Source organism: Aliarcobacter vitoriensis (genome assembly GCF_003316695.1).
GTDB classification, from domain to species: Bacteria; Campylobacterota; Campylobacteria; order Campylobacterales; family Arcobacteraceae; genus Aliarcobacter; species Aliarcobacter vitoriensis.
This window is the reverse complement of the sequence record NZ_PDKB01000008.1, coordinates 1-57,671: the sequence shown is the minus strand read 5'-3', so window position 1 is coordinate 57,671 and position 57,671 is coordinate 1. Positions and strand designations below refer to the sequence as shown.

General features: G+C 28.6%; 54 protein-coding genes and 1 pseudogene (1 of these 55 running past the window's edge). 33 read left to right on the top strand and 22 right to left on the bottom strand.

Annotated elements, in window-relative coordinates; translation table 11 throughout:
* Positions 1-68, bottom strand: partial view of a menaquinone biosynthesis decarboxylase gene (locus tag CRU91_RS05815; RefSeq protein ID WP_113894280.1) — the beginning only. Its footprint begins 1,744 nt before the window's first position; 68 of the gene's 1,812 nt are visible here — the first part of the coding sequence; its start codon is at positions 66-68; its stop codon lies beyond the left edge, outside the window.
* Positions 69-366: 298 nt separating this feature from the next.
* On the opposite strand from CRU91_RS05815, the gene CRU91_RS05810 reads away from it, so the two are divergent.
* The 20 genes from CRU91_RS05810 (at position 367) to CRU91_RS05715 (ending at position 23,484) form a co-directional block, all read left to right on the top strand.
* Entirely contained in the window at positions 367-729 is a 363-nt protein-coding gene (locus CRU91_RS05810) for an NADH-quinone oxidoreductase subunit A (RefSeq protein WP_113894279.1), read from the top strand.
* Entirely contained in the window at positions 720-1,235 is a 516-nt protein-coding gene (locus tag CRU91_RS05805) for an NADH-quinone oxidoreductase subunit B (protein WP_113894278.1), read from the top strand. Before CRU91_RS05810 ends, CRU91_RS05805 begins: the two co-directional genes overlap by 10 nt.
* Positions 1,228-2,862 carry an NADH-quinone oxidoreductase subunit D gene (locus tag CRU91_RS05800; protein WP_113894277.1) on the top strand — a complete coding sequence of 545 codons (1,635 nt, stop codon included), beginning with the start codon at positions 1,228-1,230 and terminating at the stop codon, positions 2,860-2,862. Before CRU91_RS05805 ends, CRU91_RS05800 begins: the two co-directional genes overlap by 8 nt.
* On the top strand, positions 2,862-3,347 hold the full coding sequence (locus CRU91_RS05795; protein ID WP_113894276.1) for an NADH-quinone oxidoreductase subunit NuoE family protein: 486 nt from the start codon (positions 2,862-2,864) through the stop codon (positions 3,345-3,347). The genes CRU91_RS05800 and CRU91_RS05795 overlap by 1 nt, the downstream gene beginning before the upstream one ends.
* Positions 3,337-4,587, top strand: a complete 1,251-nt coding sequence (nuoF, locus tag CRU91_RS05790; RefSeq protein WP_113894275.1) for an NADH-quinone oxidoreductase subunit NuoF — start codon at positions 3,337-3,339, stop codon at positions 4,585-4,587. Before CRU91_RS05795 ends, nuoF begins: the two co-directional genes overlap by 11 nt.
* A 20-nt stretch (positions 4,588-4,607) precedes the next feature.
* Positions 4,608-5,894, top strand: coding sequence for a citrate synthase (locus tag CRU91_RS05785; protein ID WP_113894274.1), 1,287 nt, complete (start codon positions 4,608-4,610; stop codon positions 5,892-5,894).
* Between the two features lie 35 nt (positions 5,895-5,929).
* Entirely contained in the window at positions 5,930-7,366 is a 1,437-nt protein-coding gene (locus tag CRU91_RS05780; RefSeq protein ID WP_113894273.1) for a 2Fe-2S iron-sulfur cluster-binding protein, read from the top strand.
* Positions 7,363-8,637 (top strand): complex I subunit 1/NuoH family protein, encoded by a 1,275-nt coding sequence (locus CRU91_RS05775; RefSeq protein ID WP_113894272.1) that lies wholly within the window; start codon positions 7,363-7,365, stop codon positions 8,635-8,637. The genes CRU91_RS05780 and CRU91_RS05775 overlap by 4 nt, the downstream gene beginning before the upstream one ends.
* A 1-nt stretch (position 8,638) precedes the next feature.
* Entirely contained in the window at positions 8,639-9,139 is a 501-nt protein-coding gene (locus CRU91_RS05770) for a NuoI/complex I 23 kDa subunit family protein (RefSeq protein WP_113894271.1), read from the top strand.
* Complete coding sequence (locus CRU91_RS05765) at positions 9,139-9,660, top strand: NADH-quinone oxidoreductase subunit J family protein (RefSeq protein ID WP_113894270.1); 522 nt, start codon at positions 9,139-9,141, stop codon at positions 9,658-9,660. The genes CRU91_RS05770 and CRU91_RS05765 overlap by 1 nt, the downstream gene beginning before the upstream one ends.
* A 2-nt stretch (positions 9,661-9,662) precedes the next feature.
* Complete coding sequence (gene nuoK, locus CRU91_RS05760) at positions 9,663-9,977, top strand: NADH-quinone oxidoreductase subunit NuoK (RefSeq protein ID WP_113894269.1); 315 nt, start codon at positions 9,663-9,665, stop codon at positions 9,975-9,977.
* On the top strand, positions 9,974-11,860 hold the full coding sequence (nuoL, locus tag CRU91_RS05755; protein WP_113894268.1) for an NADH-quinone oxidoreductase subunit L: 1,887 nt from the start codon (positions 9,974-9,976) through the stop codon (positions 11,858-11,860). Before nuoK ends, nuoL begins: the two co-directional genes overlap by 4 nt.
* A 1-nt stretch (position 11,861) precedes the next feature.
* On the top strand, positions 11,862-13,349 hold the full coding sequence (locus CRU91_RS05750; RefSeq protein ID WP_113894267.1) for a complex I subunit 4 family protein: 1,488 nt from the start codon (positions 11,862-11,864) through the stop codon (positions 13,347-13,349).
* Positions 13,346-14,863, top strand: a complete 1,518-nt coding sequence (locus tag CRU91_RS05745; protein ID WP_113894266.1) for an NADH-quinone oxidoreductase subunit N — start codon at positions 13,346-13,348, stop codon at positions 14,861-14,863. Before CRU91_RS05750 ends, CRU91_RS05745 begins: the two co-directional genes overlap by 4 nt.
* Before the next feature lie 188 nt (positions 14,864-15,051).
* Positions 15,052-15,855, top strand: coding sequence for a fumarate reductase cytochrome b subunit (locus CRU91_RS05740; RefSeq protein ID WP_113894265.1), 804 nt, complete (start codon positions 15,052-15,054; stop codon positions 15,853-15,855).
* Positions 15,855-17,840, top strand: a complete 1,986-nt coding sequence (locus CRU91_RS05735; RefSeq protein WP_113894264.1) for a fumarate reductase flavoprotein subunit — start codon at positions 15,855-15,857, stop codon at positions 17,838-17,840. The genes CRU91_RS05740 and CRU91_RS05735 overlap by 1 nt, the downstream gene beginning before the upstream one ends.
* The gene (locus CRU91_RS05730) at positions 17,840-18,571 is read left to right on the top strand and encodes a fumarate reductase iron-sulfur subunit (RefSeq protein ID WP_113894263.1); all 732 of its coding nucleotides are present in this window, start codon (positions 17,840-17,842) and stop codon (positions 18,569-18,571) included. The genes CRU91_RS05735 and CRU91_RS05730 overlap by 1 nt, the downstream gene beginning before the upstream one ends.
* A 97-nt stretch (positions 18,572-18,668) precedes the next feature.
* Positions 18,669-21,020, top strand: a complete 2,352-nt coding sequence (locus CRU91_RS05725; RefSeq protein ID WP_113894262.1) for a dynamin family protein — start codon at positions 18,669-18,671, stop codon at positions 21,018-21,020.
* Positions 21,020-23,038: a dynamin family protein gene (locus CRU91_RS05720; RefSeq protein ID WP_113894261.1), complete on the top strand. Its 2,019-nt coding sequence runs from the start codon at positions 21,020-21,022 to the stop codon at positions 23,036-23,038. The genes CRU91_RS05725 and CRU91_RS05720 overlap by 1 nt, the downstream gene beginning before the upstream one ends.
* 11 nt (positions 23,039-23,049) lie before the next feature.
* Positions 23,050-23,484 carry a hypothetical protein gene (locus tag CRU91_RS05715; protein ID WP_113894260.1) on the top strand — a complete coding sequence of 145 codons (435 nt, stop codon included), beginning with the start codon at positions 23,050-23,052 and terminating at the stop codon, positions 23,482-23,484.
* 26 nt (positions 23,485-23,510) lie between these two features.
* Here CRU91_RS05715 and CRU91_RS05710 read toward each other — a convergent pair whose 3' ends face one another.
* The 6 genes from CRU91_RS05710 to CRU91_RS05685 form a co-directional block, all read right to left on the bottom strand.
* Positions 23,511-24,512 carry a beta-ketoacyl-ACP synthase III gene (locus CRU91_RS05710; RefSeq protein WP_113894259.1) on the bottom strand — a complete coding sequence of 334 codons (1,002 nt, stop codon included), beginning with the start codon at positions 24,510-24,512 and terminating at the stop codon, positions 23,511-23,513.
* A gap of 12 nt (positions 24,513-24,524) precedes the next feature.
* Positions 24,525-25,544 (bottom strand): phosphate acyltransferase PlsX, encoded by a 1,020-nt coding sequence (gene plsX / locus CRU91_RS05705; protein WP_113894258.1) that lies wholly within the window; start codon positions 25,542-25,544, stop codon positions 24,525-24,527.
* The gene (gene rpmF, locus CRU91_RS05700; protein ID WP_113894257.1) at positions 25,544-25,696 is read right to left on the bottom strand and encodes a 50S ribosomal protein L32; all 153 of its coding nucleotides are present in this window, start codon (positions 25,694-25,696) and stop codon (positions 25,544-25,546) included. Before rpmF ends, plsX begins: the two co-directional genes overlap by 1 nt.
* Before the next feature lie 12 nt (positions 25,697-25,708).
* On the bottom strand, positions 25,709-26,089 hold the full coding sequence (locus CRU91_RS05695) for a hypothetical protein (RefSeq protein ID WP_113894256.1): 381 nt from the start codon (positions 26,087-26,089) through the stop codon (positions 25,709-25,711).
* A gap of 5 nt (positions 26,090-26,094) precedes the next feature.
* A complete protein-coding gene (gene ndk, locus CRU91_RS05690) occupies positions 26,095-26,508 on the bottom strand; it encodes a nucleoside-diphosphate kinase (RefSeq protein ID WP_113894255.1) in 414 nt (137 codons plus the stop codon).
* A gap of 94 nt (positions 26,509-26,602) precedes the next feature.
* Positions 26,603-26,875 (bottom strand): DUF362 domain-containing protein, encoded by a 273-nt coding sequence (locus tag CRU91_RS05685; protein WP_113894254.1) that lies wholly within the window; start codon positions 26,873-26,875, stop codon positions 26,603-26,605.
* A 167-nt stretch (positions 26,876-27,042) separates the two neighbouring features.
* Between CRU91_RS05685 and CRU91_RS05680 the strand changes: the two genes are divergently transcribed.
* The 8 genes from CRU91_RS05680 to CRU91_RS05645 all read left to right on the top strand — a co-directional run bounded on the left by CRU91_RS05680 (position 27,043) and on the right by CRU91_RS05645 (position 35,837).
* Positions 27,043-27,639, top strand: a complete 597-nt coding sequence (locus CRU91_RS05680) for a peroxiredoxin (RefSeq protein WP_026803131.1) — start codon at positions 27,043-27,045, stop codon at positions 27,637-27,639.
* A gap of 156 nt (positions 27,640-27,795) precedes the next feature.
* Complete coding sequence (gene rho, locus CRU91_RS05675; RefSeq protein ID WP_113894253.1) at positions 27,796-29,118, top strand: transcription termination factor Rho; 1,323 nt, start codon at positions 27,796-27,798, stop codon at positions 29,116-29,118.
* 136 nt (positions 29,119-29,254) lie between these two features.
* A complete protein-coding gene (gene gdhA / locus CRU91_RS05670; RefSeq protein WP_113894252.1) occupies positions 29,255-30,607 on the top strand; it encodes an NADP-specific glutamate dehydrogenase in 1,353 nt (450 codons plus the stop codon).
* A gap of 246 nt (positions 30,608-30,853) precedes the next feature.
* Entirely contained in the window at positions 30,854-31,636 is a 783-nt protein-coding gene (gene murI, locus CRU91_RS05665) for a glutamate racemase (RefSeq protein WP_113894251.1), read from the top strand.
* Positions 31,633-33,411 (top strand): DNA polymerase III subunit gamma/tau, encoded by a 1,779-nt coding sequence (locus tag CRU91_RS05660; RefSeq protein WP_113894250.1) that lies wholly within the window; start codon positions 31,633-31,635, stop codon positions 33,409-33,411. The genes murI and CRU91_RS05660 overlap by 4 nt, the downstream gene beginning before the upstream one ends.
* A 28-nt stretch (positions 33,412-33,439) precedes the next feature.
* A complete protein-coding gene (locus CRU91_RS05655; protein WP_235826961.1) occupies positions 33,440-34,273 on the top strand; it encodes a thioredoxin domain-containing protein in 834 nt (277 codons plus the stop codon).
* 1 nt (position 34,274) lies between these two features.
* Positions 34,275-35,213 carry a hydroxymethylbilane synthase gene (hemC, locus tag CRU91_RS05650; protein WP_113894249.1) on the top strand — a complete coding sequence of 313 codons (939 nt, stop codon included), beginning with the start codon at positions 34,275-34,277 and terminating at the stop codon, positions 35,211-35,213.
* Positions 35,214-35,294: 81 nt separating this feature from the next.
* Entirely contained in the window at positions 35,295-35,837 is a 543-nt protein-coding gene (locus tag CRU91_RS05645; RefSeq protein WP_113894248.1) for a hydrolase, read from the top strand.
* 24 nt (positions 35,838-35,861) lie between these two features.
* Here the strand turns inward: CRU91_RS05645 and CRU91_RS05640 are convergent, their stop codons facing one another.
* The 3 genes from CRU91_RS05640 to CRU91_RS05630 all read right to left on the bottom strand — a co-directional run bounded on the left by CRU91_RS05640 (position 35,862) and on the right by CRU91_RS05630 (position 38,115).
* Positions 35,862-36,500, bottom strand: a complete 639-nt coding sequence (locus tag CRU91_RS05640; RefSeq protein WP_113894247.1) for a response regulator transcription factor — start codon at positions 36,498-36,500, stop codon at positions 35,862-35,864.
* Positions 36,501-36,516: 16 nt separating this feature from the next.
* Positions 36,517-37,191 carry a sensor histidine kinase gene (locus CRU91_RS05635; protein WP_146951597.1) on the bottom strand — a complete coding sequence of 225 codons (675 nt, stop codon included), beginning with the start codon at positions 37,189-37,191 and terminating at the stop codon, positions 36,517-36,519.
* A 204-nt stretch (positions 37,192-37,395) separates the two neighbouring features.
* Positions 37,396-38,115, bottom strand: coding sequence for a hypothetical protein (locus CRU91_RS05630; RefSeq protein ID WP_113894245.1), 720 nt, complete (start codon positions 38,113-38,115; stop codon positions 37,396-37,398).
* Positions 38,116-38,337: 222 nt separating this feature from the next.
* Here CRU91_RS05630 and CRU91_RS05625 point away from each other — a divergent pair, with 222 nt between their 5' ends.
* Positions 38,338-40,557, top strand: a complete 2,220-nt coding sequence (locus CRU91_RS05625) for an autotransporter family protein (protein ID WP_113894244.1) — start codon at positions 38,338-38,340, stop codon at positions 40,555-40,557.
* 29 nt (positions 40,558-40,586) lie between these two features.
* Here the strand turns inward: CRU91_RS05625 and CRU91_RS05620 are convergent, their stop codons facing one another.
* The 5 genes from CRU91_RS05620 to prpB all read right to left on the bottom strand — a co-directional run bounded on the left by CRU91_RS05620 (position 40,587) and on the right by prpB (position 47,571).
* Positions 40,587-41,411, bottom strand: a complete 825-nt coding sequence (locus CRU91_RS05620; RefSeq protein ID WP_113894344.1) for an alpha/beta hydrolase — start codon at positions 41,409-41,411, stop codon at positions 40,587-40,589.
* A gap of 145 nt (positions 41,412-41,556) precedes the next feature.
* The gene (gene prpF / locus CRU91_RS05615) at positions 41,557-42,735 is read right to left on the bottom strand and encodes a 2-methylaconitate cis-trans isomerase PrpF (protein ID WP_113894243.1); all 1,179 of its coding nucleotides are present in this window, start codon (positions 42,733-42,735) and stop codon (positions 41,557-41,559) included.
* A 91-nt stretch (positions 42,736-42,826) separates the two neighbouring features.
* A complete protein-coding gene (gene acnD, locus CRU91_RS05610; protein ID WP_113894242.1) occupies positions 42,827-45,415 on the bottom strand; it encodes a Fe/S-dependent 2-methylisocitrate dehydratase AcnD in 2,589 nt (862 codons plus the stop codon).
* Positions 45,416-45,483: 68 nt separating this feature from the next.
* Positions 45,484-46,635, bottom strand: a complete 1,152-nt coding sequence (prpC, locus tag CRU91_RS05605) for a bifunctional 2-methylcitrate synthase/citrate synthase (RefSeq protein ID WP_113894241.1) — start codon at positions 46,633-46,635, stop codon at positions 45,484-45,486.
* Between the two features lie 48 nt (positions 46,636-46,683).
* Positions 46,684-47,571, bottom strand: coding sequence for a methylisocitrate lyase (gene prpB / locus CRU91_RS05600; protein ID WP_113894240.1), 888 nt, complete (start codon positions 47,569-47,571; stop codon positions 46,684-46,686).
* A 172-nt stretch (positions 47,572-47,743) separates the two neighbouring features.
* Between prpB and CRU91_RS05595 the strand changes: the two genes are divergently transcribed.
* Positions 47,744-48,721 carry a hypothetical protein gene (locus tag CRU91_RS05595; RefSeq protein WP_113894239.1) on the top strand — a complete coding sequence of 326 codons (978 nt, stop codon included), beginning with the start codon at positions 47,744-47,746 and terminating at the stop codon, positions 48,719-48,721.
* A gap of 251 nt (positions 48,722-48,972) precedes the next feature.
* On the opposite strand, the gene CRU91_RS05590 is transcribed toward CRU91_RS05595, so the two are convergent.
* Both CRU91_RS05590 and CRU91_RS05585 read right to left on the bottom strand, forming a co-directional pair.
* Entirely contained in the window at positions 48,973-50,916 is a 1,944-nt protein-coding gene (locus tag CRU91_RS05590; RefSeq protein WP_235826960.1) for a TonB-dependent receptor, read from the bottom strand.
* 232 nt (positions 50,917-51,148) lie between these two features.
* Complete coding sequence (locus tag CRU91_RS05585; RefSeq protein ID WP_113894237.1) at positions 51,149-51,355, bottom strand: hypothetical protein; 207 nt, start codon at positions 51,353-51,355, stop codon at positions 51,149-51,151.
* Between the two features lie 241 nt (positions 51,356-51,596).
* Here CRU91_RS05585 and CRU91_RS05580 point away from each other — a divergent pair, with 241 nt between their 5' ends.
* A complete protein-coding gene (locus tag CRU91_RS05580; RefSeq protein ID WP_113894235.1) occupies positions 51,597-52,523 on the top strand; it encodes a D-2-hydroxyacid dehydrogenase in 927 nt (308 codons plus the stop codon).
* 1 nt (position 52,524) lies between these two features.
* Here CRU91_RS05580 and CRU91_RS12230 read toward each other — a convergent pair whose 3' ends face one another.
* Genes CRU91_RS12230 through CRU91_RS05570 form a run of 3 tightly spaced genes read right to left on the bottom strand, consistent with a single transcriptional unit; the run spans position 52,525 to position 54,832 of the window.
* On the bottom strand, positions 52,525-52,665 hold the full coding sequence (locus CRU91_RS12230) for a hypothetical protein (RefSeq protein WP_222718409.1): 141 nt from the start codon (positions 52,663-52,665) through the stop codon (positions 52,525-52,527).
* Positions 52,649-53,659 carry an OmpA family protein gene (locus tag CRU91_RS05575; protein WP_113894233.1) on the bottom strand — a complete coding sequence of 337 codons (1,011 nt, stop codon included), beginning with the start codon at positions 53,657-53,659 and terminating at the stop codon, positions 52,649-52,651. Before CRU91_RS05575 ends, CRU91_RS12230 begins: the two co-directional genes overlap by 17 nt.
* Before the next feature lie 6 nt (positions 53,660-53,665).
* Positions 53,666-54,832, bottom strand: a complete 1,167-nt coding sequence (locus CRU91_RS05570; protein WP_113894231.1) for a MotA/TolQ/ExbB proton channel family protein — start codon at positions 54,830-54,832, stop codon at positions 53,666-53,668.
* Positions 54,833-54,916: 84 nt separating this feature from the next.
* Here CRU91_RS05570 and CRU91_RS05565 point away from each other — a divergent pair, with 84 nt between their 5' ends.
* The gene (locus CRU91_RS05565; protein WP_235826959.1) at positions 54,917-56,140 is read left to right on the top strand and encodes a L,D-transpeptidase; all 1,224 of its coding nucleotides are present in this window, start codon (positions 54,917-54,919) and stop codon (positions 56,138-56,140) included.
* 2 nt (positions 56,141-56,142) lie between these two features.
* Here the strand turns inward: CRU91_RS05565 and CRU91_RS05560 are convergent, their stop codons facing one another.
* A complete protein-coding gene (locus tag CRU91_RS05560; RefSeq protein WP_113894227.1) occupies positions 56,143-56,739 on the bottom strand; it encodes an HPP family protein in 597 nt (198 codons plus the stop codon).
* Positions 56,740-56,854: 115 nt separating this feature from the next.
* On the opposite strand from CRU91_RS05560, the gene CRU91_RS05555 reads away from it, so the two are divergent.
* On the top strand, positions 56,855-57,409 hold the full coding sequence (locus tag CRU91_RS05555) for a PhnA domain-containing protein (RefSeq protein WP_113894225.1): 555 nt from the start codon (positions 56,855-56,857) through the stop codon (positions 57,407-57,409).
* Positions 57,410-57,519: 110 nt separating this feature from the next.
* Here the strand turns inward: CRU91_RS05555 and CRU91_RS12380 are convergent.
* Positions 57,520-57,671: pseudogene (locus tag CRU91_RS12380) on the bottom strand (DNA-binding protein); the annotation flags it as partial.

Here is a 57,671-nt window from a genome sequence, read left to right as displayed (position 1 = left end):
ATATCTAGTTCTTCATCTATAACTTTTAAAAGATTGTGTTGTTTTAATAATTCTATAGCTTTTTTCATATTCTTCCCTAAAATTAATTTAAATACAGTACTTTCACTTTATCATTTTATTTATTAAAATAATCTAATTGTATTCTTATATATGTTTCTTTTAGTAGCATAAATTCTATATGTTAGAAATTATAAACTTTATTAAATGTAGCATAAAATATAAAATAATAAATTTTTAAAAGTAAGTATTACATTTTTTCACACTCTAATTTATAAAAAGAGATAAAAAAGTTAATTTAAATTGTTTAGTTTGATAAATTTGTGTACAATCAGGGTTGATTAAAATTTTTTAGAATTAGGAAAAAAGATGTCAGCTGAACTAATCTTAGCATCTGCAATTTTTGTTGCTATTGGCTTAATTCTTGCAGGTGTATTTGTACTTACAAGATTTATAGGTCCGAGAAATGAAAATTCACAGCTAAAAAACAATGTTTATGAAAGTGGTATTACGAACCCTATTGGAACAACAAACATAAGATTTTCTGTAAAGTTCTATCTAGTTGCAATCTCATTTTTACTATTTGACGTAGAGGTAATTTTTATGTTCCCTTGGGCTGTAAATGTAGTAGAATTAGGAGTTGCAGGTCTATATAAAATGTTCATCTTTATGGGATTACTATTTATTGGGTTAATCTATATTTATAAGAAAAAGGCTTTATCATGGGATTAGGAGTTGAATCAAACTTAGGTGATTCTATTATCACTACAAAACTTGATGCCGCAGTTAATTGGGGAAGATCTTTCTCTCTTTGGCCAATGGCTTTTGGAACAGCCTGTTGTGGTATCGAATTTATGGCAGTAGCTGCCGCTAAATATGATGTTTCAAGATTTGGAGCAGAAGTTGTAAGATTCTCACCAAGACAAGCAGATTTGTTGATAGTTGCTGGAACTATTTCATACAAACAAGCACCGATTTTGAAAAAAATCTATGAACAAATGTGTGAACCTAAATGGGTTATATCTATGGGTGCATGTGCCTGTAGTGGAGGTTTTTATGACAATTATGCAACAGTTCAAGGTATAGATGAAATTATTCCAGTTGATGAATATGTAGCTGGTTGTCCTCCAAGACCTGAAGCTGTTCTTGATGCAATTATGAGAATTCAAGAAAAAGCAAAAAATGAATCAATTCTAAAAGATAGAGTAAAAGAGTACAAAGGATTTCTAGATGTTTAAGTGTGATTTACTAATTAACTCAAAAGATTTAAGAACTACTCTTTTAAAACTAAAAAATGAAGAAAACTTTGAAATTTTACTAGATATTACAGCTATTGATTATTTAAAATTTCCTGATGTAACACCTTCAAGATTTGCAGTTGTTTATGTATTAAGAACTTCAAATTTTAAAAAAGAGACAACAATTAAAACTTTTGTAGATGATGAAACTTTAGAAATTGACTCTATTTTTGATATTTATGGTTCTGCAGATTGGGCGGAAAGAGAAGCTTATGACCAATATGGTATAAAATTTAAAGGTCATCCAAATTTAAAACGAGTTTTAAATCACCACCAATTTACAGGACATCCTTTAAGAAAAGATTATCAAATCACAAAAGGGCAAATTTGTACAGAAACTGAAGATTTGATGGATGAAATGTTACCTTTACTTAAATCTAAAGGTTACAATGATACAGAAATAGATGATTTAATGCTTTTAAATGTTGGTCCTTCTCACCCAGCAAGTCATGGAACAATAAGAAACTTTGTTGCTATGGAAGGTGAAACTATAACAGCTTGTGTAACTGAAATTGGATATTTACATAGAGGTTTCGAAAAAGCCTGTGAAAATCACACATATTCACAAGTTATTCCTTATACAGATAGATTAAATTATTGTAGTGCTATATTAAACAATATTGGTTGGGCAAAAGCTATCGAAGATATGCTAAAAATAGACATAACACCAAGAGCAAAAATGATAAGAGTTGTAATTGGAGAATTAAGTAGAATTATTGACCACATAGTTTGTAATGCTGCAAACATGGTAGATTTAGGTGGACTTACAAGTTTATGGTACTTATTCTCTGCAAGAGATCAGGCTTATGATTTATTATCAAAATTAACAGGTGCTAGACTTACAAATACTTACACAAGAATTGGTGGTTTAGAATTTGATTTATATGATGGATTTGATACTGATTTAGAAGCAGTTTTAAAAACAACAGAAAGTGCTATAGATGATGTTCTATCTTTAATAGCTCATAATAGAATTTACCAAGACAGAACTCAAGATGTAGGAATTATTAAACCTGATTTCGCTATACAATATGGTATTTCTGGACCAAACTTAAGAGCTGCTGGAGTAGCTCATGATTTAAGAAAAGACAAACCATATTATGGATACGAAAACTTTGATTTTGATGTAGTTATTGGAAGTCATGGAGATGTTTACGATAGAATGATGTGTAGATTCGAAGAGATGATTCAATCTATTAGAATAATTAGACAAGCTATGAAAAATATGCCTGACGGTGCTATAAATGTATATGCACCAAATGCTGTATTACCATTAAAAAGAGATGTTTATGGAAATATTGAAGGGCTTATGAATCAATTTAAGCTAACTTTTGAAGGGATTCATGTTCCAAAAGGAGAATATTACAGTTCAACTGAAGCTACAAATGGTGAATTAGGGTTCTTTATTGTAAGTGATGGAAGTGGTAGACCATACAAAGTAAAATGCCGTCCACCTTGTTTTTACTCACTTGCCGCTTATTCAAAAATTGTTGAAGGTACAATGCTTGCAGATGCTGTTATTACGATGGCTAGTTTGAATTTTATTGCTGGGGAGTTTGATAGATAATGAGTAATTTTAGTTATACACCAGAAAATGAAGCAAAATTTCAAGAGTATGTATCAAGATATCCAAAATTAGACTCTTGTATGTTACCTGCACTTTGGATAGTTCAAGAACAAGAAGGTTGGGTAAGTCCAGAAGCTATGGTTTATGTAGCGTCAAAAGTTGAAAAAAGTCCAATGCAAGTTTATGAAGTAGCAACGTTTTATACAATGTTTAATCTAAAACCTATTGGTAAATATCATATAGAGTTATGCAAAACTGTATCATGTATGCTTATGGGAGCAAATGAACTTAAAGCATTTATAAAAGACACTTTAGGTTTAGAACCTGGACAAACTAGTAGCGATGGATTATTTACTTTTAATGAAGTTGAATGTCAAGGTGCTTGTGGAGATGCTCCAATGATAGCTTTGAATAATGTTTATCATGGAAAATTAAATAAAGAAAAATTAGAGAAGATAATTTGGGAGTGCAAAAATGGTAACTAGAATAGTAAGTAAAAATTTTGATATTCCAAATTCTCATAAACTTGAAGTTGCTCTTGCAAATGGAAGATATTCATCAATAGATAAACTTTTCACTATGAAACCAGAGGAAGTTACTGCTGAAGTTACAAAATCTGGGTTAAGAGGAAAAGGTGGTGGTGGAGCAGCCTGTGGACCAAAATGGGAGCTTATGCCACCAGTTGACGAGCGTCCACGATATTTAATAGTCAATGGTGACGAAAGTGAGCCAGGAACTTTTAAAGATAGACAAATTTTTCAATATGACCCGCATATTTTAATAGAAGGTATTATTTGTACTTGTTGGGCAATTCAAGCAAATCATGCTTATATCTATATAAGAGGAGAATATAAATTCTTTATTGATAGATTGAATGAGGCTATTCAAGAAGCATATAAAGCTAAAATAATTGGTGATAAAATTATGGATAAATATGATTTTAAAGTTGATATTACGGTTCATAGAGGTGGAGGAGCATATATTTGTGGAGAAAAATCTGCACTAATAGAATCTTTAGAAGGAAAACGTGGACATCCAAGACTTAAACCACATGGGAAAGAGTGTGAATGGTTTTATGGAGATCCAGCGACTGTAAATAATGTTGAAACAATATCTTCTGTTCCAAATATTGTTGAAAATGGAGCAGAAGGTTATACAAAATATGGTACAGAGAAATCTCCTGGAACTATGCTTTTTGCTATTTCTGGACCAGTTAAAAATCCTGGTGTTTATGAAATGGAATATGGTAATAAAATGATTGACTTCCTAAACATTTTAGGTGGGGGAATGATTGAGGGTAAAAAACTGAAAGCTATCATTCCAGGAGGAACATCATGTCCAATATTAACTGCTGATGAAGTTGAACGTGCAGTATTGGACTATGAATCTATGTGGGATATTGGCTCAACTTTAGGTACAGGAGGTATGATTGTAATTGATGAAAGTGCTTCAATGGTTGATGTTGCAAAAAACATTATTGAATTCTATCATCATGAATCTTGCGGACAATGTACACCTTGTAGAGAAGGTTGTGGGTGGATTGATAAAATCTTAAGAGATGTATTAGATGGAAAAGCAACTTCTGATGATTTACAAACAATACTTGATGTATGTGATACTATGAATGGAAAAACAGTTTGTGTTTTCGCACCAGCAGTAAAAGATATCATAGCTAGTATTGTTATAAAGTTTAGAAGTGAATTTGAAGAATATTTTAAAAAATAACCAAAACTAAGGAGAATTAAATGGCAAAAAATACAATGACTTTTACGGACAATAGAAATGGTAAAACTTATGAATATAATATCGTAGATGGTACAAGAGGACCTAGTGTAGTTGATATTTCAAGTTTTTATAAAGATTCAGGAATGTTTACTTATGACCCAGGTTATACTTCAACTGCTTCTTGCGAATCAAAAATCACATTTATTGATGGTGAAAATTCAGAATTAAGATATAGAGGGTATGATATAGCTGATCTTGCTGGAAAACACTCTTTCTTAGATGTTGCTCACCTTTTAATGAATGCAAGACTACCAAATGAACAAGAATCAAAAGATTTTGATTTAGAGATAAGACATAGATCTTTTTTAAATGAAGGAATTATTAGATTATTTGATGCTTTACCAGATGGTGCACACCCAATGGCAACTATGGGAGCTGCGACAATGGCACTTTCAGCATTTTATAAAGATCATTTACATTTGGAAGATGAAGCTGCTTTTAAAATAATGAGAAGAAGAATTTTAGCAAAAATGCCAACAATTGCAGCTATGGCATATAGAAATTCTATTGGTACACCACTAATTTATCCTGATGTAAATAGATATTTCACTGAAAACTTCTTATATATGTTAAGAGCTTATCCAGGTGGAAGAATGAAATATTTAGGTAATGGTAAAAATGATGAAATAACACAAATTGAAGTTGATGCACTTGATGCAATTTTAACTTTACATGCAGACCATGAACAAAATGCTTCTACTACAACTGTAAGAAATGTTGGTTCAACAGAAGCTCACCCTTATGTTGCTATTGCTTCTGGAATTTCAGCTTTATGGGGTTCTGCACATGGTGGAGCAAATGAAAAAGTTATGGATCAATTAAAATTAATTGGTGATATTAAAAATGTTCCTTCATATATTGCAAAAGCAAAAGACAAAAATGATCCATTTAGACTTATGGGATTTGGTCATAGAGTTTATAAAAATAGAGATCCAAGAGCTGAAACTTTAAAAGGTTTACAAGACCAATTAAGAGAGAAATTGAATCTTGATTCTAAATTATTAGATATTGCTGCTGCTGTTGAAGAAGCTGCTTTAAGTGATGATTACTTTAAAGAAAGAGGTTTATATCCAAATATTGATTTCTATTCTGGTGTAATTCTAACAGCTCTAAAAATTCCAGTTGAAATGTTTACTCCAATTTTTGTTATTGGAAGAACTCCAGGTTGGTTAGCACAATGGTCTGAATTAAAACAAGATCCAAAACACAAAATTGCAAGACCTAGACAGCTATATACAGGTAATTAATAAATTTAAAAAAAAGGTTAAGGGGATATATATTCATGGCCGAAACAGTTAGTATAACAATTAATGGTATCGAGATGCAAGCTACTAAAGGTAGCTTGTTAATTGATAAATTATTAGATGAAAATATTCATATCCCTCACTTTTGTTATCATCAAGCGTTGGGAAAAGATGGAAATTGTAGGATGTGTATGGTTGAAATCGAGGGACAAAAAAGACCTCAAATTGCCTGTGATACTCCTATAAAAAATGGAATGATTGTAAGAACAAAAGGTGAGAAGATTGAAAAAGTGAGAAAAGATATTCTCGAACTTGAACTTATAAATCATCCTATCGACTGTCCTACATGTGATCAAGCTGGAGAGTGTAAATTACAAGATTACTATATGGAATCTGGTTTCTACTCTTCAAGATTTGCTCTTAGTGATAAGAATAATGCAGAAAAAAGAGTTGATTTAGGTTCTAATGTAATGTTAGACCAAGAGCGATGTGTTCTGTGCTTAAGATGTGTAAGATTCTGTAAAGATATAACAAAAACTGCAGAATTGGGTGTAATAAGTAGAACAGATCACTCTGTAATTGGAACTTTCCCTGGTCGTCCACTTGATAATCCATATGCTATGAATGTTGTTGATTTATGTCCTGTTGGGGCATTGACAAGTAAAGATTTCAGATTTAAACAAAGAGTTTGGTTCTTACAAAGTTTTGAAGCTATTTGTAGTGGTTGCTCAAAAGGGTGTAATATTCATGTAGATCATAGAAAAGAAAAGTATAAAGATGATTTAATTTATAGATTTAGACCAAGAGTAAATAAAGCTGTAAATGGTTGGTTTATATGTGATAAGGGAAGATTGTCTTATCATAATGAGCAAGAGAATAGATTTGAAACAGCACTTATTGAAAAAAGTGAAACAAATATATCAAATGCTATTGCAAATATTTTCAAAGAATTATCTACTTCAAAAGATATTTTGATGCTTTTAAGTCCTAGTTTATCTTATGAAGAGATGATAAACTGCAAAAATTTAAGTGAAAAATTAAATATTAAATTAAGTGGATATTCACCAAATACTTATGATGAAATTCAAAGTGATGATTGGCTAAGACAAAAAGACAAAACAGCAAATCGAGCTTCATTTAAAGAGTTAAATATTGATGAAACAAAAGAGTTTTTTGAAAAATCATTGAATGAGTCAAAAACTGTAATAATAGTTGAGAATAGCTATTTTGAAGAAAATTTAAATCTTTTAGAGAATAAAAAAGTAATTTCACTATTTTCTCATCACTGTTTAACAATTGCTAAATCTAATATAGCTTTAGGTGTTGCATCATTTTATGAGAAAAGTGGAACATACATAAATTGTGATGGAATTAGACAAAAAGTAGTTTCACAAATGAATAGAAATAATCCTATGAAAACTATTACTACAATTATAGAGGATATAAAATCTATGATAGAAAAGGGAACTTTATGAGTAGTGTTATTGTAATTATCGTAAATATACTTCTTGCAGTAGTTCTTGCAGTTGGACTTACTCCACTTTGGGTTTGGTGGGAAAGAAGAATTGCTGGATTTATTCAAGATAGAAGTGGACCAAATAGATGTAATATTGGGTTTATTAGATTAGGTGGATTAGTTCAAGCAGTTGCAGATATGTTGAAACTTATTTTTAAAGAAGATTTTACTCCTTCTCATGTAAAACATAAATTTTTCTTTACAGTTGCACCTGTTATAGTATTTTTATGTTCATTTTTAACTTTTGCTGTTATACCATATGCTGATGTTTTAACAATAGATGGAAAAGCTCACACAATGCAAGCTGTGCCTACTGAACTTGGAATTTTATGGTTCTTAGCATTTGCAGGTTTAAGTGTTTATGGAATAATTTTAGGTGGTTATGCTTCATCAAATAAATATGGTCTTTTAGGTTCTATTAGAGCTTCAGCACAAGTTATTTCTTATGAAGCAGCTATGGGATTATCTTTAATTTCAATTATTATATCGTATGGAACAATTCATTTAACAGATATGGTAAATGCTCAAGCTGGAACATATTTAGGTGTTATTCCTATGTGGGGAATTTTTATTCAACCAATAGCTGCTATTATTTTTATTGTTTGTTCTTTTGCTGAAACAAATAGAGCACCTTTTGACTTAGCTGAAGGAGAAAGCGAAATTGTTGCAGGATATCATACAGAGTATAGTGCAATGAAGTTTGGACTTTTCCAAGTTGGTGAATATGCTGCTATGAGTGCTTCAAGTGCTTTAATTGTTACTTTATTCTTTGGTGGTTATCAAATTCCTTGGATGGATACACAGACTATTCAATCAAATATAAATTATGTAATTCTAGCTATTATAATTTTACTTCCTATTAAAATATTTATATTTACAAGATGGATGAAAAAAAATAATAAAGCTGTTGGTAAAGATACAAGTAGAGAGAAAGAAACAAAAGTTTTAACTATTATTTTCTGGTCACTTTGTATAGGAATTATGGCTCTTTTAATATCATTCTTAGTAACTGGTCTTGGAACAAATGGAGTTAATATTGCAACTGCTGTTATTCAAGTTGGAACATTTATGGTTAAGTTCTTTATGATGGCTTTTGTTTATATGTGGGTTAGATGGACTGTTTTAAGATTTAGATATGATCAACTTCAAATGCTAGGTTGGAAAGTTCTTATTCCATTGGCTCTTTTAAATATAGTTGTAACAGCAATAATTGTTGTGATAGGAAATTAATATGGCAATAAAAGTAGTACCAAGATATGGAAATTCACTAAAAGATAAATTATACTTACCTGGGATTGCAGGCGGTATGAAAACAACTTTTAAACACTTTTTTAAAAATTTAAAAGATGTTGGAGGAGTAAATACTCTTCAATATCCTGAAGTTCAACCAACAGATATAACACCAAGATATAGAGGTGTTCATAGACTTACAAAACATGATGATGGAACTGAAAAGTGTGTTGCATGTTTTATGTGTGCAACAGCTTGTCCAGCAGAGTGTATATTTATTGAAGCTGAAGAGAGATTTGATGGTGTTGATGAAAAACGACCAAAAGAGTTTAAAATAGATTTACTAGAATGTGTATTCTGTGGATATTGTGTAGAAGCTTGTCCTTGTGATGCAATACGAATGGATACTGGAATTTTCTCTTTTACATCTTCAAAAAGAGAAGATTTTGTATTAAATAAAAAAGCTTTAATGGCAAATGAAAAATCAAAGGATTTCGAATAATGGCTGATATAATATTTATTGCTTTAGCATTTTTTGCGATAACTGGTGCTATTGCTATGCTTGTATATAAAAGCCCTATGTTTAGTGCATTAGGATTATTAATTACAATGCTTAGTGTCGCTGGTATGTTTGCACTTTTAAATGCAACTTTACTATTTATGGTTCAAATTATTGTTTATGCTGGTGCTATTATGGCTTTGATTTTATTCATTTTAATGTTTTTAAATATCAAAGAAGAAGATTTACCAAAAGAGCCAAGAAAATATCAATTAATAGCTTTTGGAGCAATTTTGATGATTCCTTTAAATGTATTGGTTCTAAAAGCTGTATCAAATCTTCCAACAAAAGATTTGTCACCAATTGAAAGTGATTTTGGAAAGATAAAACCAGTTGGTTTAGAATTATATAATAACTGGATTGTGGCTTTTGAGTTGATATCAATTTTGCTTTTAATTGCACTGGTTGGTTCTGTTGTTCTTGCAAAAAGAAGAAAATCTAAAATAACTTCACAGGAGGATTAAGAATGATAACACTTACTTCTTATGCAGTTGTAGCTATGATATTATTTTCAATTGGAGTAATTGGAGTAATTGCTAGAAGAAATATCTTTGTAATTTATATGTCAATAGAACTTATGTTAAATGGTATAAATCTATTTTTAGTTACTTTTGCAAGATATCACTTTAATATTGACCCACAAATTATAACAATCATGGTTATATCAATTGCTGCTGCTGAAGCTGCAATATTTTTATCAGTTATAATTTTGCTATTTAGATCAAAAAGATCTTTAGATACAGATCTATTTACATCTCTTTCACAAGGAGAGAATAAATGAGTACAAATTTACTAATTTGGATTATTTTAGCACCACTTTTAGGTGCTATTTTAAATGGTGCATTATATTTTTATAATATAAAAAAGAAAAAAATTTGTGAAAACTATTTTGCAATCATAGGTACTTTAACTCCATTAATATCTTTTTTGATTACTTTAAGTCTATTTTTAAGAATGATTGAAGAAAAAATAGTATTTAAGCAACACTTATTTACTTGGCTAAATGTTTCAAATCTAAATATTGATATGGCATTTTTAGGAGATAATTTATCTATTTTTATGTCAATGTTTGTAACATTTGTTGGTTGGTTAATTCATATTTATGCTGTTGGTTATATGAAAGGTGATGAAGGATTTGGTAAGTTTTTTGCATACTTCAATCTTTTCTTAGCTTCAATGCTTATTTTAGTTTTAGCAGACAATCCTATCATTTTATTTATTGGTTGGGAAGGTGTTGGAGTTTGTTCATACCTTTTAATTAAATTTTATTATGGACATAAAGAGAATGTTGTTGCAGCAAATAAAGCATTTATAGTAAATAGGGTTGGAGATTTTGGTTTCTTACTTGGAATAGCAACATTATTCTTTGCTTTAGGACAAGTTGATTTATCTTTCTCTTCTATTGAAGCTAACTTAGGAAATACAACAAATGGTTGGTTATTACTTGCAGGTTTCTTACTTTTTGTTGGAGCTATGGGGAAATCAGCACAAATTCCACTTTATACTTGGCTTCCAGATGCAATGGCAGGTCCAACTCCAATTTCAGCATTAATTCACGCAGCAACAATGGTTACTGCTGGGGTTTATATGGTAGCAAGATTTCATTTCTTGTATTCAGGAATTGAAGAAATAGGTATATTTATAGCATACATTGGAGCATTTTCAGCACTGTTAGCTGCAATTATTGCAACAAGGCAAACTGATATTAAGAAAATTCTTGCTTATTCAACTATGAGTCAATTAGGATATATGTTTATTGCTGTTGGTTTAGGTTTCTATTCAAGTGGCTTATTCCATGTTTTTACTCACGCATTCTTTAAAGCTATGCTGTTTATGGGCGCTGGTGGAATTATATTAGCACTTCACCACGAACAAAATATATTCAAAATTGCCCAACATAGAGCATCTTTACCAATTATTGGATTTACATTTTTAATTGGAGTTATTGCAATTTCAGGAATTCCACCATTTTCTGGATTCTTCTCAAAAGATACAATTTTGGCAGCTGCATTCCAAGAAGGTCAATATTTAATTTACGGTATTGCACTATTTACAGCATTTTTAACAGCATTTTATATGTTTAGATTATATTTTATAGTTTTCGTTGCACCAAATCACCATAGAAAAGATTATGTTTACACATCAAGAACTATAACTATACCCCTTCTGATATTAGCTATTGGAGCAGTTGGTGCAGGTTTTTTAAATTTCCCTGCAATTTTTGGAGGAAGTCATTTAGTTGATTCTTGGCTTGGACAATTGCAGTCAAAAACGATAACTCTTTCTCATAGTACAGAATACATTTTAATGGCATTATCAGTAATTGTCGCAGCAACTGGTATTTTTGTTGCATATAAAAAATATGCAAATTTTGATGTATCAAAACCAGAATTAGAAACAGGATTCATAGGAAATAAACTTTATGTTGATGAACTTTATGATTTCTTATTCGTAAAATCAACAAAAGCTATCTCGAAATTTATCGATAAAGTTCTTGATGATAAGGTAATTGATGGCTTTATTATGAAATCTTCAACAAATTTTGTTGAAATAGGTAAAAAAGTTGCATTAATTCAGAATGCAAATGTACGATTCTATGCAGCATTTATGCTAGTTGGAATGTCTTGTATATTTGTATATTTATATATTTCATTAGGGTTGTAATATGAGTGCAGATATTCTTTCATTTATTATATTTTTACCAGCAGTTGTAGCACTTGGTTTACTAATTACTACAAAAGATGTTAATACTATTAGAAATATTGCTTTTTTAACAACAACAGTTATATTAGCATTAGTATTAAAAGTTTACATAGAATTTGAACCAAGTTCAAGTATGCAATTTGTTACGAATGTTGCTTGGATTGAAACATATGGTATCAATTATTATTTAGGACTTGATGGATTCTCTCTTACAATCTTAATGATGATTGCTATATTAATCCCTACTTCATACCTTCTTTTATGGGAAGGAAAAACTAAAGGTTATTGGATAAATATGCTTTTAGTTCAAAGTGGTGTTACTGGAAGTTTACTATCTTTAGATGTTGTACTTTTCTATTTTTTCTGGGAAATTATGCTTCTACCAGTGTTCTTACTCATTGGGCAATATGGATTTGGAAATAAAGTATTTACAACAATAAAAGTAACTGTTTATACAATGGCTGGCTCACTTCTTATGCTTGTAGCAATACTTTATTTAGGTGTTGCTTATCATAATGAATTTGGAGTTTGGTCTTTTGCTTATGATAAATTAATGACTATTTCAAATATTGGTTATTCTGAAAAAGTATGGTTATTCTTAGCATTTTTAGCAGCATTTGCTATTAAAATTCCACTATTTCCACTTCATACATGGATTATGGAAACATATAAAAATGCTCCAACAGGTGCTGTATTTATACTTTCTTCAATTATGGCAAAACTAGGTATTTATGCCGTTGTTAGATTTTTAATTCCACTATTTCCAGAAGTTTATGTAGATTTTGCAACTTGGTTTGTGATAATTGGTCTATTTGGACTTGTTTATTTTGGAATTGCAGCACTTATGCAAGATGATATTAAAAGAATGTTTGCTTATTCTTCAGCTTCACACCTTAGCTTTATAGCAGCTGGTATTTTCTCATTAAATTCTTATGGTATAAATGGAGCATTATATTTAATAATTGCTCACGCAATAGCAACTGGAGCACTATTCTTACTTGTAGGATTAATGCAAGAACAAACAGGTTTTAAAACTATAAAAGATTTGGGTGGAATTGCTAAAAAAGCCCCTATTTTTACATTTATTTTTGCAATTATGTTATTTGCAAATGTTGGATTACCAGGAACTAATGGTTTCGTATCTGAACTTTTAATTATTTTTGGAGTATTTAATTTCAATATTTATTTAGGAATTATTGCCGCATTATCTGTAATTATTGGAGCTTCTTATATGCTTTGGATGTTTCAAAGAGCAATTTTACAAGATAGACCTGAAGGTTCAACAGAACTTAAAATGAGAGATTTAAAAATCAAAGAGATTGTGGGACTTATTCCTTGGGTAATTTTAGTATTTGTTATGGGATTTTATCCAGAAGTATTCATAGATAAATTTGAACCAACAGTAACACATTATTTACAAGACATTCTACATATTGGAGCAACAAGATGAGTCAATTTATATACCTAATACCAACTTTGTTGGTTTTAGTAGGAGCTATTACTCTACTATTTATGAGTATGTATGAAAAAGTTAGTGTAAAAAGTCATATTGTTGTATCTTCAATCTTTTTGGTTTTAGCTTTAATGTTTGCATTATTAAATGTAAATACTCTGTATTCAGTTCAACCTTATGAAAGTTTTTTAACTAATGTTTTAACATTTGATACTTTTTCAAATTTCTTTAATATATTGCTTATTTTAGGAACTCTTTTAACTCTTTTAATTGGAGAACACTATTTACAACATAGAAGTTATTTTAAAGGTGAGTTCTTCTCAATTTTATTATTTGCTCTATTTGGAATGATGATTTTGGCACAAGCAAATGAATTAATAACAGCATTTATTGCTTTAGAAATTGCTTCTTTTAGTGTTTATATTATGGTTGGTTACAATAGTGATGATTCAAAAAGAGTTGAAGCTATTTTTAAATATTTAGTTTTAGGTTCATTTATTGGAGCATTTTATCTACTTGGAATGGTTTTAATTTATGGTGCAACAGCAAGTACAAATTTAGCTGATATTTATACTTATATTTCAAATGGTTCAAATGATTTAGCACTTATTTACATAGGCTTAACTTTAGTATTCTTTGTATTTTTATTTAAAATTGCTGCATTTCCATTTCAATCTTGGGTACTTGATATTTACAGAGGTGCTCCGATGGTTATTACAGCATATATGGCATCTACATTTAAGATTGCTATATTCTCTTTCTTCTTAAGAGTTATATTAGAGTATGCTGCACCAATTATTGATTTCTGGGATGGAATTTTACAAATTGTAATTATACTAACTTTAATTTTTGGAACGTGGCTTGCTATTACTCAACAAATTGTAAAAAGAATGTTAGCTGCATCTTCAATAGTTCATACAGGATATTTACTTTTAGCATTTATTGCTTTAACGTATCAAGGAGGAGCTATACTAAATATTGAAGCTGCATACTCTATAATGTTCTATTTAATAGCATATTTAGTATCGGCTTTAGGAGCATTTGGATTAGCTTCACATATTATCTCTGAAACAAATGTAAAAGTTACGTTTGATGACTTTAAAGGTTTAGCAAAACAAAGACCATTTTTAGCTGCTATGATGACAATTTTTATGCTTTCTTTAGCTGGGATTCCAGGAACTATTGGATTTATAGGAAAAGTTTATGTATTTACAGAAACTATTAAAGCTGGTTATACAGCTTTATCTGTTTTAGCTATTTTAGCTACTATAATTTCAGTTTATTACTATTTAAGACTTATCGCTGTTATGTATTTCTATCCACCACAAGATGGTTGTAAAGATGAAGATTTTGATGATAAAAGAGTATCAACTTATGCGATACTTTTTGTAGCAATCTTAACAGTAATTGGAGGAATAGGTTCTGCTATTGTATTCTTTATTCCAGTATTAAATATTGATACATTAATAAATTTTGCTCAATTAGCTGTTAAATCTCTATTTATAAACTAAAGTGTTAAATATAGTAACACAATAAAATTATGTTTAATCTAGCCCCTTAAATGAAGAGGGGCTAAGTGTAACTTTTCTACAATATTTCAACTATAAAATCAAAAAAACATCTATACTTTGAAGTAATTTTAAACCATTATTTCGATATTATTTTAGCTAAATCTAAAATCTCAAAGAAAGGATTGCAAATGAGTGACCTAATAGAAGGTTATTTAGGGAAAACAGTTGAAAGAAAGAAAAGCAGACTCCCAGCTAAACTTGATTTTATTCAAAGTTTTACAGGTGGATTCTTAGCTTTATTTATGTGGGCGCATATGATGCTAGTTGCATCTATTCTAGTGTCAAATGACTTTATGTATCAAGTTACAAAATTACTTGAAGGAAGCTTCATATTTGAAGGTGGAAATCCACTTTTAGTATCAATTGCCGCTTTAGTTATTTTTGTGATATTTATAGTACATGCGGCTTTAGGTATGAGAAAATTACCTGGTAACTTTAGACAATACCAATTAATTAAAACTCACTCTAAAAGTATGAATCATGATGATACAAAACTTTGGTTTATCCAAGCATTCACTGGTTTTGCAATGTTCTTCTTGGGTTCAATTCATATTTATATAATAATGACTCATCCAGATCAAATTGGACCATATGAAAGTAGTGCAAGAGTTTGGGAAGAGTATATGTGGCCATTATACATTCTTTTATTATTAGCAGTTGAATTCCACGGAACAATTGGTTTATATAGACTCTGTGTTAAGTGGGGATGGTTTGATGGAGATAATCCAAAAGCTACTAGAAAAGCACTTAAAAAAGTTAAATGGGCTTTAACTGTTTTCTTCTTAGTTTTAGGATTTGCAACACTTGCAGCATATATGAAAATAGGTTATGAAAACTCTAAAAATAATATTCCAAGAGATTCATTTAAGCCATCATCTGCACAAATTATGAATTATGAATTAAAAACTAAAAGTGTTGGAGGAATCGCATAATGAAAATTAATTACTGTGATGCATTAGTTATTGGTGGGGGACTTGCAGGACTTAGAGCTGCTGTTGCTGCACAAAAAAAAGGTTTAAGTACAATAGTTTTATCTTTGGTTCCTGTTAAAAGATCTCATAGTGCTGCTGCACAAGGTGGTATGCAAGCATCTTTAGGTAACTCAAAAATGTCTGATGGTGATAATGAAGATTTACACTTTGCCGATACTGTAAAAGGTTCTGACTGGGGATGTGATCAAGAAGTTGCTAGAATGTTCGTTCATACTGCACCAAAAGCTATTAGAGAATTAGCTGCTTGGGGGGTTCCTTGGTCAAGAGTTGAAGCTGGAACAAGAGAAGCAGTTATAAATGCTAAGAAAACAACTATTACTGAAGATGATGATAGACATGGACTAATAACATCAAGAGATTTTGGTGGTACTAAAAAATGGAGAACTTGTTATACAGCAGATGCGACAGGTCATACAATGCTATTTGGTGTTGCAAATGAAGCTTTAAAACATAATGTTGATATAAGAGATAGAAAAGAAGCTTTAAGTTTAATTCATGAAAATAATAGATGTTATGGAGCAGTTGTAAGAGATTTAATTACTGGTGAGTTAGAAGCTTATGTTGCAAAAGGTACATGTATCGCAACTGGTGGATATGGAAGAGTATTTAAACAAACTACAAATGCTGTTATTTGTGAAGGTACAGGAGCAGCAATTGCAATTGAAACTGGAATTGCAACTTTAGGAAATATGGAAGCAGTACAATTTCACCCAACACCAATCGTTCCATCTGGAATTCTTTTAACAGAAGGTTGTAGAGGGGATGGTGGAATTTTAAGAGATGTTGATGGTCATAGATTTATGCCTGATTATGAACCAGAAAAAAAAGAACTAGCATCAAGAGATGTTGTTTCAAGAAGAATGATTGAACATATTAGAAACGGAAAAGGTGTTCCTTCTCCTTATGGATACCACGTTTGGCTAGATATTTCAATTCTAGGACGTGAACATATTGAGAAAAACTTAAGAGATGTTCAAGAAATTTGTCAAATCTTCAATGGTATTGATCCAGCAGATGAAGGTCCAAAGGGTTGGGCTCCAGTTTTACCAATGCAACACTACTCAATGGGTGGAATTAGAACAAAACCAACTGGTGAATCTCAAAAATTAGCAGGATTATTTGCTTGTGGTGAAGCTGCTTGTTGGGATATGCATGGATTTAATAGACTTGGAGGAAACTCTGTATCTGAAACAGTTGTTGCTGGTATGATTATTGGTAACTATTTTGCTGATTATTGTTTAACAAATGATGTGACAATTCCTACAGCTGTAGTTAAAAAATTTGTAGATGAGCAAGAAGCTTATCTTGATGAAATTTTATCTTATAACGGTACTGAAGACATTTTTAGAATCAAAAATAGAATGCAAAATCTAATGGATGAAAAAGTTGGTATATTTAGAAGTGGAGAACCACTAACTGAAGCTGTTGAAGAGTTAAAAGACTTATTAAGAAAAACTAAACAAATAAATGTAAAATCTAAAGAAAAATCTGGAAATCCAGAACTTGAAGAAGCATATAGAGTTCCAAAAATGCTTAAAGTTGCACTTTGTGTAGCAAAAGGAGCAAGAGATAGAACAGAGTCAAGAGGAGCGCATTATAGAGAAGATTTCTTAAAAAGAGATGATGCAAACTGGTTAAATAGAACATTAACTTCTTGGCCTTCAAAAGATGCTATTGAACCAGAAATAACTTATGAACCACTTGATATTATGACTATGGAATTACCTCCAGCATTTAGAGGATATGGTGCAAAAGGAATGATTATAGAACATGATGAATCTGCGATTAGACAAGCTCAAGTTGATGAAATAACTGAAAAAATGCAAAATGAAGGAAAAAATAGACATGAAATCCAACATGCATTAATGCCTTTTGATTTACCAATGAACTATAAAGAGAAAAATGAAAGAGCAGGAGATAAATAATGAGTGCAAAACAAGGTAGAGAAATTACAATATCAGTTTTAAAATTTAATCCAAGAAGTAAGGTTTCAAAACCTCACTTTGTTGAATATAAATTAGAAGAAACTCCTGGTATGACTCTTTTTATAGCTTTGATGCAAATTAGAGAAAGACATGATCCAGATTTATCTTTTGACTTTGTTTGTAGAGCAGGTATTTGTGGTAGCTGTGGAATGATGGTAAACGGAAAACCAGCTCTTGCTTGTAGAACTTTAATTGCAAATTACCCATCTGGAAAATTACAATTAATGCCTATGCCTGCTTTTGAATTAATCAAAGATTTATCAGTAAATACTGGTAAATGGATGGATGGTATGAGTAAAAGAGTTGAATCTTGGGTTCATTCAAATCATGAAGTTGACATCTCTAAATTAGAAGATAGAATTGAACCAAAAGTTGCAAATGATACATTTGAACTTGATAGATGTATTGAGTGCGGTATTTGTGTTGCTTCTTGTGGAACAATGTTAATGAGACCAAATTTTGTTGGTCCAGTTGGATTAAATAGAGTTGCTAGATTTGAAATAGATCCACATGATAGTAGAACAGCTGATGATTACTATGAATTAATTGGAGATGATGATGGAATTTTTGGTTGTATGTCTTTACTAGCTTGTGAAGATCATTGTCCAAAACACTTACCATTACAAAATAAAATTGCTTACTTAAGAAGAAAATTAGTAGCACTTAGATAGTTATTTATGAGAGTAAATCTCTCATAAATATAAAAAATAGAAAAAGTTAAATATCATGTATTTATAGATATTTAACTTTTTTTATTTAGGAGAAATGATGAGTTTAGCAAGTGACTATTTTTTACTATACCATGGTATTTCGTTTGAAAAAAGTTTAGATATTGAATCTTTAAATACTGTTTTAAATGAAAACAGTTTTACTATTTTTGCACTAATAATTAGTGCTAATAGAAAAAATTATGATAAATACATCAACTTAACATCATTTAAAACATTGTGTCAACAAATAGATATAAAAACACCCTCAAATATTACTGAATTGCATCATATCCAAAATGATATTGTAGAGATAATATTAAATAATAAAACAAAAAAATTCATAAACATTATTCACTCAACATTTGAATATTTAAAAGATGAAAATATATTAAATAGTGAAAATTACTCTAAATTAATATCTTTATTTGATGATAAAGAATTAGAAAATTCAATTGATGATTTAAATACAAATTTACATAAAATAGATGATGATCATAAAAGTTCATTTAAAGATTTAAGAAATTCAATTGAAAATATTATTAATGAACTCAAAAATGAACTCTCAAATAAAGAAGTTTTGAATGAACTTGAAAATACAAATAAGTATATAAGCAATCAAAAATTCTCTATTGGAATAACTGGTGTTATGAATGCTGGTAAATCTACAATGTTAAATGCTTTAATGGGAAAAGAAATTTTAGGAAGTGCTGTTGTTCCTGAAACTGCCAATTTAACTATAGTAAAACATAATATAAATGAAAATGCAAAAGTATTTTACTGGAACACAAAAGAGTGGGAAAAAATAGAAAATTCTGCAAAACAACTTGAAAGTATGAAAGAGTTTGTAAATGAAACTCAAAGAGTTTTTAAAGACAGTCTAAATGATTATATAAAACCTAATTCAAGATTTGATGAAGTTGATATAAATAATTTAGCTTCTTACACTTCTGCAGAACATAGCCAAAAGAAATGTAATTTAGTGAAATATGTGGAATTAGGTTCAAATCTTCCTTTTTTAAGCGATGGTATAGAAATAGTTGATACACCAGGACTTGATGACCCTGTAATTCAAAGAGAAGAGATAACAAAAGATTACATTAGCAAGTGTGATATGATGTTACATTTAATGAATGTATCTCAAAGTGCAACTTTAAAAGATATTGAATTTATAATTGATGCTGTTTTATATCAAAATATTTCAAAATTGTTAGTAGTAATAACAAGGGCCGACACTGTAAGCAAAAAAAATCTCGAAGAAGTTATAAACTATACAAAAAGTTCTATAGAAAAACAACTAAAAGCACAAAATAAAGACTCACAACTTGATCATATTTTAAAAACAATTAAATTTGTTCCTATTTCTGGGTATATGGCGTTATTACATCGAACTGGACGTGAAAAAGAAGCACTTGAAGCTGGATTTACTTTAGAAGATACTGGTATTTTGGACATTGAAAATTATTTAATGGATACTTTATTTGGTAACTCTTCACAAAAGGGAGATTTGGTAATCCAATCTACAAAAATACAGTTAAACAGACTCATAGATAAACAAATAAGCTTAAATAATTATGAACTAACTCTTTTAAGTAAATCAAAAGATGAATTAGAAAAAGAACTCCTAGATTTCAATAAAAAGAAAGATGCAAATAAAAGAATGTTATCTTCAATGACAGAAGATATAAATTATTATAAAAATGATGCAAAATCATATATAAACTCTCTTGAAACTTTTTTAAAAAGTGAATTATCAGAACTTCAAAATATTATCAAACAAAGAGTTGTAAATGATGTTAGGTACTCTTTAGAAAAAACTAAAAAACGACCAGAAAATTCAAGAGTAAAAGTTATTGTTGAAACTGCAATAAAAGATGGAATTATTGATGTAATAAGAGATTATAGATATAAATTTATAAAAAAATCTCAAACAATTGGAGAACAATGTGAACAAAAGTATCATGATTTAGGATTTGCAATAGGACATAAAAATGATAACTTTGATGCTCGTGGATTTTTTCAAGATGATTTCAAATCTGGATTTTTGACTTCAAATAATGAAGTATTAGTATCTCAAGTAATCCAAGCCGTATCAAATTCAAAAGATGGAAAGATGAATGAACTTGATAGAGCTTTAACAGAAATTATAACAAATGAGTTCTATGCAATTGAAGAGGACATTAAGACAAAAGCCAATAAAGTAAGTTCTATTTTAATAGATACCTTCTTTACAACTCTAAATGCACCTTTAAAAGCTTTTGAACAAAGATTAAACAGTGAAGAACAAAGTTTACAAAATCAACTATCATCATTTGAAGAAAATGATAAAAACAGAGCTCAATTATCTATAAATATTCATAAAAATATAAAAAGATTAGAAAATATCTTGCTTAATATTAAAGGATTACACTAATGAGTGCAAATATAAATATTTTAAAAAGTTTTGTAAATGAATATAAACAGGAAAGTGTTCAAAATGAAATTATATATGAAGATGGTTTAGTAGGAGAAATAAAAAAAACTATAGATAAGCTTCTTGATGAAAAATTTCATCCATCTATGCAATTAAAGGCTATATTAAATAAGCAAATAAGAAGAGCTAGGTATCCTATGGAAGTTGCTATTACTGGGCAATTTAGTGCTGGGAAATCAACATTTTTAAATGCATTACTTTCAAGGAATATTTTGCCAACAGGAATTACTCCAGTTACATCTAAAGTAAATTTTATAAATTATGGTGATGAATACAAATTAAAAATAACATATTATTCAGGAGTTCAAGAATATGCTCCAATAGAAAGTATTGCTGATTTTACAGATCAAAGACAAGATGAAATGAAAAATATTAAATATCTTACTTTATATGCTCCAATGCCTATTTTAAAAGATATTTCTTTTGTTGATACTCCAGGTCTTAATTCACAATCTCAAAGCGATACAGATATTACCAAAAAGGTATTAAAAGATGTTGGTGGAATTATTTGGCTAACTTTAATAGATAATGCTGGAAAACTATCAGAAGCTGAAGTACTAGAAGAATATATGCAACATTTTAAAAATAAATCTTTATGTGTTTTAAATCAAAAAGACAAATTAACTAAAGAACAAGTAGAAACAACTACAAAATATGTAAGTGAAAAATTTTCTAAATACTTTGCAAAAGTTGTTCCTATTTCTGCGATTAAAGCACTTGAAGGTAGAGCAAGTCATAAAGATATTTTAGTTGAAGATGAAAAAAATACTATTCTAAATTATTTTAAAGATTACCTATCAAAAGACGATAGTTTAGATTTGTTTAAAAATGAATTTGACACTTATCTAAAAAATATAGAGAATATTAAGAATAGTGACAATACTGATAATACAAAACTTCTAGATGATTCAAATATTCAAGAAGTATTAAATTTTATTGATACTACTATTCGTCCACAAGCTGCAGAAGCAAAAGAATTTGCCATAAAAAAAGATTTAAAAAGTTTTTGTGATATTTTGTCAAATGAGTATCAAACAATTATAAAAGTTTATGATGCTTTAGTTGATATTTTGGAGTCTTGTGAACCACTTGTAATTGAATCATTTGATAACATATATAAAAAATACTCAAAAGAACTTTACAATATTTATAACTCTTTAGAAAATATTATGGAAAAAATAGCCCAAGAGACATTTAAAAATATCAACAAAAAGAAATCATCAAGATTTGAAGAGTCAAAATCTCTTTTTGGTGCTAAAATAGAAAAATTTGAATATGAAACTTTTTGGATTAATTCTGATGCAGTTTATAAAGCACTATTTTATGATGATCAAACAATAGACAAAATGTTTAAACGGTCAATTAAACTTCTTAAAAATATAGAACTTGATACAGATGAAGCTTTTAGAGATGTTTTTAGAATTGTAAAAAATGATATATCAAAATGGCAAGAAAATTATGAACTTATAAGAAAACAAAGAGAAATAGCATCAGATATTGAGTTCTCAAATACTAGACACTTTGCTGCAAAAGTTTATGAAAATGTTATAAGAGCATTTTATAAAGCAATTTTAGAAAATATATCAGCACTTAGAAAGAAATTTGCTTATTTTAATGGAGCATTGTCTTACTCATATATTCAAATAACTCAAGCAACTATAGCTCATTTCGAACAACAAATATTGGAAAGTGAAGAATTGTATAAAAAAGAACCATCAAGATTCTCAATAAATTGTCCAAGAGAAGATGAAATAGTTGCAAAACTTAAAGCTAATTTTGGTTTCGAAAAAATAGAAGATTTCTTAACTTCAAAAAGAAACTATCTTTTTAAAATTATAAAGTACTCAAAGGAACAATATTTGGATATAAACCAAGATAGAATAGAGTTTGTAAAAAAAGAAAAAGAACAATATCTTGAAAAAATAGATGAACTAAATAAAATAAAAGACGAAATATAAAGGAATAAATTATGTTAAAAAATATTATTGAAAATGATGATTTCAAAAACTTGTCACAAAGACATATAAAAGATATTATTCAATATATTATAGATACTAACACAGAATTTAGCGTAGTTGCAAATATAGAAAGTACAAGTTTTAATCCAGATTTGCCAAATGATATAAAATCCAATTTAAATAAATTTTCACTATTTACACTAGCTGGTTATACATTTACAACAGTAAGAATTGAAGATGATTTTTTATATTTTGAAGCTGGTTTTGGAAAAGATAATTTTGGAAGTGTTCTAAAAATACCACTTTATTCTATTTTACAAATTATTATTGATGAAAATATTATATATATAAATTTAACAGCAACAGTTGATAAATTCAATAACAATTTGGAGAAAAACTCATTCAACGTTTTTAAAAATAATCCTAAAAATAAGAAATTTAATTAAAATTATAAATAGGAGAAATTACTCACCTATTTATCTTTTGGGGAAAATCGAAATAATGCTGACCCCCAAGTTAGTCCACCACCAAAAGCATCAAAAAGTATTGTATCCCCTGATTTTATTCTTCCTTGCTCATATGCGTAATTCATAGCCATTGGAATAGAAGCAGCCGAAGTATTACCATACTTATCAACAGTAACTATAGTTTGCTCTTCACTTAAATTTAAAGCATCTCCAACAGCTTTTATAATTCTATAATTTGCCTGATGAGGAATAAAATGTGTAATATCTGAATTTGAAAGACTATGTTTTTCCATCATATCTTTAACATCAGAAGTCAAAGTTTTAACTGCAAGTTTAAAAGTCTCATTACCTTTCATACTAATACATGCCATTTTATTATCTAAAACTTCCTGTGAACATGGATTTCTACTTCCACCTCCAGCAGTTTTTATTAAATCTTCATAAGTTCCATCACTAGAGCAATGTACATCAATAATTGCTTCATCTTTATTTGTCGTAGCACTAATTATTGCCGCTCCAGCACCATCTCCAAAAATAAAACAAGTTGTTCTGTCTTCATAATTTAAAATTGAACTATATTTTTCAGCCCCGACAATTAATACATTTTTTTTCATTCCAGATTCAACAAAAGCTTTTGCAATACTTAAAGCGTATACAAATCCTGTACAAGCTGCACTAACATCAAAAGCCATAACATTTGGTAATTCAAGCTTAGAAGCTATCAAACAAGCAGTTGAAGGCATACATAAAAAATCAGGAGTAACAGTCGCACAAATAACTAAATCTATATCTCTTTTATCTATATTTGCTCTTTCAATAGCTACTTTTGCAGCTTTAGAACCTAAATCAGAAGATGCTTCATTTTTTTCAGCTATTCTTCTTTCTTTAATACCAGTTCTTTTTGTAATCCACTCATCACTTGTATCAATAATTTTCTCAAAATCTTGATTTGTCATAATTTTAGGTGGAATATAAGCTCCAATTGATCTAAATGCTGCATATATCATTTTTAATAATCCTTAAACTTCTTGATGACTATTATCTTCTTTAGTTCCATATTTAACTAATCTTTGTTCAATAATAGTATCTAAATTTGAACTAGCTGAGTGTATTGCTTGAAATATTGCATTCATTATAGCTTTAGGATTTGATTTTCCATGAGATATAATAACAGGAGCTTTAACTCCAAGAAGTGGTGCACCACCATATTCTGCATAATCTACTCTTACTTTTAAGTTTTTAAAAACTTTTCTCATTAATACTGCACCAGTAATCGAAATAAGAGATCTTTTAAGATTTTTTTTGATTATTTTACCAATTGTATCTGCAACACCTTCTGCTGTTTTAAGTAAAATATTACCAACAAAACCATCACAAACAACAACATCTACTGTACCTTTAAAAATATCACTACCTTCAACATTACCAGCAAAATTTGGGACTTTAGAAATCAATTTATAAGCTTCTTTTGTTACTTCATTTCCTTTACTTTCTTCTTCACCATTACTCAAAAGACCTATGATAGGTTCATCTATTCTAAGTACGCTTTGAGCATAAGCTTGTCCCATAACAGCAAATTCAAATAAATTTTTGGCATCGCTATCAACATTTGCACCAACATCTAAGACTAATGTATTTTGATTTTCACTTGTTGGCATAAGAGTTGCTATTGCAGGTCTTGAAACACCTTTAATCCTTCCAATTCTCAAAGTTGCTAATGACATAGAAGCACCTGAATGTCCAGCAGAAACTATAGCGTCAGCTTTTCCTTCTTTTACTAATTCTATTGCTTTATAGATTGTTGATTCTTTTCTTTTTAAAGCATCAGTAGCACTATCATGCATACTAATAACATCTTTAGTGTCAAGTATTTCTATTCTATTTAAAAATGAGGGGGGGATAAGTTTTAAAAGTTGTTCTTCATCTCCTACAGCTATTGCCGTAAAATTATTGTTATTTCTAATAGCTAATATTAATCCTTCTATTATAGGCTCAGGACCAAAGTCCCCACCCATCGCATCTATAGCTATTCTTAACATTAGTTTTTATATTCACCAGTGTTTGGATTAACCATATGAGGCATTTTCCAAGAACCATCACTATCTTTCACTGGTCTTTTTAACTCAATTTTGTAGTGTGTTCTTCTCTTCGCTGATCTTGTATGAGAAACTCTTCTCTTTGGTACTGCCATAATTATTCTCCTTTAAAATTCTTGTTCAACAAGTTTATCTTTTTGTAAGCACTCTTTACAAATATGGTACTCACTTTTTACGCTGTTTAATTCACTTTCTATTATTTCATCAAAATCAATTAAACTATTTTCTATTTCTATTACTAAAAATTCATCTTTTTCTTCACCTTTAAAGACACCATCACTTAAAATTAGTTTAAGTTCTTCATCTAAAGATAAAATTTCCAATTCAGCACATCTCGAGCAATCTATATCTATGTTGCCACTAAGTTTCGCTTCAATTTTTACTAATGATGATGAAATTCTACAAAAAGTACCTTCAATTTTAACTGAATTAAATTCTGTTTTTAACTCTTTCTTATCAGTTGGTACTTTTTTAAACTCTATTTTCATTTAAATTAACAAATTTCTCTTTGTGCAAAAAAGAAATTAATTTCAATTTCTGCATTTTCTAGTGAATCGCTTCCATGAACTGCGTTTGCATCAATAGAATCTGCAAAATCTGCCCTAATTGTTCCAGCAGCAGCCTCTTTTGGATTTGTTGCACCCATTAGTTCTCTATTTTTAGCCATTGCGTTTTCACCTTCTAAAACTGAAACCACAACTGGTCCTGAGATCATAAAATCAACTAAATCTTTGAAAAAAGGTCTACTTGAATGAACCGCATAAAAAGCTTCTGCATCAGCCTTACTTAACTGTAATTTTTTTGTTGTAGCTATTTTTAATCCAGCTGATTCAAATCTGTCTAAAATTTTTCCAACTACATTTTTTGCTACTGCATCAGGTTTAATGATTGATAATGTTCTTTCCATATCTGTTCCTATATAAATTTTAAGTCGCGGATTATATCTGAAAAAATAAAAAAAGGCAAGTTTATATTACTGTCCTTGAATATTTTTTAATATATTATTCAACAACTGGTGTACCAACAACACCTCTATCCTCTTTTTCAACTTGACTAGAACCAACTTCATCCCAAACAATGCATCCTTCAGTTGGACAGGCATCAGCACATGCTGGTTCATCATTATGTCCTACACACTCAACACATTTATCTTTATATACAAAATATATATCTTCACCTGTTGGATTATCATCATTATCTACAATAGCGCCAACTGGACACTCATCTAAACAAGCATCACAACTAATACAAATATCAGTAATTTTAACTGCCATAAAATATTCTCCATAAAATAAATTTTTTAAACTCTATCATAGCAAAAATAAAAATATCATTAAAGATAAAAATTATTAAATAATAAAATTTGACTATTTTAAGCTTAGTATAAAAAAAAATTGATAAAATTCCAATATTAAATTTTATTATAAAAAAGGATTAAAAAATGTTAGTAACAAAAAAAGCTCCAGATTTTACAGCAACGGCTGTACTTGCAGATGGTCAAATTGTAGAAGATTTTAACTTATATAAAAATATTGGTGAGAAAGGTGCAATTTTATTCTTTTGGCCTTTAGACTTTACGTTTGTTTGTCCATCAGAAATTATTGCTTTCTCAAAAAGAACTGATGAATTTAAAGCAAGAGGAATTAATGTAATTGGTTGCTCAGTAGATTCACAATTCTCTCACTTTGCTTGGAGAGAAACTGCTGTTGAAAATGGTGGAATTGGAAGAGTTAAATTTCCTATGGTAGCAGATTTAAATAAACAAATTTCTAAAGATTATGATGTACTATTTGGTGAATCAGTTGCATTAAGAGGATCTTTTTTAATTGACAAAGATGGAACAATAAGACATGCTGTTATCAATGACTTACCATTAGGAAGAAATGTTGATGAAATGATAAGAATGGTAGATGCAATGTTATTTACAAATGAATATGGTGAAGTTTGTCCAGCTGGATGGCAAAAAGGCGATGAAGGTATGAAAGCTGACAAAGATGGTGTTGCTAACTACTTAGCTAAAAATGAAGGTAAATTATAATTACCATATTAAAAAAAGGGTATCAGTTTGATACTCTTTTTTAATTTATATTGACAATTTTAAAAATAAATACTAAAATTACACCTAACTTTATAAAACTACAAAACTACATAAAACTGCATATATTATTATGTGAAATCAAAGGCAAATATACTCATGGAAGAGTCTAAAGAAGAAATAAAAACAAAAACTACCAAAAAAACAAGAACTCACATTCCTGTTGAAGGTTATAAAATTGAGCAATTAAGAGAGTTACCACTTGAAACTCTACTTGATATAGCAAATGAACTTGAAGTTGAAAATCCTCAAGAGTTAAAAAGACAAGATTTAATGTTTATGATACTTGCTTCTCAAATAGATGCTGGTGGATTTATCCTATTTACTGGAATTTTAGAAATAAAAGAAGGTGGATTTGGATTCTTAAGAGCAATTGATGGAAATTTTTCTGATACATCAAATGACTCTTATGTAAGTGCTACACAAATTAGAAAATTTGCACTTCGAACTGGAGATATAGTAACAGGTCAGGTTAGACCTCCAAATAAAGATAGTGAAAAGTATAATGCTTTACTTAAAATTGAAGCTATAAATTATCTTCCTGTAAAAGATTCAAAAAACAGACCATTATTTGATAATTTAACTCCACTTTATTCAACTACAAAATTTAAATTTGAATTTGATTCACAAAAATTAACTGGAAGAGTTTTAGATCTTTTTGCACCGATGGGAAAAGGTCAAAGAAGTTTAATAGTTGCTCCACCAAAAACTGGTAAAACTGAACTTTTAAAAGAGTTAGCACATGCAATTAGTAGAAACCATCCTGAAGTTACTTTAATGGTTCTTTTAATAGATGAAAGACCAGAAGAAGTTACAGATATGCAAAGAAGCGTAAAAGGTGAGGTTTATAGTTCTACTTTTGATTTACCAGCTCAAAACCATGTAAGAGTTGCTGAAATTGTAATTGAAAAAGCAAAAAGACTTGTAGAAATGAAAAAAGATGTCGTAATATTACTTGATTCTATTACAAGACTTGCTCGGGCATACAATACTGTAACTCCTAGTTCAGGTAAAGTTCTAAGTGGTGGAGTTGATGCAAATGCTTTACACAAACCAAAAAGATTTTTTGGAGCTGCACGTAATATTGAAGAAGGTGGAAGTTTAACAATAATATCAACCGCTTTAATAGATACTGGTTCAAAAATGGATGAAGTTATATTTGAAGAATTCAAAGGGACTGGAAATAGTGAAGTAGTTCTAAGTAGAAATGCTGCAAATAAAAGAGTATATCCTGCTATTGATATTACAAAATCTGGTACAAGAAAAGAAGAACTTTTACTTAGTGCTGATACTTTACAAAAAACATGGATTTTAAGAAATGCAATGAGTGAAATGGATGAAGTTGATGTTCTTAAATTCTTATATCCTAAAATGCAAAAAACAAAAAATAATGATGAATTTTTTGCTTCAATGAATGAATAATAACTTAAAATATGCTTAAAATGAGGGAAAAAGAGTATAAATTTATAAATTTGTAAATTTTCTACCTCTTTTTTCAGCTAAATCAAATAATTTCTCTGATAGTATTGCTACCCGAAATTTGAAAAAAGGAAGGAAAATGGCAAATATAGACGAACTTTTAGAATATCTAAAAAGAACAAGTCCTGGACAAGATGAGTTTCATCAAGCAGCAGAAGAGGTTTTACACTCTTTAAAACCTTTGTTTGAAAAATACCCAAAGTATGCAGCAAATAAAGTGTTAGACAGATTAGTTGAGCCTGAGAGACAGATTTTATTTAGAGTGACTTGGGTTGATGATAAAGGAGAAATCCAAATCAACAAAGGTTATAGAATACAATTTAGTTCGACTTTAGGCCCATATAAAGGTGGATTAAGATTTCACCCAAGCGTAAATACTGGAATTATCAAATTTTTAGGATTTGAGCAAATTTTCAAAAACGCACTAACTGGACTTCAAATTGGTGGTGGAAAAGGTGGAAGTGACTTTGACCCTAAAGGTAAAAGTGACAATGAAATCATGAGATTCTGCCAAGCATTTATGAGTGAGTTATACAGACATATCGGTGCAACTACTGATGTTCCTGCTGGAGATATTGGAGTTGGTGGAAGAGAAATCGGATATTTATTTGGTATGTATAAAAAACTTGCGAATACTTATGATGGAACTTTAACAGGAAAATCATTAAAATGGGGTGGTTCACTAGCTAGAACAGAAGCAACTGGTTACGGTTGTGTATATTTTGCAAAAAATATGCTTGAAGCTAGAGGAGAAACTTTAACAGGTAAAAAATGTACTGTTTCTGGTTCTGGAAATGTAGCAATTTATACTATAGAAAAATTATACCACCTTGGAGCATTACCAATTACTTGTAGTGATTCAAAAGGTACAATTATAGATGAAGAAGGTATTGATTTAGATTTATTAAAAGATTTAAAAGAAAACCAAAGAGCTAGACTTTCAGAGTATATAAAACATAGAACAAATGCAAAATATATTCCAGTTGAAGAGTACCCAAAAGGTAGAAATGCAGTTTGGTCTGTTCCTTGCTTTGCAGCATTCCCAAGTGCAACTCAAAATGAGTTAAATTTAGAGGATGCAAAAGAATTAATCAAAAATGGTTGTATTTGTGTAAGTGAAGGAGCTAATATGCCTTCTACAAATGAAGCTGTTGATTATTTTGTTGCACAAAAAATAGCATATGGTCCTGGAAAAGCGGCAAATGCTGGTGGAGTTGCAACAAGCCAATTAGAAATGGCTCAAAATGCTTCTATGGTTTCATGGACTTTTGAAGAAGTTGATGCAAAACTAGAGCAAATAATGAAACATATTTTTGATACAGCAAGCGCTACTGCTAAAGAGTTTGGACAACCAACAAACCTTGTTTTAGGAGCAAATATTGCTGGATTTAGAAGAGTAGCTGATGCTATGATTGAACAAGGATTAGTTTAATCAGATACTAAAAAACTTAAGGTCTTTCCTTAAGTTTAAAATAAAAATTTACTACCACACCACTATAAATATAAATCATTTTAAAAGCTAAAAATCAACCCATTTTCCGTCTAATTTAAGAATTTTAGCTTTTAAGTGATAACACTTTTATTCTCAAAATATTTTAAACTTTAATAAATAATTTCTTATATCAAATTCAAATTTTAATTTGGATATAATTCTGCCAAAATTTCAATAAGGATATATTTGAAAGTAGGAATTTTTGATTCAGGAATTGGTGGATTAACTATACTAAATGCTATTACTAAAAGTGTAAAAAACACAGAATATGTTTATATAGCCGATACCTTATTTGCACCTTATGGTGAAAAAGATACAAATGAAATTTTACAAAGATGCGATAATATAACAAACTGTTTGATTGATAACTATAATATTGATATTTTAGTAGTTGCTTGTAACACTGCAACTTCAATTTCAATAAAATACTTAAGAGAAAAATATAAAAATTTACCAATTATTGGAGTAGAACCTGCTTTAAAACCTGCTATTCTAAATTCAAAAACAAAGAATATAGCAATTTTAGCAACTCCAACAACAATAAATGGGAAAAAATACAAAGAACTTGTAGAAAATTTATCAGTTAATCAACAGTTAAATTTGTACCATATTCCTTGTAGTGGTTTAGCAAAAAAAATAGAAGAAGCTGATATTGAAACAAATAGCTTACATTTATTTTTAACAAATTATTTAAAAGATTTAAAAAATAAAAATATAGATAGCATAGTTTTAGGTTGTACTCACTATCCAATTATACAAGATGATATAAAAAAGTTTTTTAATGAAGATGTTATTTTATTTGATTCAGCAAATGCTATCGCAAAAAGATTACAAGATCTAGGTAAAAATAAAAATAGTATAAATAAAGACCAAAAAATAACTATTTTATATAGCGGTAAGATAAGTTTAGATATGGTAAACATAGTTTTAAAGAATATAAATTTTGAGATAGGAAAGTGTGAAATATGATAGATGACCATTTAAAAGATAGAGTTTTAGCTCTAAAATATCGTCCTAAAAGATTTGAAGATCTAATAGGACAAAATACAATATCTCAAACACTTAGCCTAGCATTAGATTCTTCAAGATTGTCTCATGCTTATTTATTTTCAGGACTTAGAGGAAGTGGGAAAACAAGTACAGCTAGAATAATGGCAAAAGCACTTTTATGTTCAAATGGACCAACAAGCAAGCCTTGTGAGGTTTGTGATAATTGTCTTAGTGCAAATAGTGGAAAGCATCTTGATATTATTGAAATGGATGCTGCTAGTAATAGAGGGATAGATGATATAAAAGAACTAATCGAACATACGAAATATAAACCAAGTTCTGCAAAATTTAAAGTATTTATAATAGATGAAGTTCATATGCTTACAACTCAGGCTTTTAATGCTTTATTAAAAACTTTAGAAGAACCACCTAATTTTGTAAAATTTATACTAGCAACTACTGATGCTTTAAAACTTCCAGCTACTATTTTAAGTAGAACTCAACACTTTAGATTTAATAAAATCTCACAAAATGATGTTGTTCATCATCTTTCTCATATTTTAAATATTGAAAATATTGAGTTTGAAAAGGAAGCTTTAGAGATACTTGCTAGAAGTGGTCAAGGAAGCCTAAGAGATACTTTAACTTTACTAGATCAAGCAATAATTTTCTCAAAAGGGAAAATATCAACTTCTAGTGTTGTTGATATGTTAGGACTAATAGATCCATCTTTAATGGAAAATATTTTTAAAATTATTTTAAATAAAGGTGATATAAATACCCTACTTCCAGAACTTCAAAACTATGAAGTTTCTCAAATTTGTGATGAAATATCTATATATTTAAAAGATAAGATGATTTCAAAAGATACAAGATTTGATGTAACTTTATTTGATAGATTTTTCAGAATTTTAAGTGAAGCTAAGCATCTATTATCTTTAAATAGTGACGATACTTTTGTTTTAATTCTTACTTTAATGAAACTTGTAGAAGCTACTAACTTAAAATCAATAGATGAGTTAATTGAACAAATTGGCAAAATGCCAGTACGAAATGAAGCAATAAAAGTAGAAAAACCTGCTATTACAGAAACTAAAATTATTGAGAATAAAGTTGTAGAAGAAAAACCACAAGAAGAAAAACCTATACAAAATATAAATACTCAAATGCAAGATCCTACTCCTTTTGATATAGAGCCTATTATAGAAGAACCTATCAAAACTGAAATTGTAGAAACAAAAGAGATAGAGTATATTCCTTTTGAAGAAGAGAATGATAAAAATAGTGATTTATATCAACATTTGATAGAAAAAGTTTATGATAGAGATTACACATTAGGTGAATGTTTTGAAAAGAACTTTATATTTAATGGTTTTAGTAATAATAAACTTCAAATAATATCTTATGCAAAAGATGAGGATAGAAAACTTTTAGGTAAACATTATGGCCTTATTAAAATTTTTGCACAAGATATTTTCGGCTTAAATGTTGAGCTAGATTTTAAAAAGGAAGAGGCCACCTTATTAAAAACTAACAATGAAATAAAAATAGAGCCTGAACAAAATAGTGAAGTTGCTTCTATGGTAGAAGATATTGAATTTAGTTCTAGTTGTGTAGCTGGCGCTATAAAAAATACAGATACTCAACTATCTTCAAAAGAGCTACAAGTAAATGATTTATTAAATTCAAAAATGGTAAATAAAGCAAAAGAGTTATTTGATATTAAAAAAATTACAGTAAAATCACGAAGTTAAAATAATATTATAAAAAAAGGACAAAGATATGATTAAAATTGCAAAATTATTGGTTTTAAGTGCATTTGCAAGTGCTACATTGTTGGCAAATGATAATTTAGTTATAGATTTTGAGAAAAAAAGAGTTGCTCAAAATCCAAATGTTAAAGTGAAAAATATAAAAGTTTTCTATAAAAAAGAACTAGAATTAAAAGGTTGGAATGGCTATATTTTAGAAATTGATGCAACTATTCAAGACAAAGGTATGAAAGTAAAAGATACACTTTTTAGTGATGGAAAAGTAATTGCTACTGATTTATATGATGTATCAACAGGAAAATCTTTGAAAGATAGTATAACACCAACATTAACAGATAAATACTATCAAAAATCAAAACTAATTGCTGGAAATGAAAAAGCAAAAGATAAAATTGTAGTTTTTTCTGATCCTCTTTGCCCATTTTGTACACAATATATTCCTGAAGTTATAGATTTTGTAAATAAAAAAAGTGATTCAATAGCACTATATTATTATGCATTTCCATTAACTCATATTCATCCAGCATCAACTACTTTATCAAAACTTATTGATATAGCAAAAGTAAAAAATGGTAATGATATCATAATGAAGGCATATACAGCTCATTGGTCAAAATACTTTGAAGTAACTTCAACAGATGATAAAATTATTTTAGAAGCGTTTAATAAAGAGTTAGGTTTAGATATTAAAATCGAAGAATTAAATAAAAAAGAGATAATTACATCTTTAGAAAAAGAGGTTTTAATGGGAGAAGATATGCTAGTAAGTGGAACTCCAACTATTTATATAAATGGAGAAAAAGATACAACTAGAGAAAAATATAAAACTTTAGGTAAAAAGTAATATGAAAAAATTAGTAATTGCAACTAGAAGAAGCCAACTTGCTCTTTGGCAAAGTGAATATATAAAGGCTGAACTTTTAAAACACTATCCAAATATGCAAATAGAACTTCAAGAATTTACAACTAAAGGTGATAAAATACTTGATGTTCCACTAGCAAAAATTGGTGGTAAGGGGCTTTTTACAAAAGAACTAGAAGTTGCAATGCTTGAAGGAACTGCTCATTTAGCAGTTCATTCACTAAAAGATGTTCCAACACAGTTTGAAGATGGTTTAACTTTAGCTGCTGTTTCAAAAAGATTTAATCCTCAAGATGCACTTTTAAGTAATAAATATAGTTCTTTAGAAGATTTACCAAAAGGTGCAGTTGTTGGAACTACAAGTCTGCGAAGAAGAATGGCTATAAAGATGTTAAGACCTGATATAGAGCTAAAAGATTTAAGAGGAAATATCAATACAAGAATAGCAAAATTAAATGCAGGTGAATATGATGCTATTATCCTTGCAGCAACAGGAATAGAAAAATTAAATCTACAAAATGAAGTAAAATATTTTGCTCCTATTTCAACTGATATTATGATACCTTCTATGGGTCAAGCAACTTTAGGAATAGAGACAACAACAGACCCAAAAATCATCGAAATAGTAAAAGTTTTAAATGATAAAAATGCTGAAATTGAGTCTAAAATTGAGCGAGGATTTGTAGATACACTTCAAGGTGGTTGCCAAGTTCCAATAGGTGTAAAAGCTACAATATTAGACGAAAAGAATGTGAAAATATCTGCAATAGTTGGACTTCCTGATGGGAGTGAATACATAAAAGATGAAAAAATAGTAGATATAAACTCTTTTGAAAATGCGGGAAAAGAGTTTGCAAATGAATTTATACAAAAAGGTGCAAAAGAGCTTTTAGCAAGAGCTGAAACTATGGCTTTTAAATAATTTTAAATTATTTAAAGCTATCTTATAGCTACTAATTTTTGATATATTATCTCTTTTAATTCATTATTTAGAGGATATAAAATGAGAATAAATTTAGAAGATACCCTATTTTGTCTAGTAGATGTTCAAGAAAAGCTTTTCCCACATATTGGAAATAAAGATGAGTTGGAGAGAACTCTTCCTATTTTAGTAAAGGGAATAAAAACTTTAGATATACCAATAATTGTAAATGAGCAGTATAAAAAAGGAATTGGAGAGACAATTCCTGTTTTAAAAGAGTTGGTTTCTGAATATACAGCCTACGAAAAAACTACATTTTCTGGTTGTCAAACTGGTGAAATTTTAGAAGCTTTTAGAAAAAGTGGTAAAAAAAATATCATTGTAGCAGGAATAGAAACTCATGTTTGTGTACTTCAAACTTGTATAGACTTAATTGAAAATGATTTTAATGTGATCTTGGTTACAAATTGTTGTGGAAGTAGAACAAAACTTGACCATAAAATGGCTATAAAAAGATTAATTCAATCTGGAGTTATACCTACAACTTATGAATCAATTTTATTTGAACTAACAGTTGATGCAAAGAATCCAAACTTCAAAGCAATTTCTAGTCTAATAAAATAAATTTTGTCCCATAATGGGACAAAATCACTTTATGTAATAACCTTCATCTAATATATTTAAAATAGTATCTTTTGGAAGCTTTTGTCTAACTCTTTTAATTAAAGTTCGTATCGCAGTGGAAGTTTTTGCAACTCCCAAATATACAAACTCTTCTATTTGATGATGAGTTATCATTTCACCTTTATTATTTAATAGTAAATACAACAAGATTTTTTCAGATTTTGTAAGAGTAATTTCTTGATTATTTTCATACAATATTCTATTTTTCATATTAAAAGATACATTAGAATCTAATTGTATTATGTCAAAAGAATTTGTTATTTTTCTTATTTTTAATCTAAACTCTTCTATATCAAAAGGTTTTTTTATATAGTCATCACAATCTTTTTCATAAGCTTGGGTTATTTTATCTATATCTATATTTGCACTTATTATTATAACTTTTGAGTTTGGATTTGTAGTTTTAATTTTTTCTAAGATTGTTAATCCATCTATATTTGGAACATTTATATCCAAAATATACAAAGAATATTCACCTAAAATATGTTCAAATGCTTTTTCTCCATTATAAAAACTATCTACAATAAAACCATTTTTATTTAGCATAAACCTTATAGTTTCATTTAGTGAGTAATCATCTTCTAGTAAAAATATTTTCTTCATAAGTGAATTCTACATTTTACTTGTGGTATTGGTGTGACAATTTAAAGTTATATGAAAAAATATTTATATTTTCATTTGAAACTACATCAATTTTAATTTTGTACTTATCACATATATCTTTTACAATAGATAAACCTATTCCATGTCCACCCAAACTTACATTTTCCCTCATATATGTTTTAAATATAGTATTAACATTTTTTATTTTTTCACCTTGAGAAACAAATTTTAAACTATTATCTTTTAAAATTATCTCTATATTTGAGCCTATTTCTGAGTATTTTATAGCATTTGATATATTATTGTCTATCAATCTTTCTATCTCAATTTTACTAATATTGATAAAAATATCATTTGATATTTCCAATTGTAAATTTCTATTTTGTGTTTTTGCTATAAGTTCAAAATATTTTACTCTATCTTTTAAAATATTTTCTAAACTCAAACTCTCTATTTTATAATCTAACTTCGATTTTATATGTAAAAATGTCATATCTTCATACGAGTTTTTTAAAGTTCTTATAGCTCCTTCCATCTTTTTGGAATAACTATCTTCTCCAAACTCTTCATTTTTGAGTTGTAAATTTAGATTTATTATAGATAGTGGAGTTTTTATTTCGTGAATAGAGTGTTCTATAAATTTATCTTTATAACTTAAAATATTCTCTTTTCTTCTTACTTTATAAATCACAAAAATTGTAATTGAGCCTATCAAAGCTATCAAAAGCGTTATAAAATTTAATAAAAAGATATTTTCTTTTAATTTTGTTTCATCAAATACAATAGTATAAATAATTTTTGCTTCATCAAAAATAGGACTTTTTTCTGATAAATATGTTATTTTGAAATTTTCATCTTCTATATATTGTGTTATATACTCATTTTCTTCTAAATCTTAAGCTAGTTTTTTACCATCACTGATTCTTTTTTGAATTGCTACTAAATCTTTTTTATATGATTTTAAAGATTTAAACATAAAATCACCAACATAATCTTTACTAAATATAAAAGCATCTGAACTTTTAATATTTGGGTTTTGGCTTATCAAATCTTGGAGATTTTTTAAATCTTTTTCTAACTCTTCATAAGTAAAACTAACTTGTAAAACTCTTTTATCATCTAAATATGAATCTGTATAACTAAAGAATTTTGAAGAATAAATTTCAAATATTGGTAGAGAAGCTCCTATAATATTGTTTTGCTTATGCTCTTCAAAATACTCTTTTGCAAAACTTAAATCAAAATTTACATCTGTTAAATATGTACTATTTTTAATCACCAAATTTTCATCAGTTATATAAATATTGTAAGGTTTATTTGCTACATCTTGATTTATTTTTTCATATATTTCAATCAAATTTATATCAGATGATTTATTTTTAAGATAAGCTAAAACTTCTTTATGCTTTTTTATTAACTCTTCTTTTTGATTTGAAAATTTATACAAAAGTTTAGTTAAAAAATAACTCGTTCCTTTTTGTATTTCATAAAAAGCTATCTGTTGGTTTTTTTGGTGATTATCATTTATATTGATTAACAATAATTTATAACTTGCAAATATAGTTATTAGAAATATAATAATTACAATAAATAAAAATGTTGATGATTTTGGCATATAAGATGTTACCCCCCCCCGTACAACTATTTACTAAAATAGTATTTGTTCCTTGAAATTCTTCTATCTTTTTCTCCTTGTATGATAAAAAAAGATTCTATCAAAAATTGCCTTATTTCAATAAAATAATAAATTTCTATCTATATTTACAATTTTGCCACACCAAAATCACATCAGTTTTGTATTATTTTTTTTAAATTTAAAAAAAGGAGAAAATAATTTATGAAAATAGATTATTCAAAAAAAAATAAAGTATCTTTTTTACTTTCAACTATGCTTTTAGGGGCAGTTTCACTTTCTGCTAATAATTGGACAAATGATAGCAATATTATTAAAAATAGTGGTGGAATGGCAGTTGAATTAGAAAATGTATCAAATTCAGAAATTATAAATAATGGAGAAATTTCTGTAAATCACAGTAGTAGTGAAGCTTATTCTGAAGCAATGGGTATAGAGTATATCTCTAATTCAAAAATTATAAATACTGGAACAATAAAAGCAAATACAACGGGAACAAAATCTAGTGATGCCGTAGGAATTTGGATAGATGATGTAGATAATACTCAAATTGAAAACAAAGGTACTATTTTAGTAAATGCAAATGGTAATGGTTCAGGATACTTTTTATCAGAAGCTATTGGAACTGGTAGTTTGATAGATTCATCTATTATAAATAGTGGAACCATCAAAGCTACTAGTAATAATAAATTAGACAAACAGGGATTAGCAATCACTAGTGATAAAATACGATTTAGTCTAAATTCAACTCCAACAGTTACTGTAACAAATACAAAAGATGGGAAAATTTATGGAAATATTTTAATGAATGTATATAACAATAAAAATAATTATGGTTTATTTAAAAATGAAGGATTTATCTCTTTACCATATAATGCAACTAAAAAAGAAACTTTTTCATTTGATGATGATGGTGTATATACAACTATATCTCTTCAACCAAATTTAGCAAATCTTGAAAATTATGGAACTATTGAAATTGGAGCTTTTAAACACTCTGATAATAAAATAGAAAATACACAAATATTAACAAAAACTGCTACTTTTGGAAAAGGTTCAAAAATGCAAGTTGATATAGTAGCAGGTTCAAAAGCATTTGTTAAAGGAGATACATTAAGTGAAGTTGTAACAGCAACAGATAAATTAACAATCAATGATTTAACTTTAAACCAAACAAAATTAGCTGATAACTCTGCAACTTTAGATTTTGAATATAAACAAAATAAAAACCAACTAGATTTAGTTGTAAGTAATGTAAAAAAATTGTCTGATATTGTTGATGATAAAGATAAAGGTGATGATAAAGGCAATGGTACAGATACTAAAAATATAGTTAATAAAAAATCTATTGCAAAAACTTTAGATGAATTTAGAAATAATCAAGCTCAACATCCACAAATGGGTGCAATTTTATCACAAATTGATACTTTAAGTACAAATAATGAAGTTATAAATGCTGTAAATTCTATGATTCCAACAACAGCAACATCAGTTGTAAATAGTTCAAATACTATAACTTCAAACATATCAAATATTGTTTCAAGTAGATTAGAAAACTTAAAAAGTGGTTTAAACTCTGGAGATGATTTAAAAGTTGATAACAATAGAGTATGGGTAAAAGCATTTGGAAGTATTGGAGAACAAAAAGATAAAGACTCTATCTCTGGATTTGATTTAAAAACTTATGGTTTAGGGCTTGGATATGATAAAGAGTATAAAGATGGGCAAATTATTGGACTTTCAACATTCTATACAAATGCAAATGTAGAAACAAATGGTGTAAATCATGAAAATGATGTAGATGCTTACTCTCTTGTAGCATATGGAAGCAATTTATTACCAGATGATAAAACAACTATTTACTATCAAGGTTCATATACTTGGCAAAAAAATGATAGTAAAAGAAGTTTATTTACAGGAGATAGAGCAGATGCTAAATTTACTAGTAAAACTTTTGCTCTTGATTTAAAAGTTGGACATAAAATAGCTATAAATGATAGTTTTTCAGTAGAGCCAAATATTGGTACAACTTACAGACATATTTCAAATCCATCATATACAGAAAATGGTGCAGAAGCTTTAAATATTCACTCTGATAAATTCACTTCATCTGAATTTTTAGGAAATTTTGGAGCAGATTTTGAGTATAAAATCACTTCTGATTCTAAACTAACTGCTACAATCGGTGCTGGATATGATTTTAAAAATGATGACAATATCGTAACTTCTTCTTTTGCTGGAGCTTCTGGAGTTTCATTTGATACAAATGGTATAGACAATGGTAGATGGCAATACCAAGCAGGAATAGGATACGATGTAAATCTAAATAATCAAAATAATTTAAACTTCTCTTATAAATATCAAGGAGAAGGAAGCAAATATAACAACAATGTTGTATCTCTTGATTATATATATAAATTCTAATCTTTTAAACTAAGGCAAAAAGCCTTAGTTTATTTTTCTATTTTGTTTAAAACTTCTTTTAAAACACTTTCAAAACAGCAACTATGATTTGAATTCGTATAAATATACTCTATATTCTTTTTATTACTAAACTTTGAAAAATAAGATAAAAATATATCTTTTGGTACTATTTTATCATCAATTCCTATTATGTGAAACTGCTTTATATTTTCAAGATTTGAAGTAAAATTTGCTGGATTTAAAGAACCATCTAATTTTGAAATATTATGGATATTTACCCACTTCTCTATATCTAAATTTCCAGCTACTGTAATAAGATTTTTAATATCATCTCTTTTTGAAGCTAAAATAGTAACAACTGCTCCACCACCAGAATATCCAATAAAATTAAAATCTCTATTTTGATATTTAGTTCTTAAACTATTTAAGACTTCATCAAAACTATCTATTATCTCTTTACTGAATCTTTTATTTGTCCAATACTCTTGTTTACAATTTGAAGATTTTACATATTGGCAAGGTCTAGCAAGATATACTTTACATTTATTATTATCAAGAGATAATAGTTTTAAAAGAGTTTGATTTATAGGTGTTGGATTTGGTGAAATTTGATTTTTACTTATCCAAGATAAGCCATCTCCTTCTATATAAATATTTAAAGTTTTATTTGCACAATTTATATTTTGAGATTGTAAAGAGAAAATATTAAAATTTGAACTATTTAAAATAGATTTACTCAAACTATTTTTTGTAGCAAAATTCAAAGCACTATTTGTTCTTTCTTCCATAGAAGGTATTTTTGAAGAACAAGAGACAAATATAAAAGATAAAAAAATAAATAGTGTATATTTCATAAAAGATTTTAACATTTTGTTTTAAAAATATATTTTAAACTATTTTACCATATCAAAATCACATTAGTTTTGAAATAATCGATATAAAAAAAGGAGATAGAAAATCTATCTCCTTTTTTTCACTTTACTTATAGAATATTTCTATTTATCCCATAATATCAGCAGGTGCATAAACTTCACCTTTCATAATAATTCTTGCACTTCGGCTCATTGTAGCTTTATCAACAATATATTTACCATTTTCGCATTTTATTACAGCTCCAACTTTCAGTGTTCCAGATGGGTGTCCAAACTCAACCGCAGTTTTTTCTCCACCACCAGCAGCAATATTTACTAAAGTTCCTTCAATACAAGCAGCAACACCAATAGCAACAGAAGCTGTTCCCATCATAGCGTGATGAAGTTTTTGCATTGATAAAGCTCGTACGTGTAAATCAATTTCATCTGCTTTTATTTCTTTACCACTTGAAGTTATAAAATCACTTTTTGGAGCAACAAAGGCAATTTTTGGAGTGTGTTGTCTAGTTTCTGCTTCACTTAAATCAGAAATTAATCCCATTTTTAAAGCTCCATAACTTCTAATTTTTTCAAATCTAGCTAAGGCTTCGGCATCACTATTGATATCAGCTTGAAGTTCAGTTCCCTTATATCCAATATCACTAGCATTTAAAAATATTGTTGGAATACCTGCTGTTATCATAGTTGCTTTAAATGTACCAATTCCTGGAACTTCTAAATCATCTACTAAATTCCCAGTAGGAAATAATTCTTCACTTGGGTCAACTGGTTCTGCAAACTCTAATAAAATCTCTTCAGCAGGGAAAGCAACACCATCTATATAATAATCACCCATCTCTTTTACTTGTCCATCAACCATTGTTACATAACAAAGAATTGTTTTTTTGATATTTGCTTGCCAAATTCTTACACAACAAACACCATTTTGTGGAACATTATCAACTAAACCTTCATGAATTGCAAAAGGTCCAACAGCTGAGCTTAAATTCCCACAATTTCCAGACCAATCCATAAAATCTTTGTCTATTGCAACTTGTCCAAAATAATAATCTACATCATGATTTGGAACAGTTGATTTTCCAACTAAAATAGCTTTAGAAGTACTTGAAGTTGCTCCTCCCATACCATCCATTTGTTGTTTATAAATATCAGGGCTTCCTACTATTCTTTGAAGAAGTTTATCTCTTTTTATTTTATCTTCTTGTGCCTCTTTTGGAAGGTCTGCTATATTAAAAAATGTTCCTTTTGAAGTTCCACCTCTCATATATGTTGCTTTAACTCTTATTTGTGGTTCATAACTACTCATATTTTCTCCTAAAATTTAAACTTTTAAAACTTTTCAAAAAGATTTTTTATCTCTTTAAAAAATTTTAAGAGAGCAAAAACTCTCTTAAAACCTATTTACTAGCTGCAATAACATCTTTTGCAAATTTTTGTAAAATTCCACCAGCTTTATAAACTTCAACTTCTGCTGAAGTATCTAATCTACAAAGAACTTTAAATTCTACTTTTTCACCATTTGCTCTAGTCATAGAAACTGTTAAATCACATCTTGGAGTAATATCTCCTAAAATATCAAAAGTTTCTGTTCCAGTAATCGCATAAGTATTTCTTGTTTCACCATCTTTAAATTGAAGTGGTAAAACACCCATACCTACAAGATTTGTTCTGTGAATTCTTTCAATTGATTCAGCAATCACAACTTCAACACCTGCAAGTCTTACACCTTTAGCTGCCCAGTCTCTTGAACTTCCTTGACCATAGTTTGTTCCAGCAACAATAATTAATGGTTGTTTTCTTCCCATATAAGTTTCTATTGCTTCCCACATTCTTGACTCAACACCTTCTGGCATAATTTTTGTCAAACTTCCTTGTTTTACATTACCTTGCTCATCTTTAACCATTTCATTATATAGTTTTGGATTTGCTAAAGTTGCTCTCAATGCAGTATTATGATCACCTCTATGTGTTGCATAAGAGTTTAAGTCTTCTAAAGGTAATCCCATTTTTAAACAATACTCTCCAGAAGCACTTTTTGCTTGAATAGCATTTGATGGAGATAAGTGATCTGTTGTAATATCATTTGGGAAAACTCCAAGCGGTCTTAAATTTTTAAGAGCTGGCATAGTCATAAATTCGTCTTCCCAATATGGTGGTTTTTGGATATATGTAGATTTTGCATCCCATTTATAGAATGGTTCAGCTGCCTCTTTTAAACCTTTAGCAAACATTGGATCATAGATTTTTGCAAACATTTCAGGTTTTACTGATTTGTAAACTATTGCATCTATCTCTTCATCGCTTGGCCAAATATCTTTTAATTTGATGTCATTTCCATTTTTGTCTTTACCTAAAACATCTGTTTCAATATTAAATCTAATACTTCCAGCAAGTGCATAAGCAACTACAAGTGGAGGTGAAGCTAAGAATGCTTCTTTAATAAATGGGTGAATTCTTCCATCAAAGTTTCTATTTCCAGATAAAACTGCTGTTGTGTAAACTCCACTATCAGCTGCTTCTTTTTCAAGTTTTGGATCTAAAGCTCCACTCATACCATTACAAGTTGTACAAGCAAATCCTACAATTCCAAATCCCAATTTCTCTAACTCTGTTAAAAGACCAGAATCTTTTAAATATAGTTCAGAAACTTTAGAACCTGGTGCTAAAGATGATTTAACCCATCTTTTTCTTGTAAGTCCTAGTTCATTTGCTTTTTTAGCTACAAGTCCAGCTGCAACAACGTTTCTTGGATTTGAAGTATTTGTACATGAAGTAATAGCTGCAATTAAAACAGCACCATCTGGGATAACTTCATCTTTAATCTCAATCTTTTTAGTGATACCTTCAGAATCTAAAGTTGAAGTAGGTACTAATTTATGAGGTTTAGAAGGTCCTGCTAAACTTCTTGTAACTGTTGTTAAATCAAATTCAATAGTTCTAAAGTAAGTAGCTTCACTTAAACTATCTGCCCATAAACCATTTGCTTTAGCATAAACTTCAACAAGTTTTACTTGTTCTGGACTTCTTCCTGTAATTTTTAAATAATCAATAGTTCTATCATCAATAGCAAACATAGCAGCACTTGCACCATATTCTGGTGTCATATTAGATATAGTTGCTCTATCTCCTAAATCAAGATATTTGATTCCACTTCCAAAGAACTCTAAATAAGCAGAGATTACATTGTTTTGTCTTAAAAATGATGTTAAAGAAAGTGCAATATCAGTTGCAGTTATTCCTGCTGCTCTTGTACCTTTTATCTCAACTCCAATTATTTCTGGAACTCTCATATAAGAAGGATTTCCAAGCATAACATTTTCAGCTTCAAGTCCACCAACACCAACTGCAATAACTCCTAAAGCATCAACGTGAGGAGTGTGTGAATCTGTACCAACTAATGTATCCGGACTAGCAATCCCGTCGATATTATGAACAACTGGAGACATTTTTTCAAGGTTGATTTGGTGCATAATACCATTTCCTGGAGGAATAACATCAACATTATCAAATGCTTTTTTTGTCCAATTTATAAAATCAAATCTATCCGCATTTCTTCTATCTTCGATATCTCTATTTTTTTGGAAAGCATCGCTATCATATCCACCACATTCAACTGCAAGTGAGTGATCAACGATTAATTGTGTTGGAACAACTGGATTGATTTTTTGTGGATCTACACCTTGTGAAGCAACTGCTTCTCTAAGACCTGCTAAATCAACAAAAGCTGTAAGCCCTAGAATATCATGACAGATTACTCTACTTGGATACCAAGGAAAATCTTTATCTGTTCTTTTTTCTATTAATTGAATTAGTGAATCTTTTAAATCTTCACTAGGACATTTTCTAATTAAGTTTTCTGCTAATACTCTTGAAGTATAGTTAAGTTTTGCAAAAGAACCAGGAGTGATATCTTCAACAGCACTTTTTACATCATAATATTTAACATCTAAACCATCTAACTGTTTAAGATATTTGTCATTTGTCATTTTATTTTCCATTTTTTTGAAATTTATTGTAAAAAAAATTTAGGCTAAATTTAGCCTAAATTAAAGAATTATTTTCTATCTTCTAAAGGTATGTAAGCTCTTGGCTCTGGTCCAGTATAGTTAGCTGAAGGTCTGATTATTTTTCCATCTTCTCTTTGTTCAATAACGTGTGCACCCCATCCTGTAACTCTTGCAATAATAAATATTGGAGTAAACATATCTGTTGGAATTCCCATTTGATTATATGAAACAGCAGAGAACCAGTCAAGATTTGGGAACATTTTCTTTTGATCCCACATAACTTCTTCAAGTCTTGCAGCTACATCGTACATTAACATATTTTTATTCTCTTCAGATAGCTCTTTTGCAACTTTTTTGATAACAACATTTCTTGGATCTCTTGTAGCATAAACTGGGTGCCCAAATCCAATAATAATCTCTTTTTTAGCAATTCGTTCTTTGATATCTTTTTCTGCTTCATCAGCTGATGAGTATCTTTCTTGAATTCTAAATGCAACTTCATTTGCTCCACCGTGTTTTGGACCTCTTAACGCTCCAATAGAACCAGTAATACAAGAATACATATCTGAATTTGTTCCAGAAATTACTCTTGAAGTAAAAGTTGAAGCATTAAATTCATGTTCTGCATAAAGTATTAAAGACACGTGCATAGCTTTAACCCAAGATTCTCTTGGTTTTTCACCATGTAATAAATGTAAGAAATGTCCACCAATTGTATCATCATCAGTTACAACATCAATTCTTTTTCCATTATATGCAAAATGATACCAGTATAAAAGCATAGAACCAAAAGATGCCATTAATTTATTGATAATATCTTGTGCTGCAGCTTTTGGATGAGATTCATCTTCTTGATTTAATGCTCCAAGAACTGAACAGCCTGTTCTCATAACATCCATTGGGTGACAATTTTTTGGTAATTGTTCTAATGCAACTTTTACACCTTGTGGAATATCTCTAAAAGATTTAAGTTTTGCTTTATAAGCTTTTAACTCTTCTTTATTAGGTAACTCTCCATGAACTATTAAATATGCAATCTCTTCAAATTCAGCTTTTTCAGCAAATTCTAAAATATCATATCCTCTATAATATAAATCATTTCCTGTATTTCCAACTGTACATAATGCTGTACTTCCAGCTGCTACACCTGAAAGTGCAACAGATTTTTTTGGTTTAAACTCTGTACTTGTAGTACTCATATTTTCTCCTTAGTTTGATTTAATTTTAAATAAAATACGAAAAGCTAATTATTTAGCTTTTCCTTTTGAAAATAATTCGTCCATTTTTTGCTCATAAGAGTGGTAATTTAACATATCGTATAACTCCATTCTTGTTTGCATTGTGTCAATAACTGCTTCTTGAGTTCCTTTGTCTTTTAACTCTTGGTAAACATTTAGTGCAGCTTTATTCATAGCTCTAAACGCTGATAATGGATAAAGAACCATATCAATACCAACAGAAGATAATTCTTCAGTAGTAAACATTGGAGTTGCACCAAATTCTGTAATGTTAGCTAATACAGGGATTTTTACTGCATCTGTAAACTCTTTGTACTCTTTTAAAGTGTGAATTGCTTCAGCAAAAATAGCATCAGCACCAGCAGCAACATAAGCTTTTGCTCTATCAATAGCAGCTTGTTGTCCTTCACTTGCATGAGCATCAGTTCTAGCAATGATATAGAAATCTGGGTCTAACTCTTTTTTAGCATCAACAGCTGCTCTGATTCTATCACACATCTCTTCAGTAGATACTAACTCTTTGTTTGGTCTATGTCCACATCTTTTTGCAGCAACTTGATCTTCAATATGAAGTCCAGCAGCACCATATCTAATAAACTCTTTTACAGTTCTAGCTATGTTAAATGCATGTCCCCAACCAGTATCAGCATCAACGATTAATGGAGTATCACAAATAGAAGTAATTCTTCTAATATCAATACATACATCTTCTAACATTGTCATACCTAAATCTGGTAAACCATAAGATGCATTTGCAATCCCACCACCACTTAAGTAAATAGCTTTATGCCCTACTTTTGTAGCTTGTAATGCTTGGTAAGCATTGATAGTTCCAACAATTTGTAATGGAGCTTCTTGTTTTAAAGCTTCTCTAAATCTTTTTCCTGCACTTGTCATACTTCTTCCTTTAAAAAAATGTTAAATGTCATTATACCTATTTTGATTTTTTATGATTGTATTATTTATAATTCATATTTACAATTTTTATACATTTTTTATAAAATGTTCAAAATTTGTATTTTTTGTTTAATTAATGTACAATATGCAGAAATTTTATTAAAGGAAGCTTATGAATTTTAAATCTTCACTAGATAAGTTTATAGAGATTTTTAATCGTTCTAATTTAAGTATATCAAAATTCGCATCAATGCTAAACAAAGACAGAAGAACCATAACTTCGTGGATAGACAAGATAAGTGAAGTTGAAATAAATAAAGATATTCAAGATAAAATATGTCAAATTTTTAGATATCCAAACTATATTTGGGAAGATGCTTGTAGTGGCGATGAGTTTATAAAATCTATTACTCAAATACCTCAAAAAGAAGTAAGAATAATAGATGAAGACTATAAAGGGAGATTAAAATATATAATTGAGCATGAAAAAAATAGAAGATTTGTAATACAAGCACAATTCCCAGGACCAATGTATAGAGATAGTGCTGTACAAAAAGTGTACAAAAATTCTACAAGTGCAGATATAGAAGAGCTAAAACAAGAGAGAATTGACCAAATGTTAAGATATGACTATGATACAACAGAGTGGTATTCTATAAAATCTATTTTGAGTTTTTGTTTTGCAAGTATTGGTAACTTTTTTACTAAAGAAGAAAAAATAAAAATTTTAGAACTTATGTATGAACTTTTTAATAATAACTACAATAAGAAATTATTTCTATTTGACTCTTTTTCAAGAAAAATATATGGAATGGAAACAACATATATATCTATAAATGTTAAAAATAAAATACTATTTTTCAAATCTCCTATAGAGTCTGTTTTTATTGAAATAAGAAATAAAAACTTGGTTGAAAGAATGCACAAATATTATAGTTCACCAATCGAAGCACCATCACATGTAAATTTTTTGGAATCAGTTAAAATCCTAAAAATACTTCAAGAGGCTTTAAAATACAACAATAGTATAAAACAAGCATACGAAACGATAAATCGTGAAACAAATTATGGTGAGTTATTTTATAACAACCTAAGTATAGATTTACAAAAAGAGGTTAGTTCTCCAAAATCTGGACAAAAGAGAAATTAATACCATTATATAATTAATATTTATATATTTTAGTTATTTTATGATGTTTTATATACACTTAAGTATGAGTTCCAAAGTATAAAAGGAAAGTATATTTTTATCATCGAAATTTTAATCTCAAAATTAAATAAATACTTTGAAACCCATGCTTAAAGATATTATGGAACTGGGACTTCAGTCCCAGCCCTTTAATAATAATTGGACTCTTGTGCTTAAGCACTCTCTTTGAGAAAGTCCAATTTCCAAAAAATCTAAAACTCCATTTTCATAGAAAATGCAATAGTTCTAGGATCGCCTAATAATGAACTATTTGTCCAATAACCTTTATCTGTTAAATTTTGTACAGTTATATTAAAAGTTGTAGGATATTTATCTAACTTAGTTTTATATCTAAGTCCTGCATCATATAAAGTATAGCTTGGTAGAATATCCGTATTAAGATTATCTCCATATCGTTTACCAGTATAATAAGCTCCTGCATTTATAGATAATCCATTTATATATGGAATATTATACTCTGCAAAAAGTTTTGCCATTTTTGTAGCTGCTAAAGTTGGTTTTTTACCTTCTAAAGCTGGATTATCTGCTTTTTCCAAACTTAAATCCATAAATGTTACTCCACACATTAAAGTTAAATTATCTGTAACTTTTCCAGTAAGTCCTAGTTCAAGACCTTGATGTATTTGTTCACCATCTTGAGTTAAAGTTGGCTTCGGTGTTGTTGTATTATCTATATATTGACTTGCTTTTTCTATTCTAAACAATGAAGCTGTTAAAAGTGCTTTATTATCAAATAAACTATATTTTGCACCAATTTCATATTGTTTACTTTTATATGGATCTAATATCTCATTTTCATTTTGATAATAACTTCCTACTATTGTTCCAGCTTCTAAACTTTCTATATAAGTGGCATAAGTTGTAAGATTTTCAAATGGTTTATATATAAGAGATAAAGTAGGAGTTAGTTCTGATACATCATATTTTGTATTTGTAGAATATGTTTTATTCATAATAGTTGCATAATTTGCTCCAACTAATGCACTCCATTGGTCATTGAAAACTATATCATCTCCAATTAAAATATTATTATATTCAGTTTTTAAAGCAATTTTTCTTGGTTGAGTTCCTACAATACCATTGTTAGTCCAAAGAGAAACATTTTCTGTTAAGTTTTTTAAGTCATTTAAGCTCGTATCATTCGGTAAACGATAATATGACCAATTATCAGATGAACGGTAATTTTTCCACTCACTTAAACTATATCCCATTGTCAAAGTATGATTTATACTTCCTGTATCAAATTTTGAATCAAAATAGATATTTGCACCATTACTCTTTGATTGTTGCCAACCACTCCTCGAAAAATCTGAATTAGAATTTCCATTTATGATTCCAATTGCATTCCCATCTTGTACAGATAGTACAGAAGAACTTCCTTTATATTTCATATCTTCGTAAAATAGATTTGTTCTTAAAGTAAAAATATCATTTATATCATATCTTATATTGTTTTCTATTTTATTTGATTTTATCTCACTCTCTAACCAATCAGGACTATAACTTTTATTTTTTGTTATACTTGCTCTATCCAATTTTACTGTTTTCCATGTACTAAAAATAGGAGCTATCCCTTTTTCTAAACTATCTTTATATGAATATTTTATATCTGTATAAAAATTATCAGTAGGTTTCCAATCAAATACTAAACTAATGTTCTTTTGTTCTTTTTTAGATTCATTTGGCAGTTCTCCATCTTGATAAAATCCATTTATTCTATATCCAAGAGTATTATCTTCATTAAACTGTCCACCTAAATCTATATGTCCATAATATGATTCGTTTCCATAACTTCCAATAGTTACATTTCTTAAATCTTTTGTAGTTGGTTTTTTAGTTATATAATTTACTGCTCCACCAACTCTCCCTCCACCATATAAAAATCCTGTTGCTCCACTGATGATTTCTACTCTTTCTATATCTTGCATCATAGGGGTACTAACAATACTATCGGCATAAGGTATTCCATTTACTATGGGAACACTTACTGAAAATCCTCTCATTATAGGAAATGAACTATCCCCATTACCGTATGTTGCTTTAGTTGATTCTTGTGTAGTAGGATTCATCTTAAATATTTGATTCATATCTTTTGCTTGTACATTTTCGATTAAGTCTTTTGAGATTATACTCATTGAGTATGGAGTGTCTTGTAGTTTTCTTTCATTCCAAATACCAACACCTTTTGTTTCTTCTACAAGGTAGCCTGATTCTGCACTTCCATTTTTATAATTAGAACTAGAAACAGATATTTCATCTAAAACAGTAGTATTACCAAAGTTTTGATATTTTGGTTTTTCTATTATGTAAATTATGCTATCTTCTTCGATAGCTTTGAGATTATGTTCTTCTAGTACGCTATTTAGATTACTTAATACCGTACCCCCCCCCGAAACTCACTTTTTGCGAATTTATACTTTTATCTTTAAGGTTATTAGCTTTTGAAATATATGTTACATTATATTTCTTTACTATATTCTCTACTGCTTCTTGCAAACTTATATCTTTTGCATTTAACATTGTTCCACTTAACATCATTGATGCTAAAACTGAAATGAAAACTTTGTTTTTCATCTTAAATCCTTTGTATTAATTTTGAGAATTTGTTTCTCTATATAGTAAGACGATTTAAATGAAAAAAATGGACAATTTTTACAAAAGAATTTTCAAATTTGTTAGCTGAAGTTACTTTTGGTAACAAAAATAGTGTTTTTTTGATTTCCAAATTCACTTTTTTAGTATCTAAATATTTTTAAATATTCTACAATTTTTTATGATACAATGAAATTTTTAATATTTAATATAAGGATAAAATATGAATATAGTAATTTTAGATAGAGCAAGTTTAGGATTTGATATAGATGTATCAATTTTCTCACAATTTGGTAATGTTACTTCTTATGACTTAACAAAAGAAAATGAAACAAAAGAAAGAATAAAAAATGCAGATATTGTACTTACAAATAAAGTTTATGTTGGAAAAGATGAAATAGATAACTCAAATATAAAACTTATTTGTATAACTGCAACTGGTATGAACAATGTAGATTTAGAGTATGCAAAACAAAAAAATATTGTTGTAAAAAATGTTGCAGGATATTCAACATCTAGTGTTGTTCAAGTAGGTTTTTCTATGATATTTCATTTTGTGACAAAATTAAACTACTATAAAAATTATGTAGATGTTGGAAATTGGCAAAAAAGTGAACTATTTACTCATATTGATAAGCCTTTTTTTGAACTCGATAAAAAAAGAGTTGGGATTATAGGTCTTGGTGAAATAGGAAGAAATTTTGCCAAAAAAGCTATTGCATTTGATTGTGAAGTTGTGTATTACTCAACAAGTGGGAAAAATAGCAATAGTGAATACAAAAGTGTAAGCTTAGATGAACTTCTAAAAACAAGTGATATTATCTCTATTCATGCTCCATTAAATGAACAAACAGCAAACCTTTTAAATTATAACAATATGAAAAATTTAAAAGATGGTGCAATTTTACTAAATCTAGGTCGTGGTGGAATCATAAATGAATCTGATTTGGCAAAAATTATAGATGAAAAAGAAATTTATTGTGGAATTGATGTTGTTTCAAAAGAACCAATAGAAGAGTCAAACCCACTTTTAAAAGTAAAAAATAAAGAGAGATTAGTTTTAACTCCACATATTGGTTGGGCAAGTATCGAAGCTAGAACTAGACTTGTTCAAATGGTTGCAAAAAATATAGAAGAGTTTTTAAAATAATTCAACTCTTCTTTTTAAACAAAAACCTAAATATCTTTTGAAAGATATTTAGCTGTTTTTGTACTACTTTTTCCTTTATCTGTTTTGATAACTCTTGAAGATTTGTAGGTTCATACAAAGATTTTTTATTCTCTATTTTCATTTTGTTTATCCAAATAATTTTGTATCTCTTTTATAGCTTCTTCATTTTTAATAGTAAATTTAATCTCTATTCTTCTTGAAGCATCTTTATCTTCAATACCTTTTTTATCTAGTATCAAATCAGCAGAACTTCTTCCACTAGAGTTTACAAAAGTGCTTAAAAGTTTTTTATCTACAATATTTGATTCATATAAAAACTGCATAACACTCATAGCTCTTTGTTGAGATAGTAAAAGATTTGATAAATATGTTCCATCACTATTTGTATGCCCTTCAATAGTAATATTTTCTATATATTTTGATATATCTTTATCTTCAAATAATACAGAAAGATAGTTCTTCAAAACAGAACTTAACTCTTTTTTTGACTCTTCTTTTAAAATATAAGAGTTTTGGTCAAACAAAATATTTGATGAAAATTTTATAGCTCCACTTTTTTCATCAACATTTATAGAGTTACCAAGTTTCTCTTTTAGTTTTGCTATAACATTTAGCTTTATTCCAGTTAGAGTTTTTATTTTTAGTTTTGCAATATCAAACTCTTCAACCATTTTTTGATGAATTTGTGTTTGAACTAAAAGCTTATCAGCAAGTAGTTTTAACTCTTCATCTTTTAAATTTATCTGATTTGTACTATCGCCTAAAGCCAAATTCAAACTCTCATTTGTACTTTTTTCATCTTTTATAGTTAGTTCATATTCAAGTAAAAGAGCTTTTAATTTTTCTATCTCATTTGAACTTAAAATTATTCTTTTATTTGCATCATCAATTTTTGCAAGGCTTTCTTCATACAGATTTTTTGCTTTTGCTAACTCATAAAATAGTTTTGATTTAGCATCTTCACTATCTTCTAAACTATGTTGAGTATAAATATATTTGATTACAATTGAAGCAATAACTAAAATAAATACAAAAAGTAAACCAGCCATCAAATCGGCATAAGATATCCAAAAGTTCTCTTCTTGGTTCTTGTTTTTGTCATCTTTTTTATACATAATTTACTACTTTGATAAATCTTTAAAGATACTCAAATCTTTTACTATATTTGAAGTTTGAACATCTATTTGTCTCAAAGACTCTTTTAATCCCTCTTCAAACTTCCACTCTATTTTTTCCATATCACTTTTCATAGTTTCAATACTTTTTACAATATTTGAATATATTGCTTTTAAGTTTTCACTACTTAAATTATTCATATGAGTGTTTAATTCAACAATATTTTTATTTAAACTTTTTGAAGTTTCTAGAAAAATATTATTTTGAGTATCTATTTGTTGTCCTAAACTTTCAACAGTTCTAGCTAGTTTTTCACAATTTGTAATATTTTCATCAATTCTTAAAGATAAAATATACTCTTTTTGTAAAATCTCTTCAACTGCTTCATATCGTTTTTTAATAGAGCTATTAATACTTTCTAAAATATCACTAGAAGTTAATTGTTTGAAAATATCGCTCATACTTGAGAAATTATCAATATTGCTTTTTATATGAATTGATTCAATATCTATTTTTGTCCAAAAGAAATTTTTAGTGCTTTCTTTTATAACAAATCTATCATGGTCAAATCTACTCATTCCAAATTTTTCAAAAAATATCCACCAAATAGATAAAAATATCCCATAAATAGAAACATAAAATGCTGTTGCAACACCACTTAAAAGTTTTGTTATCTCTCCATCAAGAGCAAAAGTATTTGTTGAAGTAAAATCAGGCATAGAAATAGCAATAGATATAAATGTTCCTAAAATCCCTAAAGTTGGGAAAATACCACTTGCAATACTTGAAAAATTGTTATTTCTTAGATTACTTGTATAATCTTGTAAAAAGTCATCAACACTTCCATTTGCTTTTGAAGTTTCACCAATACTAAGTAAATTATTATTTATATATTCTTGAAGTGCAAATTGGAGGTCAGCATATAAAGTTTTAAACTTGCAAGAAACATAATAAGCGTTGTGTCTTATAAAAAATAGATAAATTACAAATATGAGCCCTATTAAAATAACACTATGAATTTCAACTTTTAAAGGTAAAGCTCCCAAATAACAAAGTATTACAACTGCAAATAAAGCTGCTGGGACACTAAAAAGTGTGATTATCCTTGAAAAAGGCTTACAATTTGTACGAAATCTTGAATTTAGTTCTATAAAATCTTCTTCTTTAAACATAATTTATTCCTTAAATGTTTTAAAATAACCTACATTTTATCAAAATTTAGTAAAATAGCAGAAATTTTAAAAGGGCTTTTTATTATGAATAAAATTTTAACTATATTTTTCTTATTCACATCAATTTTATTTGCACAAGAAAAATATACAATTGCCGTTTGTGCGACTTCAACTTTGGAAAATGCTTTAGTATGTAAAAAAAGAATTTACGACAATATGAGAGGCGAAGTTTTCATAGTAAAAGAACAAAACGGATATTTTACAAATCTAAATGTTTATGATGATAAAGAAATAGCAAAAGTTACTCTAAAACATGCTTCAAAATATGTACTTGACCAAAAACCATATATAAAAGAAATAAATAAAAATATCGTAAATCAAATAGATAAAAGAAAACTATTTATTGATATGGATGAAACTATAAAACCAGTACAAAAAACTTACAAAATAGAGAAAAAAGACAATATTGAAGAAACAACTATAAATAATACTCAAGATATAGAAACAACAAAATCAATAAATCAAAAATCTATTATTCCATTGGTTTCAGCTATTCCTGATAATTTAGAGATTATTGGATTTTTACCATACAGCGATGAAGAAGAGAATAATAAAGAAGAAAAATTTGAAAATCAACAATCAAATATTGATATAAACAACAATGAAGTAGATTATGGAAATATGAATGAAGAAAGTATTTCACCAGAAGATGAAGATAAACTACTTCATATAAGTATGGATGAATTTGACAATCAAATCAAAAATAAGCAAGAGATAAAAATATCTTATGAAAAAAAGCCTATACAAAAAAATACAAATGAAATCTCTTTGGATTCTTATGAAGAGATTATCATAAAAGTAAATTCAAAAACAAATATTATGGACATTTTTGCAAAAAGTGGAAATGTAGAAAAAAAACTAAAAACTTATATTGTATCAACTGGAAAAAATGATATTAAGAAACCTTTAGGTGTTGGAAAAATATCTCAAATTTCATTAAATCCAGTTTGGTATCCAACAGAAGATACAAAAAAAAGCTTTGCAAAAAAAGGAATTATATTACCAAATGTTGTTCCAGCACACCACAAATACAACTATATGGGTGCTGCAAAATTAAATCTTACTCATGAAGTTGATGGAAAAACTACTTATAGAATTCACGGTACTTTAAATGAAAAAACATTGGGAACAAATGAAAGTGCTGGTTGTATAAGAATGCGAAATATAGATGTTTTAGAACTTGCAAAGATTATAGATGATTTTGCAAATATAAAAAGCTTAAATAGAGTCAAAGTTATTTTAATATAAATTTAAATCTTTCTTTTTCTCTTTAAACTTTTTCTTTTATATCTTTGGTAGTGCTTTTTTAGATAATTTTTAAATGATTCTGGATAAGCTCTATTTTTAGGGATATTATTTACTATAAATGCAATCAAAAACAAAATCATAGCTCCACTAAAAATTGGAACAATTACATATAAAAATCCTAATTCATGTATTTGTTCACTTCCTATTACAGCAATTAGTGCAGTTGCTCCACCAGGAGGATGTAAAGTTAAAGTTAATTGCATAAAAAATATTGATGTAGAAACAGCAATAGCTGAAGCAAAAAGGATATTTGAATAAAATAATTTATAGGCTATAACTCCAACTATTGCTGATACTATGTGTCCGCCTATTAGATTTCGTGGTTGTGCCAAGGGCGAATTTACTGCTCCATAAATCAAAACTGCACTTGCTCCAAAAGAACCTACAACTAAAGTCAAATCTGTATCATCTAAAAAATCTGTATGAAAATATGAAATAGCCAATATTCCTAAAAATGAGCCAATCCAAGACCAAAATAGATTTGATTTATCAAAATTTTCTGAATTTATTTTTTTAAATTGTTTAAAAAAGAAGTTCATTTTAATCCTTAAAATAAAATATTATATTAATAAAAATTATTCATAAAATTTATGATTTAAATCAATAAAAGTCTATTTTGCTATAATTTCAGATATTTAATTATTAGGAAAAATTATGGGTATTTTTGAAGATTTATCAGCTAGAAGCAACTCCTCTTGTGAACTTTGTAAAAGTCAAGATGATTTAAGTATTTATGAAGTAGCTCCTAGCAATTCAACTGTTGATGATAGTGTACTTTTATGTTGCACTTGTAAAAATCAATTTGAACAAACTTGTGAACTAGATCCAAATCATTGGTACTGTTTGAGCGAATCTATGTGGAGCACAGTTCCAGCTGTACAAGTTTTATCATATAGAATGCTTAAAAAACTTGACAATCAAGAGCTTTTGGATATGATTTATTTAGATGATGAAACTTTAGAATGGGCAAATAAAGGTTTAGAAAGTTTTGATGAAAATATCGTACATAAAGACTCAAATGGTGTAGTTTTACAAGCTGGTGATACAGTTACAATCATCAAAGATTTAGAAGTAAAAGGTGCTGGATTTACTGCAAAAAGAGGAACAGCTGTTAGAAATATCTCACTTACTTCAAATCCTGAACAAATCGAAGGAAGAGTAAACGGAGTAAAAATCGTACTTCTTACTTGCTTTTTAAAGAAGAGTTAAAACTCTTTTTTAAAAAATACAGAAAATCAAACTGTTTTAAGATGACTCATATAGAGATTTAGTTTATAGTGGATATACAATTATAGAGTTATTTATCTATTAAAATTTGATTATTTTAACTTACTTAAAATATCATCTATATCTAAACTCATTTTAGAAAAAGCGAACCATTTTTTACCCAAATCTTTCAAACTAGCTCCCAAATGATATATCTCTTTTTTATCAAGTATTAAAAATCTATCGTGTGAATCTTTAAAAGTTA

Coding starts and splice junctions, on each gene's coding strand:
- CRU91_RS05810 (WP_113894279.1), top strand. CDS start 367: ATGTCAGCTGAACTAATCTTAGCATCTGCAATTTTTGTTGCTATTGGC.
- CRU91_RS05805 (WP_113894278.1), top strand. CDS start 720: ATGGGATTAGGAGTTGAATCAAACTTAGGTGATTCTATTATCACTACA.
- CRU91_RS05800 (WP_113894277.1), top strand. CDS start 1,228: ATGTTTAAGTGTGATTTACTAATTAACTCAAAAGATTTAAGAACTACT.
- CRU91_RS05795 (WP_113894276.1), top strand. CDS start 2,862: ATGAGTAATTTTAGTTATACACCAGAAAATGAAGCAAAATTTCAAGAG.
- nuoF (WP_113894275.1), top strand. CDS start 3,337: ATGGTAACTAGAATAGTAAGTAAAAATTTTGATATTCCAAATTCTCAT.
- CRU91_RS05785 (WP_113894274.1), top strand. CDS start 4,608: ATGGCAAAAAATACAATGACTTTTACGGACAATAGAAATGGTAAAACT.
- CRU91_RS05780 (WP_113894273.1), top strand. CDS start 5,930: ATGGCCGAAACAGTTAGTATAACAATTAATGGTATCGAGATGCAAGCT.
- CRU91_RS05775 (WP_113894272.1), top strand. CDS start 7,363: ATGAGTAGTGTTATTGTAATTATCGTAAATATACTTCTTGCAGTAGTT.
- CRU91_RS05770 (WP_113894271.1), top strand. CDS start 8,639: ATGGCAATAAAAGTAGTACCAAGATATGGAAATTCACTAAAAGATAAA.
- CRU91_RS05765 (WP_113894270.1), top strand. CDS start 9,139: ATGGCTGATATAATATTTATTGCTTTAGCATTTTTTGCGATAACTGGT.
- nuoK (WP_113894269.1), top strand. CDS start 9,663: ATGATAACACTTACTTCTTATGCAGTTGTAGCTATGATATTATTTTCA.
- nuoL (WP_113894268.1), top strand. CDS start 9,974: ATGAGTACAAATTTACTAATTTGGATTATTTTAGCACCACTTTTAGGT.
- CRU91_RS05750 (WP_113894267.1), top strand. CDS start 11,862: ATGAGTGCAGATATTCTTTCATTTATTATATTTTTACCAGCAGTTGTA.
- CRU91_RS05745 (WP_113894266.1), top strand. CDS start 13,346: ATGAGTCAATTTATATACCTAATACCAACTTTGTTGGTTTTAGTAGGA.
- CRU91_RS05740 (WP_113894265.1), top strand. CDS start 15,052: ATGAGTGACCTAATAGAAGGTTATTTAGGGAAAACAGTTGAAAGAAAG.
- CRU91_RS05735 (WP_113894264.1), top strand. CDS start 15,855: ATGAAAATTAATTACTGTGATGCATTAGTTATTGGTGGGGGACTTGCA.
- CRU91_RS05730 (WP_113894263.1), top strand. CDS start 17,840: ATGAGTGCAAAACAAGGTAGAGAAATTACAATATCAGTTTTAAAATTT.
- CRU91_RS05725 (WP_113894262.1), top strand. CDS start 18,669: ATGAGTTTAGCAAGTGACTATTTTTTACTATACCATGGTATTTCGTTT.
- CRU91_RS05720 (WP_113894261.1), top strand. CDS start 21,020: ATGAGTGCAAATATAAATATTTTAAAAAGTTTTGTAAATGAATATAAA.
- CRU91_RS05715 (WP_113894260.1), top strand. CDS start 23,050: ATGTTAAAAAATATTATTGAAAATGATGATTTCAAAAACTTGTCACAA.
- CRU91_RS05710 (WP_113894259.1), bottom strand. CDS start 24,512: ATGATATATGCAGCATTTAGATCAATTGGAGCTTATATTCCACCTAAA.
- plsX (WP_113894258.1), bottom strand. CDS start 25,544: ATGTTAAGAATAGCTATAGATGCGATGGGTGGGGACTTTGGTCCTGAG.
- rpmF (WP_113894257.1), bottom strand. CDS start 25,696: ATGGCAGTACCAAAGAGAAGAGTTTCTCATACAAGATCAGCGAAGAGA.
- CRU91_RS05695 (WP_113894256.1), bottom strand. CDS start 26,089: ATGAAAATAGAGTTTAAAAAAGTACCAACTGATAAGAAAGAGTTAAAA.
- ndk (WP_113894255.1), bottom strand. CDS start 26,508: ATGGAAAGAACATTATCAATCATTAAACCTGATGCAGTAGCAAAAAAT.
- CRU91_RS05685 (WP_113894254.1), bottom strand. CDS start 26,875: ATGGCAGTTAAAATTACTGATATTTGTATTAGTTGTGATGCTTGTTTA.
- CRU91_RS05680 (WP_026803131.1), top strand. CDS start 27,043: ATGTTAGTAACAAAAAAAGCTCCAGATTTTACAGCAACGGCTGTACTT.
- rho (WP_113894253.1), top strand. CDS start 27,796: ATGGAAGAGTCTAAAGAAGAAATAAAAACAAAAACTACCAAAAAAACA.
- gdhA (WP_113894252.1), top strand. CDS start 29,255: ATGGCAAATATAGACGAACTTTTAGAATATCTAAAAAGAACAAGTCCT.
- CRU91_RS05660 (WP_113894250.1), top strand. CDS start 31,633: ATGATAGATGACCATTTAAAAGATAGAGTTTTAGCTCTAAAATATCGT.
- CRU91_RS05655 (WP_235826961.1), top strand. CDS start 33,440: ATGATTAAAATTGCAAAATTATTGGTTTTAAGTGCATTTGCAAGTGCT.
- hemC (WP_113894249.1), top strand. CDS start 34,275: ATGAAAAAATTAGTAATTGCAACTAGAAGAAGCCAACTTGCTCTTTGG.
- CRU91_RS05645 (WP_113894248.1), top strand. CDS start 35,295: ATGAGAATAAATTTAGAAGATACCCTATTTTGTCTAGTAGATGTTCAA.
- CRU91_RS05640 (WP_113894247.1), bottom strand. CDS start 36,500: ATGAAGAAAATATTTTTACTAGAAGATGATTACTCACTAAATGAAACT.
- CRU91_RS05630 (WP_113894245.1), bottom strand. CDS start 38,115: ATGCCAAAATCATCAACATTTTTATTTATTGTAATTATTATATTTCTA.
- CRU91_RS05625 (WP_113894244.1), top strand. CDS start 38,338: ATGAAAATAGATTATTCAAAAAAAAATAAAGTATCTTTTTTACTTTCA.
- CRU91_RS05620 (WP_113894344.1), bottom strand. CDS start 41,411: ATGAAATATACACTATTTATTTTTTTATCTTTTATATTTGTCTCTTGT.
- prpF (WP_113894243.1), bottom strand. CDS start 42,735: ATGAGTAGTTATGAACCACAAATAAGAGTTAAAGCAACATATATGAGA.
- acnD (WP_113894242.1), bottom strand. CDS start 45,415: ATGACAAATGACAAATATCTTAAACAGTTAGATGGTTTAGATGTTAAA.
- prpC (WP_113894241.1), bottom strand. CDS start 46,635: ATGAGTACTACAAGTACAGAGTTTAAACCAAAAAAATCTGTTGCACTT.
- prpB (WP_113894240.1), bottom strand. CDS start 47,571: ATGACAAGTGCAGGAAAAAGATTTAGAGAAGCTTTAAAACAAGAAGCT.
- CRU91_RS05595 (WP_113894239.1), top strand. CDS start 47,744: ATGAATTTTAAATCTTCACTAGATAAGTTTATAGAGATTTTTAATCGT.
- CRU91_RS05590 (WP_235826960.1), bottom strand. CDS start 50,916: ATGAGTATAATCTCAAAAGACTTAATCGAAAATGTACAAGCAAAAGAT.
- CRU91_RS05585 (WP_113894237.1), bottom strand. CDS start 51,355: ATGAAAAACAAAGTTTTCATTTCAGTTTTAGCATCAATGATGTTAAGT.
- CRU91_RS05580 (WP_113894235.1), top strand. CDS start 51,597: ATGAATATAGTAATTTTAGATAGAGCAAGTTTAGGATTTGATATAGAT.
- CRU91_RS12230 (WP_222718409.1), bottom strand. CDS start 52,665: ATGAAAATAGAGAATAAAAAATCTTTGTATGAACCTACAAATCTTCAA.
- CRU91_RS05575 (WP_113894233.1), bottom strand. CDS start 53,659: ATGTATAAAAAAGATGACAAAAACAAGAACCAAGAAGAGAACTTTTGG.
- CRU91_RS05570 (WP_113894231.1), bottom strand. CDS start 54,832: ATGTTTAAAGAAGAAGATTTTATAGAACTAAATTCAAGATTTCGTACA.
- CRU91_RS05565 (WP_235826959.1), top strand. CDS start 54,917: ATGAATAAAATTTTAACTATATTTTTCTTATTCACATCAATTTTATTT.
- CRU91_RS05560 (WP_113894227.1), bottom strand. CDS start 56,739: ATGAACTTCTTTTTTAAACAATTTAAAAAAATAAATTCAGAAAATTTT.
- CRU91_RS05555 (WP_113894225.1), top strand. CDS start 56,855: ATGGGTATTTTTGAAGATTTATCAGCTAGAAGCAACTCCTCTTGTGAA.